The following is a 55,228-nucleotide window of genomic DNA, read 5'->3' on the forward strand; positions in this document are numbered from 1 at the left end:
GCACACGCCGAAGCGCTGACCGGCCTTCACCGCGTGCGCCTGGAACTGAGCCCGGATGGCGACTTTGCCATCACCGGTGGCCCGCTCACGACGCTGCCGGCGCCGGTGCGCGTGGCACTGGCCGACGAGCGGGTGCAGTCATCGGACCGGCTGCTGCTTCACAAGACCACCTCGCGCGCGCAGTACGACCGCGCCATGCGGCACGCCGAGGCCGCAGGCCTGTTTGACCTGCTGTTTCTCAATGAACGCGGCGAAGTGGCCGAAGGCGCGCGCAGCAACGTGTTCGTCGATCTCGGCGATGGCGTGCTGTACACCCCGCCGCTTGCCTGCGGTGTGCTCGACGGCGTGCTGCGCCGCGAGTTGCTCGAAGCCGGGCGCGCACGTGAAACGGTGATCGACCCGGCCATGCTGCTGGCCGCGCGGCAGATGTACGTCGGAAATGCCCTGCGCGGCCTGCTGCCGGCCACGCTGATCACGCGCTGATCACACCTTGTGGCTCACACCAGCGCGTCGATGAACTTCGCCAGTTTGATGTCGAGCGCGGTCAAACCGCCTGCGTCGTGGGTGGAGAGCGTGATTTCCACACGGTTGTAGACGTTGAACCACTCGGGGTGGTGATTCATCTGCTCGGCCTTCAGCGCAACCCGCGCCATGAAGCCGAACGCAGCGTTGAAATCGTCAAAGCGCAGCGTGCGCGTGATGGCGTCGCGCCCCACCACTTCGCGCCATTCCGTGAGTTCCGAAAGCGCATCGCGGCGGGCGGTGGATTCGAGTTTCTGTGGCATGGTCTGCCTCCGTTTGCCGGGTGAATGGTGAGCGCGTATCCTGCGCCGTTTCCCGCACCACGGCCACCCTTGTGCCTCACATCGAATCGTTTGACGTCATCGTGATCGGTGCCGGCGCTGCCGGCATGATGTGCGCCGGCCAGGCCGGCCAGCGCGGCCGGCGCGTGCTGCTGCTCGACCATGCCAGCAAGTTGGCCGAGAAGATCCGCATTTCGGGCGGCGGGCGCTGCAACTTCACCAACCGCAAGGTGGAGCCCGCCAACTTCCTGTCGCGCAACCCGCATTTCGCACGCTCGGCGCTGGCACGCTACACCTCGCAGGATTTCATCGAACTGGTCGAGCGCCACGGCATCGATTATCACGAGCGCGAACACGGCCAGTTGTTCTGCGACGAATCCGCGCAAGACATCATCGCCATGCTGCGCACCGAGTGCGAATGGGGCAACGTCGAATGGGCCACACCGTGCTCGGTCGAGGCCATTCGCCGCATCGACGAAGGCAGCCTGCGCTTCGAGCTTGACACGGCGCGCGGCGCCTTGCGCTGCGAGAGCCTGGTGATCGCCACTGGCGGGCTGTCGATTCCGAAGATCGGAGCAACGCCGTTCGGTTACCGCATTGCCGAGCAGTTCGGCCTGCCCATCGTGCCGCCGCGCCCGGCGCTGGTGCCGCTGACGCTGCCGCCGGAAACGCTGGAGCTGTTCGCGCCGCTGTCGGGCGCATCGCTGGACGTTGTTGCGCGCTGCGACGGCGGGCGCTTTCGCGAAGCCATGCTGATCACCCACCGCGGCCTTTCGGGCCCGGTGATCTTGCAGGTGTCGAGCTACTGGCAGCAGCAAGCCTACGAGGACGATGCGTGGGAGCCGGTATCGGTCGACCTGTTGCCCGGCATCGATGCGGCGGCGTGGCTGAACGAGCATGCCGGCAGTCGCACGCTGCTCGCCAACCTGCTGGCCGAACGCCTGCCGCGCCGTTTTGCGCAAGCCTGGTGCGCCCTGAACGGGCACGAGCGCCCGCTCAACCAGTTCTCTACGCGCGAGCTTGGCGACATCGCGCAGGCGCTGTCGGACTGGCGCATCGTGCCGTCCGGCACGCAGGGCTACGCCAAGGCCGAAGTGACGCTGGGCGGCGTGGATACCGATGCGCTGTCGTCCAAGACCATGGAAGCGCGTGCGGTGCCGGGCTTGTTCTTCGTGGGCGAAGTGATGGATGTCACCGGCCACCTCGGCGGCTTCAACTTCCAGTGGGCGTGGTCGTCCGGCCACGCCGCTGCCCAGTTCGTGTGAAGATCAGCCAGCGGTAGCGCTGCCGCGCCGCAGAAACAGCGGAATGACGGCCAGTGACTGCATCACGAGGAGCGCCGTGAAGGCGGTGGTCAGCGCAGTTACGGTGGTATAGCCAGAGCCGCTCATGGCATCGAGCACCAGCCCCATGCCCCACTGCACGATGAAGGCGCCGGCAAAGGCCATCAGGTTGATCGCCGTGCTGACACGGCCGAAGGCTTCACGCTGGAAGCACGATGCCGCCGCTACATAGGCCTGGGCATTCACCGCGGCGAGCATGCCGAAGGCAAACCACAACAGCGCCGAGGGCGCCCCGCCGAGGATGATCAGCAACTCCACCGCGAGCATGCAGCAATAACCCACCTGCAGCAGGTTCACCGGCCGGATGCCGCGCCGCGCAAGGCGCGTGCCGAAAAAGCCGATGGACATCTGCCCGCAAAACATCCCCAGATTGAGCAACACCAGATAGCCTGCCGCCTGCGTGCGCGACAAGGCATCGACGTTCATCAGCCACGGCACGGCCCACAGGCTTTGCAGCGCCATGAAGCCGCCGGTGAAAAACATTGCCGTGCCGGCAAAGCGCAGAAAATCAAGCGACCGGAAAATGTGGCGCAAGGAGCCCACGGCCTCACGCAGCGTCTGCGCCTCTTTCGACGGCGACATGTCGGGAATGCACAGCCAGACGTGCGCTGCGGCGGCCACCGCGACCACGGCCAGTATCCAGAAGACTCCGCGCCAACCGATGAAGGGCAGCACGGCTTCCACCGGCGTGGCGGCCGTGAGCGCCCCCAGCGCGCCAGCGGCCATGATGAAACCGGTCATGGAACCGTGCCGCTCGACCGGATACCACAGCGAGAACGCCTTCAACCCGGCCATCAGGCAAGCGGAAACACCAAGGCCAATGAGACCGCGCGCGATGCTCAGTTCCAGCATGTTCTCGCCTAGCGCAAACACCACCGACCCGGCAGCGGCCACCAACAGCAAACTTACATTGATACGGCGCGGCCCAAATCGATCCAGGGCGATGCCGAGCGGGATCTGAGCCAAACCAAACGTAATGAAATATGCACTGGTAAGCAGGCCGAGCTCGGCCGCTGACAACGACAATTCGGTCGTCAGGTCGGGGGAGATCACCGCGTTGACGGTGCGCAAGAGGTACGAAAGGTAATACCCCAGCGCAAAGGGCAAAAACAGCGTTGCCCAGGCGTGGGGACGGCTAGCCGGGTTCAAGCGGAAAAACCCCTGGCGTCAGGGCGCGCGAAGCGCTTCGAATTCGATCACGGAGCGCTCGTCGAAGCCGCCCGTAGTGCGCAACTCGAAGCGGATCGAATCGGCGGCAACAATGCCGGCATAGTCATGACGCAGTTCGCGCCGCTCGTTGCCACGGTTCTCATGGCTGCGCGTGTAGAAACTCAGGCGCTCGCCGTCCTGCACACTGCCTTCGATGACGCGGCGCGAGCCTTGCCACGTAGCACTGCCGGCAATCTGCCCGGCCGCCACACGAAAATTGAACTGCTCCTCACGAACCATGCCCCGACCGTAATCGACTTCTGCAACCCACCGCCCAACCGCATCGGGCGTATCCACCCACATACGGCTCATGATCAGCAAGCCACCTATGATGGCCACGGTGGCGACCAGCCCTGCGGCATACAGCATCTGTCGCGCGGGCGATTGACGCACGGGCCCGGCTTCGACCGGAAAGGGCGTTGCCAGCTCGTCGATCAGATCAGCCACGTCGGTCGCCCAATGCGTGTGACGCACCGGATGCCACAGCGCATCGGCCAAAGGCTGCAGGCCTGGAGGTAGCTCCACGGCCTCGGGCTCCGGCGCCTCGTCGAGGAGGATCAAACGCACCGTGCTACCGGCCTGGCGAGCAGCCTCGAACACCTGCATGGCCGAGGTCTGGGGCAACACATCCGCCCAGTCGCTGCCCGCAACGATGAGCAAGGAATCACTCGCGGCCAGCGTGCCGTGCAGCGCCCCGGAATCAGGCTCGGTGCCATCAATGCATTCGCGATCGAGCCGCGGCGAGGTCTCGAGCGCGCCACGAATGCGGTCTGCCGCATGACGCTCGGTTTCGCTTGCAGGCACGATGATCAGCTTCGACATGGGCTCTTCTCCGGTGGGTTCGCCTGCGGGATTGTAAGCCCTGGGGCCATGGGAGGCTCGCCCGTGCCGAGCAAATATACATTCGTGCAAATGTGTTAGAATTGCGGGCATACTTACAGCAGCAAACGGTTTCGCGGCGCTCTTTGGGGCGTGAAATGCAGTTTGCGGATCAATGTACGGATACAACTCAGAACGACACTCTCTCAGCACCCTTCGTATCATCCCCTCATCGCCTTCGAATCGCGGCCTCAGCGGCGCTTCGTGGCAAGCAAGCCCGGTGCCTGCCGTTTCGCACCGTGCGCGTGAAGTCGGCCTGACCAACGGCCACCCCCCTCCCTGACTTTTCGTTGTTTGTTGCGCCGTTGGCGCAGCGGGTTTGCTTCACCCGCATCAATGACATTTTCATTACGGGGAAAGACATGACAAAGCTCTCGAATCAAGACGTCGCCATTCAGTACCGCAGTGCCACGCCGCAAGACGGCGCCGCCATCTGGCGCATGATCGGCGAGGCCGGCACGCTGGAATTGAATTCGGCCTATTTCTATCTCGTCTTCGCGACGGATTTCGGCGACACCTGCCTGGTGGCCGAGAGCGAAGGCAAGGTGGTTGGTGCCATCGTCGGCTACCGCCCTCCGCGCGAGCCCGAAGCCGCATTTGTGTGGCAGATCGGTGTGGCACCGTCGATGCGCGGCCGCGGCTTGGGCAAAACCATGCTGATGCGCTGGCTCGAGCTGCCCGGGGTGAGCAATGCCCGCTGGATGACGGCCACCATCAGCGACGACAACGAAGCTTCGCGTCGCTTGTTCGAGTCCGCTGCGCGCGAACTCGGCGTGGGCTGCGATGTACTGCCCCACTTCACCGAAGAGTTGTTCCCGGCCGACCACCCGGCCGAACCGATTTACCGCATCGGCCCACTGCCTGAATCACGGCCGTGCGCCTTGCTCCGCAGCGCCTGATTGAAGCAATCCCATACCTACAAGAAAACCACGAGGACAAACATCATGAATATTTTCGAACAGTACGAATCTGAAGTGCGCAGCTACTGCCGCAACTTCCCGGCCGTCTTCAAGAGCGCCAAGGGCGCCTGGATGACCGACGTTGATGGCAAGAGCTACCTCGATTTCTTCGCCGGCGCTGGCGTGCTCAACTATGGTCACAACCCGGACCGCATCAAGGCCGCTCTGATCGAGTACCTGACGGAAGACGGCATCACGCACACGCTGGACATGTATAGCGTAGCCAAAGAGCGCTTCATCGAGCGCTTCCAGAACATCATCCTCAAGCCGCGCGGCATGAACTACAAGATGCAGTTCCCCGGCCCCACCGGCACCAACGCGGTCGAATCCGCGCTGAAGCTGGCACGCAAGGTCACCGGCCGCGAGCGCATCGTGAACTTCACCAATGCCTTTCACGGCATGACGCTGGGCGCACTCGCCGTGACCGGTAACGGCTTCAAGCGTGCTGGCGCCGGCGTGCCGCTGAACAACACCCTCGCCGTTCCGTTTGAAGGCTATCTGGGCGACGAAGTCGACACGCTCGACTATCTCGATCGCATGCTGGAAGACGACGGCAGCGGCCTCGACACGCCGGCCGCGGTTATCCTTGAAACCGTGCAGGCCGAGGGCGGCGTGAACGTTGCCAGCATGGAATGGCTCAAGCGCCTGCGTGAAGTCACCCAGCGTCATGGCGTGCTGATGATCATCGACGACATCCAGGTCGGCTGCGGCCGTACCGGCGGCTTCTTCAGCTTCGAAGACGCCGGCATCGAGCCGGATATCATCACCTTGTCCAAGTCGTTGTCCGGTTACGGCCTGCCGCTGGCGCTCGTGCTGATGAAACCCGAACTCGACCAGTGGGCGCCGGGCGAGCACAACGGCACGTTCCGTGGTCACTGCCCGGCCTTCGTCACGGCCGCCGCAGCGCTCGGCTTCTGGGAAGATGGCTGGCTGGCCAAGTCGATCGCCACGAAAGAGAAGCTCGTGTCCGAGCGTCTGCAGCGCATCGTCGACACCGCCGGCGTCAGCGCCACCGTGCGTGGTCGCGGCCTGATCTGGGGCGTGGCTTTCGAAGACATCGAGATCGCCGGCAAGGTGTCGGCCGAATGCTTCCGCAACGGTCTGATCATCGAGACGGCCGGCATCAACGACGAAGTTCTCAAGCTGCTGCCCAGCCTCACCATCAGTGAAGAAGAGCTGGTGCGTGGCCTCGATACCATCGAACGCGGCCTTGCCAGCGTCCTCAAGCATCACACCGAGACCAAGCCGGCCCAAAGCGCCGCTTAATCCAGACAGGGCCGCCTCGAGCGGCCCTGCTTCCCTCAACAACAAAAAGGAGAACGCATGATCGTCAAGCACCTGGATCAGATCATCGGCACCGACGCCGACGTGGATTCCGACGGCTGGACCAGCCGCCGCCTCATCTACAAGAGCGATGGCATGGGCTATTCGGTGAACGACACCATCATTAAAGCCGGCGCCAATCTGGAAATGGAATATCGCAATCACCTGGAGACGGTGTATTGCATCGAAGGCGAAGGCGAGATCGAAGACCTCGGCACGGGCGAAGTGCACGCCATCCGCACCGGTACGCTGTACGCGCTCAACAAGCACGACAAACACATCCTGCGTGCCAACAAAGGCACCCACATGCGCATGGTGTGCGTGTTCAACCCGCCGCTGACGGGCCGCGAGAAGCATGACGCCACCGGAGCCTACCCGGTCCTCGACTAAGGCGTCAGAGCCCCTCTGGCGGGCTGAAACGAGAAACGGCACCCCGAGGGGTGCCGTTCTTTTTTGTGGGGCGACATACGGGAATCGAACCCGTGACAACTGGAGCCACAATCCAGTGCTCTACCAACTGAGCTAATGCCGCCACTTTCATGCGCATCGGTCAAAGACCGCCACGCGAGAAACTTGTTATCCCTACCTGGCCTGCCCGGCAGGAATCGAACCTGCAACCCCCGGCTTAGAAGGCCGGTGCTCTATCCAGTTGAGCTACGGGCAGATCCTTCGGGCCATCCGGAGTGAGCTGGTCGGGGTGGAGGGATTCGAACCCCCGACATCTTGCTCCCAAAGCAAGCGCGCTACCGGACTGCGCTACACCCCGAGAGCCGCGCATTCTACACAGCAAGGCATGGTGCGTCAAACCTCATTCGCGATATTCCGCATCAAACACAAAACAACCGCAGATCAGCCAGCAGCCATGTTTTCCGCTTGTCGGCATGAATCGATTCTGCTATTAGTGCGCCTTCTCTCCTTTTCGGATAGCGCGCATGTCAGACGAATCGCTTCACAAGAGTTTCGTGCCATATGTTCCCGCTAAAGGCGAGGAATACATGAATGAAAAGCAGCTCGCCCATTTCCGGGCAATGCTCGAAACCGCCCGCCAGACCATGATGGAAGACATCGACCGTACCGTGCATACGATGCAGGACGAAGCCACGGTGTTTGCCGACCCGAATGACCGCGCCAGTCAGGAATCCGACATCGCACTCGAGCTGCGCAACCGCGACCGCGAGCGCCGCCTCATCAAGAAGGTCAATGAAGCCCTTGGGCGCATCCGTGACGGCGATTACGGCTACTGCGACAGCTGTGGGGTGGAGATCGGCCTGAAGCGCCTGGAAGCCCGCCCTACGGCCACGCTGTGCATCGACTGCAAGACGCTCGAGGAAATCCGCGAACGCCAGGTCGCCAAGTAACGCACTTAGCAGTTCGCAGCAGCAATGAAAAAAGGGACGCCGCAGCGTCCCTTTGTGTTTGGCGCAAGCCGGTATTACTCGGCCGGCGTGGCAGCCGCCTGCTCTTCGAGCAGCGCTTTCATGCTCAGACGGATCTTGCCGCGCTCGTCGGTCTCGAGCACCTTGACGCGCACTGCCTGGCCTTCGGACAGGTAGTCGGTCACGGCATTGACGCGCTCGTTGGCGATCTGCGAGATGTGCAGCAGGCCATCCTTGCCCGGCAGGATGTTCACGATGGCGCCGAAGTCGAGCAGACGCACCACGGTGCCGTCATACACGCGACCCACCTCGGCTTCCGCCGTGATGCCTTCGATCTTACTCTTGGCCAGTTCAGCGCCTTCCGAGCTCACCGACGAGATGGTGATGGAGCCGTCATCGGAGATTTCGATGATTGCGCCGGTCTCTTCCTGCAGACCACGGATGACTGCACCACCCTTGCCGATCACGTCGCGGATCTTCTCGGGGTTGATCTTCATGGACAGCATGCGCGGGGCGTAGGCCGACACTTCGCCACGGTTGGACGACAGCGCTTCCTTCATGATGCCGAGGATGTGCATGCGGCCTTCCTTGGCCTGGGCCAGGGCGACCTGCATGATTTCCTTGGTGATGCCCTGGATCTTGATGTCCATCTGCAGAGCGGTCACGCCGTTGTCGGTACCGGCCACCTTGAAGTCCATGTCGCCGAGGTGATCTTCGTCACCCAGGATGTCGGTCAGCACGGCGAAACGGTTGCCTTCCTTGATCAGGCCCATGGCGATACCGGCCACGTGGTTGGTCATCGGCACACCGGCGTCCATCAGTGCGAGCGAGCCGCCGCACACCGAGGCCATCGAGCTGGAACCGTTCGATTCGGTGATTTCCGACACCAGACGCACGGTGTAGCCGAAATCTTCGGCTTTCGGCAGCGCAGCGATCAGCGCGCGCTTGGCGAGACGGCCGTGGCCGATTTCGCGACGCTTGGTGCCGCCAAAACGACCGGTCTCGCCCGTGCAGAACGGCGGGAAGTTGTAGTGCAGCATGAAGTTTTCGCGGTACTCACCGGCGATGGCGTCGATGATCTGCTCGTCACGACCGGTACCCAGCGTAGCCACCACGATGGCCTGGGTTTCACCACGCGTGAACAGCGCCGAACCGTGCGTGCGCGGCAGCACGCCGACGCGGATCTCGATCGGACGCACGGTACGCGTGTCGCGACCGTCGATGCGCGGCTCGCCGCTGAGGATGCGGTTACGCACGATCTCGGCTTCGAGGTTGTGGAAGATGTCTTTGACTTCGTTGCCGGACGGCGCGTTTTCGCCGTCTTCAGCCAGAGCAGCCAGCACCTTGTTGCGCACGCCGTTGACGCTGACGGTGCGCTGCTGCTTGCTGGTGAGGTTGTAGGCTTCGTTGAGCTCGGCTTCGGCGAGCGAGCGGATACGCGCGATCAGCGGCTCGTTCGGGGCTGCAGCCTGCCAATCCCACTCGGGCTTGCCAGCGACTTCGACCAGCTCGTTGATGGCGCGGATGGCGTTCTGCAGTTGGTCGTGACCGAACACCACCGAACCCAGCATGACGTCTTCCGGCAGCTCTTTGGCTTCGGATTCAACCATCAGCACGGCGGTTTCGGTACCGGCGACGACGAGGTCGAGCTGGCTTTCTTTCAGCTGGCTCTGGGTCGGGTTGAGAACGTATTCACCGTTGATGTAGCCGACGCGCGCTGCACCGATCGGGCCGTTGAACGGCACACCGGAGATGGCCAGAGCGGCGGAGGCGCCGATCATGGCGGGAATGTCGGCATCGACTTCCGGGTTCAGCGACATCACCATCGCGATGACCTGAACTTCGTTGTAGAAGCCGTCCGGGAACAGCGGGCGAATCGGGCGATCGATCAGGCGGCAGGTCAGCGTCTCTTTCTCGGTCGGACGGCCTTCGCGCTTGAAGAAACCGCCGGGAACACGGCCGGCGGCATAGAACTTTTCAACGTAATCGACGGTAAGCGGGAAGAAATCCTGACCAGCCTTGGCTTCGCGCTGGGCGACAACGGTCACCAGAACGACGGTGTCGTCCATGTTGACGATGACGGCGCCACCGGCCTGACGGGCGATTTCACCCGTTTCGAGGGTGACGGTATGGGCACCGTACGTGAATGTCTTCTTGATGGATTGGAGCACGATGAATTCCTTTCAGTAGGGACTTGCGGCAGACGACAACCGCAAACGTCAGTGACTGGACCACAACAAAGAAAAAGCCGGAACGGTGTATGAAACCGTACCGGCTTTTCGCACGGGTAGAGCGATGGGCGTAGTCCGGCTCGGCAAGCGAGCAGATTACTTACGCAGGCCCAGACGCTCGATCAGGCTGCGGTAGCTGTCGGCATTGCTGCCTTTCAGGTAGTCCAGCAGCTTGCGACGCTGGCTGACCATTTTCAGCAGACCACGACGGGAGTGATGGTCTTTGGCGTTAGCCTTGAAGTGACCGGTCAGACCGTTGATGCGTGCGGTCAGCAGAGCGACCTGCACTTCCGGCGAACCGGTGTCGCCCGGTGCGCGCTGGAAATCGGTGACGATTTTGGACTTGGTTGCGGTTTCGAGAGCCATTTGGTTTTTTACTCGTATCAATCTGCAAATCTTAAGTGCGCGATTATAGCCCGCACACTGCTTAAAACTCAATCATTCCAAACGAAATCATTGATCTGTGGCGATCAGGCGCTTCGCCGCCACACGCCCGTTGCTGCGGCGCTCTCCAAGACCGATGAAACGGCCTTGGCAATACAGGCGAACCAGACCTTCCCGGCCAGGCGCTGCCACTTCCCTGCCCTGCAGCATGGCCGCCCCGGACGCTTCATCCAGATCGACTTGCTCGAAGGCCGCCACCAATGCATCGGCAGGCGCCAGCAGAGCTTTTGGCTCCGCGGCCTCATTCAACATCTCGGGCGTGACTGCCTGTTCGAGGTCGAACGCCCCGATCGCCGTTCGGCGCAGTGCCGTCAAATGCCCGCCACACCCCAGCGCACGCCCCAGGTCGATGGCCAACGTGCGGATGTAGGTGCCCTTGCTGCAATGCACGCGCAGGGTGACTTCCTCCCCCGTGACGCTCAGGCAATCCAGCGCGTGGATGGTGACGCGGCGCGGCGCACGCTCCACCTCGATACCGGCCCGTGCGTATTCATACAACGGCTTGCCGTCACGCTTGAGCGCCGAATGCATGGGCGGAATCTGCTCGATTTCGCCACGCAAAGCATCCAGCGCGGCATCAAGCGCGGATGGCTCGTAGGCCACGTCCGCGGTGGCGATGACTTGCCCTTCGGCGTCTCCACTGTCGGTTTCGACACCCAGCCGCACGACTGCCTCGTACACCTTGTCGGCGTCGAGCAGCATTTGCGAAAACTTGGTGGCTTCGCCGAATGTCAGCGGCAACAGGCCGGTGGCCAGCGGATCAAGCGTGCCCGTGTGCCCTGCCTTGGCCGCGTTCAGCCGGCGCTTGGCCTGCTGCAATGCGGCGTTGGAACTCATGCCCGACGGCTTGTCGAGCAACAGCACGCCGTCAATGCGCTCTCGCGGAACCCTGCGTTGCGGAGCCGACACGATCAGTCGGCATCCTTCTCGGCGCGCGCTTCGTCTTCACGCACGACTTGGTCGATGAGCTTGGACATGCGGCTGCCCTCTTCCACCGAACGGTCGTACACGAAGTGCAACTCCGGCGTGGTGTGGATGCGCACACGGCGACCCAGCTCACGACGCAGAAAGCCGCCTGCGCGGCGCAGACCGACGAGGATCTCGGGCACCTTCTCTTCGCCCAGCATCGAGGTGAAGAACACCTTGGCGTGCGCGTAATCAGGCGTGATTTCGACGCCGGTCAAGGTGATGAACCCCACGCGGGGGTCCTTCACCTCGGTCCGGATCAGCTCGGCCAACTCGCGCTGAATCTGCTCGACGACGCGCTGGCTGCGGGAAAAGTCCTTGGGCATCCGGCTTCCTGCTTACAGCGAGCGGGCGATTTCCTGGATCTCGTAGATCTCCAGTTGGTCGCCTTCAGCGATGTCGTTGTAGTTCTTGACCGACAGGCCGCACTCGAAGCCGCTGCGCACTTCCTTGGCGTCGTCCTTGAAGCGCTTGAGCGATTCCAGGCTGCCGCTGTGGATGACGGTGTTGTCGCGCAGCACACGCACCAGCGAACCGCGCTTGACCATGCCTTCGGTAACGTAGCAACCCGCCACCGCACCGACCTTCGGCACGCGGAAGACCTGACGGACTTCGACCATGCCGATGATGTTCTCGCGCTTCTCGGGCGAAAGCATGCCGGACAGCGCTGCCTTCACGTCATCCACGGCGTCGTAAATGATGTTGTAGTAGCGGATGTCGACGCCGAAGCTCTCGGCCAAACGACGTGCGCCCGAATCGGCACGCGTGTTGAAGCCGATGATGACCGCACCGGAGGCCTGCGCAAGGTTCACGTCGGACTCGGTGATGCCGCCCACAGCGCCGTGAATCACGTTCACACGCACTTCGTCGGTGGAGAGCTTGTTCAGCGATTGCACCAGTGCTTCCTGCGAGCCCTGCACGTCGGCCTTGACGATCAGCGGCAGTGCCTTGACCTCGGTTTCGCCCATCTGCTCGAACATGTTCTCGAGCTTGGCCGCCTGCTGCTTGGCCAGCTTCACGTCACGGAACTTGCCCTGACGGAACAGCGCGATTTCGCGAGCCTTCTTCTCGTCGACCAGCGCGATGGCTTCATCACCTGCTGCCGGTACATCCGACAAGCCGAGAATCTCGACCGGAATCGACGGGCCGGCCGAGTCGATCGACTTGCCGTTTTCGTCCAGCATGGCGCGGATGCGGCCGAAGGTCGCACCAACCAGCACCACATCGCCCTTGTTCAGCGTGCCCGACTGCACCAGCAGCGAGGCCACCGGGCCACGACCCTTGTCGAGGCGCGCTTCAATGATCAGACCTTTGGCCGGCGTATCCACCGGCGCGGTCAGCTCAAGCACTTCAGCCTGCAGCAGAATGCCTTCGAGCAAGTCATCAATGCCCTGACCGGTTTTGGCCGAGACGTTGATGAACATGGCGTCACCGCCGTATTCCTCAGGCACCACGCCTTCGGAAACCAGCTCTTGCTTGACGCGCTCGGGGTTGGCTTCCGGCTTGTCGATCTTGTTCACCGCAACCACCAAAGGCACACCCGCAGCTTTGGCGTGGTGGATGGCTTCACGCGTCTGCGGCATCACGCCGTCGTCGGCAGCGACCACCAGGATCACGATGTCGGTGGCCTTGGCACCGCGAGCACGCATCGCCGTAAAGGCTTCGTGACCCGGGGTGTCGAGGAAGGTGAGCATGCCGCGCGGCGTTTCGACGTGATAGGCGCCGATGTGCTGCGTGATGCCGCCGGCTTCGCCCGCCGCCACTTTGGCGGTACGGATGTAGTCGAGCAGCGAGGTCTTGCCGTGGTCGACGTGACCCATGACGGTAACGACCGGCGCACGCGCTTCGGAAACCGCATCCTGGTGCTGATCTTCGGACGTCTCGAGGAAGGCATCCGGGTCGTCGAGCTTGGCTGCCAGGGCCTTGTGGCCCATTTCCTCGACCAGAATCATGGCCGTTTCCTGGTCCAGCACCTGGTTGATGGTGACCATGGAGCCCATCTTCATCAGGACCTTGATGAGTTCGGCTGCCTTGACCGCCATCTTGTGCGCCAGATCAGCGACGGTAATCGTCTCCGGTACGTGCACTTCACGCACGATGGGTTCGGTCGGCGCCTGGAAGTTGGTCTGCTCGTTGCGGTTGTTGCCACGCCCCGAACGGCCACCACCACGAGCACCTTTCCAGTTGCCGCCGGCACCGCCACCGATGTCACCACGCACTTTCAGACCACGACGACCCTTGGGCGCATCGTCGGCAGGCGCCGGAGCAGCACGGCCACGACGGCCGTCCTTGCTGACTTCGCGCTCTTCGGTCTTGTTCGGGCGATGCAAAGTGCCGGTGGGGCCTTTGGCGCCACGGCGTTCTTCTTCGCTGGGGGCGGCGCTCTGCTGCTCGGCTGCTGCAGCGGCGGCCTGACGTGCGGCCACGGCGGCAAGCTCACGCTCTTGCTTGGCCTTGATGTCTGCTTCCTGACGTGCCCGCAGAGCGCGCATGCGCTGCTCTTCTGCTTCACGCGAGGCGATTTCTTCAGCCGACAGATAGGTGCTGGCAGCCACACGCGTCATCCTGCGCGGCGCCGGAGCTTCCGGTTCGGCCTTGGCGGCAGGCGCTTCTTCCTTGGCGGGCGGCGGTGCTTCGGCCGCAACCGGGGTGCTCTCGGGTTCCGGCTCAGGCTCGGGTTCGGGTGCCGACTCGGGTGCAACTTCAACCGGCTCGGGGACAGGCTCCGGCTCCGGAACGGCCTCGACCACGGGCGACTCGATCGGCTCGGGCGTCTGCACCGGGGCTTCGGCTACCGGCGCAGCAGTTTCGACCTCAAGCTCAGCTTCCGGCTCGGCACTCGAAGAGGATTCCGGAGCAAGTTCGTCGCGCTTCACGAAGACGCGCTTCTTGCGCACCTCAACCTGCACCGTACGGGCACGGCCCGACGAATCGGTCGCACGAATTTCGGAAGTCTGTTTGCGCGTCAGCGTGATCTTGCCCTTCGGCTGAGTTTCACCGTGCGAGCGACGCAGATAATCCAGCAGACGTGCTTTGTCATGCTCCGTGAGCAAATCGTCGACACCGCCCTTGGCCACACCGGCCTTCTGCAGTTGCTCGAGCAGCACGCTGGCCGGCATCTTCAGCTCGCCGGCAAACTGGGTAACGCTCATTTCATCCATTGAATCCCTCCCCTCATTCTTCGAACCAGTGCGCACGAGCAACGGAAATCAGCGCCGCAGCGCGATCTGCCGGAATGCCGGCCATTTCCACCAGTTCGTCGACGGCCAGATCAGCCAGATCGTCGCGCGTGCGCACGTCGTTCTGGGCGAGTTTTGCGGCCAGTGATTTGTCCATGCCTTCGAGTGCGAGCATGTCTTCGGCAACGTGCTCCAACTGCTCTTCGGTCACGATGGCCTCGGTCAGCAGGACGTTACGTGCGCGATCGCGCAATTCGTTTACGGTCTCTTCGTCGAAGGCCTGGATCTCCAGCATCTCGGCGAGCGGGACGTAGGCGATTTCTTCGAGCGAAGCAAAACCTTCGTCGATCAGGATGTCGGCGAGCTCTTCATCGACATCAAGCTTGCTGATGAACAGGTCGCGCAAGCCGCTGCGCTCGGCGTCGGACTTCTTGGCCGATTCCTCTTCGCTCATCAGGTTGATCGTCCAGCCGGCCAGTTCGGAGGCCAGTTTGACGTTCTGGCCGCTACGGCCGATGGCGATGGCGAGGTTGTTCTCGTCCACCACCACATCCATGCTGTGGTTTTCTTCGTCGACGACGATGGAAACCACTTCGGCCGGTTGCAGCGCGGCGATGACGAACTGCGCCGGGTCAGCCGACCAGATGATGATGTCGATCTGCTCGCCGGCAATCTCGTTACGTACGGCGGTCACGCGCGAACCGCGCAGGCCGACGCAGGTGCCGATCGGATCGATGCGCGGATCGTGCGAATGCACGGCGATCTTGGCGCGTAGACCGGGGTCGCGTGCGCAGCCCTTGATCTCGAGCAGGCCTTCTTCGATTTCCGGCACTTCCAGTTCGAACAGCTTGGCCAGAAACTCCGGCGCGGTGCGCGACAGGATCAGTTGCGGGCCACGCGCGCTGCGGTCGATGCGCAGCAGGAACGCCTTGACGCGGTCGCCCACGCGCAGGTTTTCACGCGGCACCATCTGGTCGCGCGGAATGACGGCCTCCAGACGACCCACTTCGATGATGGCGTTGCCACGCTCCATGCGCTTGATCGTGCCGGAGACGAGATGCTCCTTGCGATCAAGGAAATCGTTCAGCACCTGCTCACGCTCGGCATCGCGGATCTTCTGCAGGATGACCTGTTTGGCCGCCTGAGCACCCACACGACCGAAGTCGATCGGCTCGAGCGGCTCTTCGATGAAGTCGCCCAGCTGGATGTCGGCATCGACATCACGCGCATCGATGATGCCCATCTCGGCTTCATCGTTGGTGACCTCTTCATCGAGCATGACCACCCAACGGCGGAAAGACTCGTAATCGCCCGTGTCACGGTCGATCGTCACGCGCACATCGGCGTCGTCGTGAATTCGCTTCTTCGTCGCGGATGCGAGCGCCGACTCGAGCGCCGAAAACACGATGTCTTTCTCGACGTTCTTTTCACGTGCCAGCGCATCCACAAGCAGCAGTATTTCGCGGCTCATTTACAAAACCTCCACATCCGGATACTCAGAACCTGGGAACCAGGCGTGCTTTTTCGATTTCATCAAAGGGAAGAGCGATCTCGCCCTTCCCCGTCGTGAGGCGCACCTGGCCGTCTTCGTAGCCGGCCAGCACACCGATGTAATTACGTTGGTTATTCAGCGGCATGCGCAGACGCAGCTGCACTTCCTGACCGATGAAGCGCTCGAAATCAGCGACTTTCTTCAGCGGCCGATCAAGCCCCGGCGAGGAAACCTCAAGCCGGTCGTAGTCGATGTTCTCGACCTCGAACACGCGCGTGATCTGATTGCTCACGGTGGCGCAGTCATCCACCGTGATGCCACGCTCGATGTCGATGAAAATGCGTAACAGCCGACCTTTCGGAGTGCTCTCGAAGTCCACGAGCTCATACCCGAGCCCGCTGACGATCTGTTCGACGAGACCTTCGATGTCCATTTCCGCGCCCACAAATAAAAAATGGGCATAACGCCCATCCCTGTTGATTTCAACTGGAAGACCGGCGCAAGCCCGGGTTGGGTTGCGCCGAATGCCCGGGAGTATAACCTCCCGAGCGTCAATCAGGCAATTTTGCGTGGCCTTCTGCTGCGTTGCGGCGAAGCATTGCCAGAGTGGTTGCCGGCGGCATTCTCCGCAGCATTGCCCGGTGCGTTGCGGCTGCGCTGCGACCGATTGCCATTGCGCGAAGCGCGATTGCCGTCTTTCTGCGCCCCCTCGCCTGCCTGCCCGGCCGCATCGTCCACACGCATGCGCGAGTTCGGACTGCGCGGGGCCCCGCCCTGCGGCTTGGGCTTGCGGTTGCCGCCACGGGCTTCACCACTGGCACCTTGCGGCGCAGTGGTGCGGTGCACCTTGCCTTCGTTGCGACGTTGGCGACTCTTTTCGTCCGGGCGCTGCTGGCGCTGCGGGCTGGTGTCGCCGGACAGCGCGCGCACCTGATCCTGCGGCATGTCCATCCACATGCCGCGCTTGAGGCGCGTCGGCAGCTCGACCGGGCCGTAACGCACGCGCATCAAGCGGCTGACGGTCAGGCCGACCGACTCGAACATGCGGCGCACTTCGCGGTTACGCCCTTCGGATAGCGTGACGCGATACCAGTGGTTAACGCCCTCGCCGCCTGCGTCACGCAGCGACCCGAAGCGTGCCGGGCCGTCTTCGAGCTGGATGCCGGTAGTGAGCGACGTGATCTGCTCGTCCGTCAGCGAGCCGAGCAGACGCACGGCGTACTCACGTTCCATCTCGTAACGCGGGTGCATCATCTTGTTGGCCAGATCACCATCGTTGGTGAACAGCAGCAGCCCCGAGGTATTGAAGTCCAGACGGCCGATGGCGATCCAGCGACCGCGCTTGAGCATCGGCAGACGCTCGAACACCGATGCACGGCCATCCGGGTCATCGCGGGAGACGATCTCGCCTTCGGGCTTGTGATAAATCAGCACGCGCGATTCGCGCTGCTCGGCAAACTTCAGCGGAATGACCTTGCCGTTGTGCTTGACCAGGTCACCCGGCCCGATCTTCTGACCCAGCGAGGCCGGCAGGCCATTGACGGAAATACGCCCGGCAATCACCCACTCTTCGATTTCGCGGCGCGAACCGATTCCGATCTGTGCAAGCACCTTCTGCAGGCGCTCGGGCTCGGCGAACGAGGCGGGTTTGAGGGCTGGCACCGCACCTGGGCGCGGCGGACGCGCGCGCGGCGGGCCTTCGCGCTTGAACGACCCCAGCGCCGACTTGTGGGCATCGGCGCGCATGGCGGGGTTGCCGCCCTGCGGGCTGTCTTCAGACTTGTTCTTGGTCGAGGGGCGCAGCGGGCTGCGCGATTTCCTGGGTTTCGACAAGGTCCATCATCCTTTCGATTTCGACGAGTGGCGGCAACTCGGAGAGGCTGCGCAGGCCAAGGTCGTCGAGAAAACGCCGGGTGGTTGCAAGCAACGCCGGCCGGCCCGGCGTGTCGCGATGGCCGACTACGTCGACCCAACCGCGAGACTCCAGTGTCTTGATTACGTTCGGGGATACCACGACGCCGCGGATATCCTCGATGTCACCCCGCGTCACCGGCTGGCGATAGGCAATGATTGCCAGCGTCTCCAGCACCGCGCGGGAATACTTCGGCGGTTTTTCATCTTTCAGGCGATCGAGATACACCTGAAACTCGATGCGGGTCTGAAAGCGCCAACCCGTCGCCGTCTGAGTCAGCTCGATGCCGCGTCCGTTCCAGTCGGCACGCAAATCGTCGAGCAGCTTGCGCACCAGTTCGGGCCCCGGATCGGGCTCGAACATGCGGCGCAGATCGCCCGTGGCCAGCGGACCGGTGGCCGCGAGCAACGCCGTCTCGATGACGCGCTTGTAGTCCTCAGGCGTCTGCAGGTGCATGGGCGAGTTTCACGTAGATCGGCGCCATCGGTTCCATCTGGGTCACCACCACAAGCCGTTCTTTCACCAGCTCGAGCATCGCAAGAAATCCAACCACCAGCCCGGCGCGGCCATGCGCCAGATCGAACACCGCCTCGAAAGCCACGAAGCTGCCCGAGGCGAGCTTGCGCAGGATCAGGCTCATGTGTTCGCGCACCGACAGTTCGTCGTGCCGCACGGTGTGATGCTGCGTGAGCTTGGCCTTTTTCATGATGGCCAGCCACGCCAGCTGCAGATCGTGCAGGCTGACTTCGGGCATGCGCTCGACGATACGTTCGGCCACGAACACGCCAACCGTATCGAAATCACGATCGATTCTGGGCAGCGCGTCCAGCCGCAAGGCTGCCAACTTCATCTGTTCATACTCGAGCAGGCGGCGCACCAGCTCTTCGCGCGGATCCTGCTCGTCGTCGTCATCCGCGCGCTTGGGGCGCGGCAACAACATGCGTGACTTGATCTCGAGCAAGGTGGCCGCCATCAGCAGATAGTCGGCGGCCAATTCGAGATTGTGACGTCGCATAGCCTCGACGTAGCCGAGATACTGCCGCGTGAGCGGCGCCATCGGAATGTCGAGGATATCGAGGTTCGCCTTGCGAATCAGGTACAGCAACAGGTCCAATGGACCTTCGAAGGCCTCGAGAAACACTTCCAGCGCATCGGGCGGGATGTAGAGATCCTTCGGCAGTTCGAGCATCGGCGCGCCATACAGGCGCGCGACCGCTTCAAGCTGTTCGCCGGTTTCCACCGGCGCAAGGTCAAGCGGCCGCTCCATTCTATCCCGAACGCCGCCGGCCTTCGCAAGCGCGCGCCATCACGAGTACGACAGACCCATGCTTTCGCGCACGTCACGCATGGTCTCTTGCGCGAGCTTGCGGGCACGTTCGCAACCGTCGGCAATCACGTTGCGCACCAGCGACGGATCTTCAATGTACGGCTGGGCGCGCTCGCGCATGATGTTCTGCTCGGCCACGATGGCTTCGATGACCGGCTGCTTGCAGTCAAGACAGCCAATGCCGGCGCTGCGACAGCCGCTCTGCACCCATTCGCGCGTGGAATCATCGGAATACACCACGTGGAACTGCCACACCGGGCACTTCGCCGGGTCACCCGGATCGGTGCGACGCACGCGTGCGGGGTCGGTCTGCATGGTGCGGATTTTCTTGGTGACCGATTCGGGGTCTTCGCGCAGAAAGATGGTGTTGCCGTAGCTCTTGGACATCTTCTGCCCGTCCAGCCCCGGCATGCGTGCGGCTTCGGTGAGCAGCGCCTCGGGCTCGGCAAGAATCATCTTGCTGCTGCCTTCGAGATAACCGTACAGACGCTCACGATCGCTCATGCTGAGGTTCTGCGCCTCTTCTAGTACGGCGTGGGCCTGCTCCAGCGCGGCTTCGTCGCCCTCCTGCTGGAAGCGCGTACGCAGCTCGAAGTACAGGCGCGAGCGCTTGGTGCCCAGCTTGCGGGCCGCTTCGCGGGCCTTCTCTTCGAAACCCGGCTCACGACCGTACAGGTGGTTGAAGCGGCGCGCGACTTCACGCGTGATCTCCACGTGCGGCACCTGGTCTTCACCCACCGGCACCTTGTCGGCGCGGTAGATCAGGATGTCGGCCGACTGCAGCAACGGGTAGCCCAGGAAGCCGTAGGTGGACAGATCCTTGTTGGCGAGCTTTTCCTGCTGGTCCTTGTAGGTCGGCACGCGTTCGAGCCAGCCCAGCGGCGTCATCATCGACAGCAACAGGTGCAGCTCGGCATGCTCGGGCACGCGCGACTGGATGAACAGCGTGGCCTGCGCCGGATCGACACCGGCAGCGAGCCAGTCGACCAGCATGTCCCACACGCTCTCTTCGATCACCTGCGGCGAATCGTAGTTGGTGGTCAGTGCGTGCCAGTCGGCGACGAAAAACAGGCAGGGGTATTCCTCCTGCAGTTTCACCCAGTTCTTGAGGACGCCGTGGTAGTGGCCGAGGTGCAGGCGACCGGTGGGTCGCATGCCGGAGAGAACGCGTTCTGCGTACATGGTCTTTTACTTGGACTAGAAACCGAAAATTGTCGTGATCAGGCTGCGGAAGGCGCCAATCATGGGCCACAGGATGGCCCCGAGGATACCCGAGAACAGCAGCACCAAAAGGATCGGGAAGCCATACGGCTCGATGCGCGCGAAATTCCACGCCAGACGATCGGGCAGCAGGCTGACCGCAATGCGTCCGCCATCAAGCGGCGGCAACGGCAGCAGATTGAGGAACATCAGGATGGCGTTGATGGTGATGCCGGCAATCGACATCTGGACCAGCGCATCGGTATAGGGGCCGGCACCGGAGCTAACCACGATTTTGAGCACTGCTGCCCAGCCGAAGGCCATCAGCAGATTCATGAAGGGGCCGGCCGCGGCCACCCACAGCATGTCGGCCTTGGGGTTGCGCAAGCGGCCGAAATTGACCGGCACCGGCTTGGCCCAGCCGAACAACATGCCCGAGCTGCCCAGCAGGATCGACAGAGCGAGAATGCCTGCCGGCACGGCAATGGTGCCCACCGGGTCGATGTGGCTGAACGGGTTGAGCGTGATGCGCCCCGCCTGCTCTGCCGTCGGATCGCCGAAATGTCGCGCGACATAGCCGTGGGCCGCCTCGTGCAGCGTAATCGCCAGCAGCACGGGCAGCGCCCAGATCGCGATGGTTTGTATCAGCGTATCCATAAGCCTTCAGGCTTGAAAACGCCGGATTCTAGCAGAGTGCGGGGCAATGGCCCGCCCGCCGGCATCAAGGGGCTTCCAGGCCGAACGGCTGCAGATCGCCCTTGCCTGCGCGAATCAGTTCGGGGGCGCCCGACGTGAGGTCGATCACGCTGGTGGCCTCGGGGCCGCAAAAGCCGGCCTCGATGACCAGATCCACCTGCTTGCCGAGCCGCTCGGCAATGTCGTGGGCGTCGGTCAGGGGGTGCTCGTCGCCGGGCAGCAGCAAGGTCGAGCTCAGCAGCGGCTCGCCCAACTCGGCCAGCAAGGCCGCCACCACCGGGTGGTCGGGCACGCGCAGCCCGATGCTCTTGCGCTTGGGGTGCAGCAGGCGGCGCGGCAACTCGCGCGTGCCCTCGAGAATGAACGTGTAGGTGCCCGGCGTGGTCGCCTTGAGCAGGCGGTACTGGCTGTTGTCGACCCGCGCGTAAGTGGCGATCTCGGACAGGTCGCGACACATCAGCGTGAAGTGATGACGCTCATCGACATCGCGGATGCGTCGGATGCGCGCCAGCAGATCGGCGTTGCCCATCTGGCCGCCCAGCGCGTAAGCCGAATCGGTGGGAAACACGATCAGCCCGCCCCCGCGCACGATGTCCGCGGCCTGACGCATCAGGCGCGGTTGGGGCTGGTCGGGGTGGACGCTGAAAAATTGAGACATGTGAGTGTATTCAGAAGCGGGACCACACCGGCTCAAGCTCGGCCGGCAGTGGCGGGCAGCAGCCCAGATCGATGCGGCTTTCGGCCACACCATGAAAATCGGAAGCACGCGAGGCCAGCATGCCGCGGCGGCGCGCCAACTCGGCGTACAGGCGCACTTCATCGTCGGTGTGCGAGCTGGTCACCACCTCGACCGCTTCGCCGCCGCAGGCCACGAAACGGTCGAACAGATGCTCCATGCCGATTTCGCACAGACGGTAGCGTGCAGGGTGGGCGATGACGGCCACGCCACCCGCGCCGAGAATCCAGCCCACCGCATCTTCCAGCCTGGCCCACTCGTGCTCGACATAGCCGGGCTTGCCCTTGGCGAGGTAATGGCGGAACACCGCATTCACATCCGGCTGATGACCGCTGGCGACGATCTGCCGCGCCAGATGCGCGCGCCCCACCATCTCGGGGTTGTGCGCGAGCTGCAGCGCGCCCTCATACACACCATGCACGCCGACTTCGGCCAGCGCATCACCCATGCGGCGAGCACGCTCTTGTCGCCCCTCGCGCAGCGTGGCGAGCGCCTGCTGCAGCGTTGTGTCATGACGGTCCACGTTGAGGCCGACGATGTGCACCGTTTCATTGGCGAAGGTCACCGAGATTTCCACGCCGTCGATCAGTTTCACCCCGAGACGCCTGGCCTCGATGCTGGCCTCTTCGAGCCCGCCCAGAGTGTCGTGATCGGTCAGCGCCAGCATGTCCACACCGTTGGCGTGCGCGCGGCGCACCACCTCGCCCGGCGGCAACCAGCCGTCGGAGGCGTTGGAATGGCAGTGCAGATCGGGGTTGCCGGGGAAAGTACTCATGTCATCCAGTGTGGTAGGGCGCAACGTCGGCAAAGAAAGCTTCCAGCTCGGCCGCCACGCATTCGGGCTGGTCGTGCTGCATATTGTGACCGCAATCGGCGATGGCCGTTTCGCGCAGATCACGAAAGCAGCGCCGCGTGTGATCGTAGGCCGCGGCGTCGATGCCGCGAATCTCGCGCCACTGCGGCCCTTCCTGCATCAACCACAGCACCGGCGCGGTGATGCGGCGCCAGCAGGCTTCGGCCTCGCTGCGGCGGTGCATCACCGGATGCACGTTGCGGTGCGCGGGCTCCACGGCAATGCTCACGCCGCCGTCGCCTGCCGGCTCGGTGTATTGCTGCGCCATGAACAGCGCACGCGCTTCGGTGAGCCGTGGGTTGGCGCGGCGCAGACGCACGGCCAGCGCGTCGATACTGGTGTAGCTGCGGGGCGCCTTGCGTGCGGCGAGTTGATCCAGCCAGGTTTCGTAGCGCTCGGGCGCTTCGTCCGCCGGGCGCTCGGCACGTGCCAGCGACTCGAGCGTGGCCAGCGCACGCACGCGATGCGGCCGCACACCGGCGTAGATGTGCGCCACATTGCCACCCATGCTGTGGCCGACCATGCGCACCGGCGCATCAGGCGAATACACGCGCAGCAAAGCGTCGAGATCACCCATGTAATTGGCGAACCAGTAGGCGTCGTCTCCGCGCCCCGTCAGGCCGTGCCCGCGCCAGTCCGGCGCGACGATGTGCCAATCGTGCTCGAAGGCGTCGATGACGAACTGAAACGTGGCCGAAACGTCTGACCAGCCGTGCAGCATGACCAGCATCGGCCTGCCCGGCTGCCCCCATTCGCGCACATGCACGCGAATGCCGCGCAACTGGTGGAAATGACTCTGAAATGACTTCATGCCGTGCATGATACCGTGCGAGGGTCGGCTTACGTTGCAGTGCAACGCGGGCCGGTGCTATCGTGCCGCCGCCATTTTGGCGGCTCATCAGAATTCGAAGCTGTTGATCGCTCCCGAGAGATTGCCCGATGAACCTCCCGCTCAAGACCTCTCCGCTGCACGCCGCACATTTGGCCGCAGGCGCGCGCATGTCCGAGCAGTCACGCTGGGAAATGCCCTCCGACTATGGCTCCGCGCTGGAAGAACACATGGCGGTACGCCAGGCTGCCGGCGTGTTCGACGTTTCGCACCTCGTAACCTTCGAGGTCTCGGGGGCTGGTGCGACGCCGTTTCTGCGCCAGTTGCTGGCCAACGATGTGGCGTCGCTCAAGCGCCCCGGCAGCACGCTGTATTCATGCATGCTCGACGACGACGGGCGCATTCTCGACGACCTCATCGTGTATCGCATCTCCGACGCCGAATACCGTCTGGTAGCCAACCCCGGCAATACCGAGCGCGACGTGCGTTGGATGCGCAAATGCATCGCAGCCAACGCCATCAACGTCACCCTGGACACGCGCAACGACCTTGCCATGCTGGCCATCCAGGGCCCCAAGGCTGTCGAACGTGCCGCGCGGGCCATTCCCGAGCTGAACACATCCCGCGGCATTCCCGCCCCCTTCTCGGCCGTGCGCCTGTCCGATCTGTTCATCGCACGCACCGGTTTCACCGGCGAAGACGGGCTGGAGATCGGCGTACCCATTTACCGCGCCGAAGCCATGTGGGAAGCGCTGCTCAAGGCCGGCGTGCGCCCTTGCGGCCTCACTGCTCGCAATACCTTGCGGCTCGAAGCCGGCTTTCGGCAGTACGGGCTGGACATGGACGACCGCCGCACGCCGCTGGATGTCGGGCTGGTGCGCACCATCGATTTTTCCGATCCCGAGCGCGAGTTCTTCGGCCGCGAAGCCCTTGAGGACAAACCCTGGATCGCCTGCATCATGGGGCTGGTCTTCGATGCGCCCGAGCCCGAAGCGCGCATGCCGGTCTTCGCCCCGCGCGGAAACGGCGTCACCACCAGTGCGGTGTTTTCGCCCACGCTGGGCCGGGCCATTGCCTTTGCCCGCCTGCCGCAGGGAACGCAGGCCGGCGATACGGTTGAAATCGAACTACGCGGCGAGCGCATTCCCGCCCGCGTCGTCGAACCGCCTTTCGTGCGTGACGGCAAACCGCTCGTTTGAGCGGTACCATCGCGCCCAACATCACAAACACACCCGGAGCACCCTGATGAGCAAGATCCCCGCCGAGCTGCGCTACGCCCCCACCCACGAATGGTCGCGCCTCGAATCCGACGGCACGCTCACCGTCGGCATCACCGACCACGCGCAGGACGAACTCGGTGACATCGTCTTTCTCGAGCTGCCCAAAGTCGGTCGCAAGGTCGAAGCCGGCGAAGCCTGCGCGGTGGTGGAATCGGTGAAGACCGCTTCCGACATTCATGCCCCGCTTGCCGGTGAAGTGCTTGCGGTGAACGACGCGGCCGTGGATGCACCGGAAGGCTTGAATGACGCGCCGTACGACACCTGGCTGTTCAAGCTTCAGCCCGCAGCTGCGGATCTTTCCGGCCTGCTCGATGCCGCTGGCTACAAGAAAGAGATCGGCGAGTAAGCCTGCAGTCGCTGCCCGCCGTCCTCGCCGCTGAAGATGCACTCGGCCTGACCTCTGCCCCCCATCTCAGGCCAAACGCCTCCGACATGTCCAAACCCCTCTCCACGCTCCCCTTCTTTGCCGCCATGCTGCACCCCTACAAGGCGCGCGTGGGCGTGGCCGCGCTGGCGTTGATCGTTGCCGCCGTGGCGATGCTGGCCGTCGGCCAAGGCCTGCGAGCGGTGATCGACCAGGGCTTTTCGGCGGGCGACCCGGAGTGGCTGGATCGCACTCTGGCGGCGATGTTCGGCGTCATCGTGGTGCTGACGGCAGCCACCTTCACGCGCTTTTACAACGTGTCGTGGCTGGGCGAGCGCATTACCGCCGATTTGCGCGCGCGGGTGTTCGACCACCTGCTCAGCCTGCCACCCTCGTGGTTCGAGGCCGGGCGCACGGGCGAGATGATTTCGCGGCTCACCTCGGATACCGCGCAAATCGAGAGCGTGGTGGGCTCCAGCCTGTCGATTGCCTTGCGCAATCTGCTGATGCTGGTGGGCGGCCTGATCATGCTGTTCACCACCAGCCTCAAACTCACGCTGCTGACGCTGGTGGGTGTGCCGCTGGTGATCGTGCCGATCCTGTTCTACGGGCGCCGCGTGCGCAAACTGGCGCGTGAGTCGCAAGACCGCATCGCGGACCTTGGCAACCGCATCGACGAAACCATTCACGAGATCCGCATCGTTCAGGCCTACGGCCACGAGACGCAGGACCGCAGCGAATTCGGCCGGCTGATCGGCGCGAGCTTCGACACCGCACGCCAGCGCGTGCGCACCCGTGCCGTACTGGTGGCAGCGGTGATGCTGCTGGTGTTCGGGGCCATCGCCTGCATTCTGTGGATCGGCGGGCATGATGTGCTGGCCGGCCGCATTACAGCCGGAGAGCTATCGGCCTTCGTGTTCTACGCGGCGCTGGTGGCCGGCAGCGTCGCCGCGCTGTCTGAGGTATGGGGTGAATTGCAGCGCGCCTCCGGTGCCACCGAAAGGCTGATGGAGATTCTCGACGCCACCCCGGCCATTCGCGCACCGGCCAACCCGGCGGCTCTTCCCAGCCCCCCGCGTGGCGAACTGTGTTTTGAGAACACTGGCTTTCATTACCCAACCCGGCCCGATACGCCCGCCTTGGATGAGTTCACGCTGGCAGTCGCCCCCGGCGAAACGGTGGCGCTGGTCGGCCCTTCGGGCGCGGGCAAGACCACGGTATTTGAGTTGCTGCTGCGCTTTTACGACCCGGACACGGGCCGCATCCTGCTCGATGGCGTGCCCTTGCACGAGGCCGACCCGCAGGCCGTGCGCAGCCGCATCGCGCTGGTGCCGCAAGAGGCGGTGATCTTCTCGGGCAGCGTCACCGACAACGTGCGCTACGCCCGCCCGGATGCCTCTCTGGACGAAGTTCTCGCCGCCTGCCGCGCAGCGCACGCCGACGAATTCGTGCAGCGCCTGCCGCAGGGCTACGACACCGATCTGGGCGAGCGCGGCGTAAAGCTCTCGGGCGGGCAGCGCCAACGCATCGCCATTGCCCGCGCCATTCTCGCCGACCGGCCGGTGTTGCTGCTCGACGAAGCAACCTCGGCGCTCGACGCCGAGAGCGAACGCATGGTGCAGGCCGCGCTGGAAGGCCTGATGGAGAACCGCACGACGCTGGTGATCGCTCACCGTCTGGCCACCGTGCAGCGCGCCGATCGCATCGTGGTGATGGAAGCCGGCCGCATCGTCGAGACCGGCACGCATGCCGAGTTGATCGAGCGCGATGGCTTGTACGCGCATCTGGCGCGCTTGCAGTTTACGGCTTAATCGCTATTCCGCATCCTAAGTGATCGAGCGTCACCGGATTATTTTTGCGCACTCCATCGCTTACGCAGGCAACGTACCAACTTTGCCCAGTCAATGAAGTACTTGTTCAGGAAATATAGGACGAGGGTGATGCCCAGCACGATATAGGAACTTCCCCGCTGGCCACTGAGCATGAAAACGCTTGCAACGTAGAGCAGACACGCAGACAGAAACAACACACCGAAAATTTCAATGAGTTGAAATGCACTGCAGGCTCCTTCGGCAACACCTGCGGTGTTCGACTGCTCCCTGGCGCTTCCTTCGACGTCTAGTCGTGAAGATTTGTCTTTGTCCATGAGCTCGATTATTAAAAGCACCTTTTACATACTCGAGCGCGTGAAACTTTTCTGACAGCTCGATCAATCATTCACGAAGCATAACTCTGTTTTTGGCTGGGCCGCTGTTTTCAAAGAAAGTCGGGAGTAACCAGCCCATGCGGCGCAATGCGCTGCGCTTATCGCGCCCTACGATGATGCCCGGCAGAGCCGGCGGTCCTACCGTCGGTGGTAAACTCTCGTCTTTCGTTCGTCACCCATGAGACACAGGTTCGCAATGGCCCAATACGTCATGTCGATGCTGCGCGTGAACAAGGTTGTTCCGCCCAAGCGCCAGATCATCAAGGACATCTCCCTTTCTTTCTTCCCCGGCGCCAAGATCGGCCTGCTCGGCTTGAACGGCGCGGGCAAATCCACCGTGCTGCGCATCATGGCCGGCGAAGACAAGGAATTCGACGGCGAGGTGCAGTGGCTGGCCGGCATTCGCCGCGGCTATCTGCCGCAGGAGCCGCAGCTCGACCCCAACAAGACCGTGCGCGAAGAAGTCGAATCCGGTCTGGGCGAGATCATGGAGGCCAAGCAGAAGCTCGAAGAGATCTACGCCGCCTATGCCGAGCCCGATGCCGACTTCGACAAGCTTGCCGAAGACCAGGCCAAATACGAAAACATCATCGCGGCTGCCGGCAACGACACCGAAACCCAGATGGAAATCGCCGCCGATGCGCTGCGCCTGCCGGCGTGGGACGCTACCATCGGCAACCTGTCGGGCGGTGAAAAACGCCGCGTGGCGCTGTGCAAGCTGCTGCTCTCCAAACCCGACATGCTGCTGCTGGACGAACCCACCAACCACCTGGATGCCGAATCCGTGGAATGGCTGGAGCAGTTCCTCGTGCGCTTCCCGGGCACCGTGGTGGCCGTCACCCACGACCGCTACTTCCTGGACAACGCTGCCGAGTGGATTCTCGAACTCGACCGTGGTCACGGCATCCCCTGGAAGGGCAACTATTCGTCGTGGCTGGAGCAGAAAGGCGACCGCCTTGCTCAGGAGAGCAAGCAGGAGGCTGCCCACATGAAAGCCATGAAGCAGGAACTGGAGTGGGTGCGCTCCAACCCCAAAGCGCGTCAGGCCAAGAGCAAGGCGCGTCTGGCCCGCTACGAAGAGATGTCGTCGGTCGAATACCAGCGCCGCAACGAGACGCAGGAAATCTTCATTCCGCTGGGCGAGCGCCTGGGCGACAAGGTCATCGAGTTCAACGGCGTGTCCAAGGCCTTCGGCGACAAGCTGCTGATGGACAATGTGAGCTTCAGCATTCCGCCGGGCGCCATCGTCGGCATCATCGGCCCCAACGGCGCGGGTAAATCCACGCTGATCAAGATGATCCGCGGCCTGCAACAGCCCGATTCCGGCACCATCGACATCGGCTCGACAGTACAGATCGCCTCGGTCGACCAATCCCGCGAAGGTCTGCCGGACGACAAGACGGTGTTCGAAGCCATCGCCGATGGCGCCGACGTGCTGACCGTGGGCAAATTCGAAATGCCCAGCCGCGCCTACATCGGCCGCTTCAACTTCAAAGGCGGCGACCAGCAGAAGATCGTCGGCAACCTGTCAGGTGGTGAGCGAGGCCGTCTGCATCTGGCCAAGACGCTGATCTCGGGCGGCAACGTGCTGCTGCTGGATGAGCCGTCCAACGACCTCGACGTGGAAACCCTGCGCGCGCTCGAAGACGCACTGCTGGAGTTCGCCGGCTGCGCGCTGATCGTGTCGCACGACCGCTGGTTCCTCGACCGCATCTGTACGCACATTCTCGCCGCCGAAGGCGATTCGCAATGGACGTTCTACGCGGGCAACTACCAGGAATACGAAGAGGACAAGAAGAAGCGTCTGGGCGAAGAAGGTGCCAAACCCAAGCGCATCCGCTACAAGCCAATTGCACGCTGAGAACGCAGACGGGCCCGCTTCAGGGTCCGTCATTGCAAAGGCAGCGCCGCAGTCCCGCGACGCAGCGCTGCCCTCCATGGCTTGCGCACCGCAATCACTGACGTTTGAACCCGCTCGATGGAACACCGCATGACCCGAATCGGTACCCCACTCTCCCCGACGGCCACGCGCGTGCTGCTGTGCGGCTCGGGCGAGCTTGGCAAGGAAGTCGCCATCGAACTGCAACGCCTTGGCTGCGAGGTGATCGCGGTCGACCGCTACGCCAACGCGCCGGCCATGCAGGTGGCGCACCGCAGCCACGTGGTGAGCATGCTCGACGGCGCCGCGCTGCGGGCGATCATCGAGCAGGAGAAGCCGCAGTACATCGTGCCCGAGATCGAGGCCATCGCCACCGCGACGCTGGTGGAGCTTGAGGCCGAGGGCTACACCGTGGTGCCCACCGCGCGCGCCACGCAACTCACCATGGACCGCGAGGGCATTCGCCGGCTGGCCGCCGAAGAGCTTGGCCTGCCGACCTCGCCGTTCCGCTTTGCCGACACCTTTCTGGAGTACTCCGCAGCCGTTGAGGCGGTGGGCTTCCCGTGCGTGGTGAAGCCGGTGATGAGTTCGTCCGGCAAGGGGCAGAGCGTACTGCACAAGCTCGAAGACGTTGCGCCGGCCTGGGAGTACGCCCAGCAAGGCGGCCGCGCCGGACAAGGCCGGGTGATCGTCGAAGGCTTTGTCGACTTCGATTACGAGATCACCTTGCTCACCGTGCGCCACGTGGGCGGCACCAGCTTCTGCCCGCCGGTGGGTCACCGCCAGGAAGACGGCGACTACCGCGAATCATGGCAACCGCAGGCCATGAGCGAAAAGGCGCTGGCCGAATCCGAGCGCATTGCCCATGCCGTCACCGAAGCCCTCGGCGGCCGCGGTCTGTTCGGCGTGGAATTGTTCGTGAAAGGTGACCGGGTGTGGTTCAGCGAGGTGTCGCCGCGCCCGCACGACACCGGCCTGGTGACGCTGATCTCGCAGGATCTGTCCGAGTTTGCGCTGCATGCGCGCGCGATTCTCGGCCTGCCGATTCCGGGGGTGCGCTTTCACGGCCCGTCGGCTTCGGCGGTGATTCTGGTCGATGGCGATTCCGCGCAAGCGAGCTTCGGCAATCTGGGCGCCGCTCTGGCCGAGCCCGATACCGCCCTGCGTCTGTTCGGCAAGCCCGAGGTGCATGGCCGCCGCCGCATGGGCGTGGCCCTCGCATTGGACACATCGACCGAGTCCGCCAAACAGAAAGCCCTGCGCGCGGCCCGCGCGGTGACCGTCGAATTCTGATTTCATACGCCGGCCGAGCCGGCCCAACCACCCGAAGAGGTTTCTCATGACCCAAGCAAGCGCCCGCCACATCCTCGTTGCCACCGAAGAGGAATGTCTCGACCTGAAAAACCGCATTGCCAACGGCGAAGATTTTGTCGCGCTGGCCATGAAACACTCCAAGTGCCCCTCCGGCCGTCGTGGTGGCGAGCTGGGCAGCTTCGGGCGCGGCCAGATGGTGCGTGAGTTCGACGAAGTGGTGTTCTCTGCCCCGATCAAGGAAGTCCAAGGCCCGGTGAAGACGCAATTCGGCTATCACCTGGTGGAAGTGACCTCGCGTAACGACTGATCTCGAGCGATCACCGCCCGCTGCACCACGACGAGGCAAGCCCGAGGCCCTGCTCAGCCACGGCCGTCGAGCTTGCCTCGTTTCATTCAAGACCAGCCAAACGGCCAGCGCCGCGACATCGGACACTCACATGCGCATCTATCACAACCCCCGCTGCTCGAAGAGCCGCGGCGCCCTGGAGCTTCTCGAAGAGCACGGCATCACGCCGGAAGTCGTCCACTACCTCGAAACACCGCCCAGCCGCGATGAACTGACGAACCTGCTCCGCAAGCTCGACATGAAGCCGTCCGAGCTCGTGCGCCGGGGCGAAGAGGTGTGCAAGGCCGAATACACCGGGCGCGACATGAGCGAGGTCGACTGGCTCGACGCCATGGTGAAGCACCCGGTGCTGATCGAACGCCCTATCGTTGAAGCCGGCGATCGGGCAGTGATCGGGCGTCCACCCGAGAATGTTGTTGCGCTGATACAAAAATGAAAACCGCGCGCAAAGCACGCTCAGAAAAGCTTCTGTGGCCGAGCGGCCTCGTAACGCGAAAACGGGCGATCACGTTCGCCAGCGGTCAGAACGCATCATCGATATAATCGAACACTTATCAAGATCGGTCTCGCAAATCATGCGTTACGTTTCCGGAATGGCTGGCGTATTGCTATGTGCCTCGGTACTTGCTTCCGAGCCTGTAGAGCTTGCCGCGGTCAATCAGTCCGCCCACATCGGCGTTTCGCTGGTTGTTGCAGATCCGTGCGACAACACCCGCCATGCCACCAGCACGGCGTGCATTGGCAAAGCGGCCTTCCGTTCCGTGGAAAACACGCAGATGCTTCAGCCGCTGACGCGAATCACCGATGGTGACCAGAGCATCGACACCCCTTGGCAGCGCTACCGTGTGCGCACCATCGACTTTTACTGACCCGCCTCAGTAGTAGGTCAAGGTCACCGTCAAGGTGTCGGTATATGTGCCGGGCACAAGCATGTTCTGCCCGGCATTGATCTGTCCATATACCGTAATCGGCAATGAGAAAGACGCCAGCGCCGCCAGCAACACGCTGCCGGAGACAACGGCGGAGCCTGACGTTCCGTCACCCCACACCGTCGTGTGCGCAGCATCCGCGTACAGGTTGTAGAACAAGCTGCGCCCGCCACTCGTCATCCTCCTCGTGCCGTAAGTGCCACTGCCGGTGCTGAGCGCCACGGAATACGGCACCAGCAGGCCCAGCGTGCTGTTGCAGTTCATGCGAACGGTACCGGTGGCGCTGCGCAAGGTGCCTGCGAGCGGGTTGAATGCGCCGAAATTCACTGGCGTTGCGGTGACGCCGCAGGTGCATAGCGGCGCAAGGCACAGCGCGCTGGCATGTTGCGCAAACAGGGCAAGAACGCCCGCGGCAAGCCATTTCTTCATTTCAGTCTTCCTGACAAGTGAGCACACCGAAATCGGAAACCGACTCCGGCGCTTCGCTCAGTTCAAAGCCAACCGTACAGGGCCGACCACCAGAAGCCGACAGCCGGATGTCCCGCACCGGGCTGCTTACGAAGACCCGCCCCTCAAAGCCTACGATCAACGGGCTATCTTGGCCTTCCACGGCAAGTCTGGTGCCGGGCGGCAGCGGGGATCCGTCGGCATAGTGGATGAAGCCGCTACCCGCATGAGTACGCCGTACGGGGAAATCCACCAGCACGCCACTGCGCAGCGCAGGGGTGACGTTGATGCTCAGCGTATCGATCTCGGCGTCGAAGGGAAGATCGCCCTGATCGATACTGATTTCGTTGGGTTGGTAGCCGCGCAGTATCGGCACGAAGGCGTAGCCGCCCCGCCCGGTCGTGGCGACCTGCTGGTTTTCATGCAGCACGCTGATACCGGAGTAGTTGTCGACCTTCACGACCGCAAAACTGTCGTCGATCTGTCGTGTCGGATACACGCCCCCGCCCAGTAGGGCCAACGAGCCCGCCGCGCCAAGGCGGTACGCGGTGGAGGTGTCTTGCCCGCCGGCGGCACCGGCGGTCAGGCGCATGTACTCGCTGTTCCACGTGCCCAGCGCACTGTAGCGCCGCCCGTCACCCTCTTCGGCATTGATCTGGTAACCGAAGCCCGGCCCGGCCGGCACGCTGCGCTGCAATTGCAACGCTGAGTATGAAGTGCTGGAGTCGGGGTCGCGACTGCGGTTATGCACCACAGAAAGGCTGTCGCGCTGGCCCAGCGTATGCACGAACATCACGGCAATCGAGGTGTTGCGCGTATCGCCCATCTGGCGCACGGCCGAAACACTGATGAAAGCGCTGCGCCCGATGCTGCGACTGTAGCTCAAGGTGGCGATGCGGACGTCCTCGTTCTGCCAGGTGGTCTGGCGCGCATAGCTCGCCCCCAGGCCACCTTTCAAGAACGGCACGCCGGCCGAGATGGCGGAGGTCAGCCGCGAAGTACGCCCCTCGAACTCGCCCAGCTGTGCAAAGTCGCGCGTTGCGTACTGCATCGTGACGTTGCCGCTGAAGCCACGCGCCTGCCGGTCGAAACTCACCCCCGACGACCACCCCGCTCCTTCGTCGGAACGGCTACCGGCTCCCTGCAAGGTCAGCGTACCCGCCGTGCCGAGGAGCCAGGTGCCGCCGAGCCCGAGCATCTGTTGCGACGCCAACCACTCACCGCGCAGTTCCCGCGTGAAGCCAGGTGAAATGCCTTTTCGCTCGTTGCCGGCCACGAAGTTGCGGCCATAACGGTTGCTGCGGAATCCGTAGTCTTCGCGCACCTTGCCGGCCTCCAGCGAAAAGTCACGCAGGCCCGGCTTGAGCAACATCGGACTCGCATAGTACTGCTGCGTGATCACCTGCTCCCGCCCGAGCAGATCACGCACGGTCATGCGGATCTCGCCCTGACCGGTGACCAGGGGCAGATCGGCAAGATCAAACGGCCCGGCCGGCACGTTGGCCTGGGTGCCATAGTTGTTGTTGATGAACAGATCAAGTGTCGAAGGCAAGGCTGCTTCGCCGCGCACGGAGGGCAGCGCAAAGGTCGAGAAACCCGGCGTGAGCGCGAAATTGGTGCCCCAACGGACACCACCGAAACGCACCGACCGGCCCAGCGTGCCGCCCTGCGTGACGGCGTCGCCCAACCACACGGTCTGGCGCTGTTCGGGCATGTCGAAGCTCCAGTTGGTTTCCAGCCGCACATGCTTTTCAGCCCCGCCAAAGGCATTGCTGCGGTACAGCGACGAAGTGGCGCCGCGCCCGAGCGAGCCGAAGACGTTGAGCTGGTAGAGCCCAGCAAGGTTGTCCGCGAAGTCATTGCGCTCTCCCAGCACGTCATAGGTGAAGTACGCGCCTGCGGGCGACGGCGTGACAGCCAGAACACTGTCAGCGGCCAGGTTCAGCGTGTTCGAGCCGAAGGCCTCGGGTCGCGCGAGGATCATCAGCGTCTGCGTGCGACTGTCGATGCGCCACTGCAGCGTGGAAACATCGTTCAGACGGATGTAGGGAATGCCCTCGAAGTCGAACTCGAGTTCGCGCGACACCGGCATGTTCCAGGCGGCAAAGACCTCGCGTGCAATCGCCAGATCGTCTTCGGCCAACTGCAAGGCCTCGACATCGTCATCACGCACCACGCCGTTGATGGCCACGCCAAGAAACACAAAGTCGGGACTGGCCGGGACGACCACCTGCTGCGCAATCGCACGGCCCGCCAAGGCCGGCCTGGGCTCACCCTGCACGGGCAAGACGTGACTCTGCGCAAACAGCGCCTGAGCATGGGCTGCGAGCAGCATCGACAGGCAGCCGCGACGCATTTACTGGCCCTTGTCGAGCACCACCGGAATGTATTCGGGGCCGCGGTCGGTGAAGACCTCGAGCACCACGGGCTGGCTGCCGACGGCGGCCTCCCCCGAACGCTTCAGCGCAAAGGTGCGCGACTCCCCAGGAAACAGCACCGCTCCATCATTACTGGATGCCAGCGCCGGCCCTGCGGCGTCGGCAGCCTTGCTGCGCAGACGAATGCCGCCCACCTTGTAATGCACGTTGCCGTCGTTCTGCAGCGCGACCTGAACACTGTCGGCGGTTTGGCGCACCGTCCATTTCTGATCCTGCACGACTTGATCGGGCGCTACATAGATCGGGAGACGCATGGCCACCAGCACGCGGACCGCGGTACCGTCATTCTCCACCTTGTCATTCGCCACGGGCACTTCGCGCAGTACCAGCCGGTACGTGGACTCAACCGCCTGCTCGTTGCGCTGGCGCAAGCCGACGCGCACCACCTGCGAGCCGCCCGGCTCGATCGTGAACATTGCCGGATTGACCATCACGTGGGTGGTCTCACCATACTCATCGACACCGTTCACACGCTTCCAGACAATGGTCTCGGCCTGCATGGTGACCGGCTCTGCGCCGTAATTGACGACGTTCACCGTTGCGCGATTGATCGCGCCGCCCATGTGGATCGCCACCGGCGTAACCCCTACGTTGGCAGCCCACAGCTGCGGCGACAGCAAGGCCAGCAGCAAGACGAGGAAACGGGTCACGTGCATGAACGGCTCCTTGTGCTTCAGTAAGTGATGGTCACAGTCACGGTGTCGGTGTAGCTGCCCGGCACGGCGCCACTCAGCGAGGGCAGACGGCCGTAAATGGTGAGTTGCTGGTTGGCGCCGCTGCCCGTGCCACCGACGGTGCTGCTGCCCGTGCCGTTACCCCACACCGTGGTGCGAGCCGAATCGGTGTAGAGCTGATAGCCGAGCGTGCTGGAGCCGTTGATGATGCTGCGGCTGGCGAAGTTGGTGCCGCCACCGGCGTTGGTGCCGGCGTTCAGCGCGACGGAGTACGGCGTGGTGTTGGTGCAAGCCACCGTCAGCGTCGAAGTGGAGTCCAGCGGAACCGATGCGGCGATCGGGTCAATGTTGTTGCCGAAGTTCATGTTGGTGCCGGACACCGTGCAGGAACTTGTCACGGTGGCGGTTACCTGGAAGGTCGCCGAAGCGGTGGCCGACCAAGCGGCACTGCACGCCAGGGCTGCGGAACAAACGACGGCTGCTTTCAACAATTTGGACATTCTGCACTCCTGTTCGACTGGTCAGTTCGCTTGGCCGGCGGACATTGCCTCGATCCGGTTCAGCATGGTTTCGATATCCCGCGTCTTGTCGTAGAAGCCGTTTGCACCCAGCGTCTTGCTCATTTGCCGGTATTGCTCAAGCGTCTGGTTCGTGAAGACGAAGATTTCTGCGGTATTGCCTGATGCACGAAGCGCTTTCAACACGTTGAAGCCGTTGCCCGGAGTCAGGTTGATGTCGAGGATCACGACATCCGCCTGCACGGTCGGAATCAGTTTCAGTGCGGCTTGCTCGGACGCTGCCTCGCCTACCACGCTGACCCCCGAAACCGACTCCAGCAGCGCAATCACGTGCTTCCGTATGACTGCCGAGTCTTCCACCACGACGATTTTCATGAGCACCTCCAACGCAACGCCAGATTAAGGATTCCGGCGGAGGCGGGTAAGACGCCAAAACCGACATGTGGTGAAAGGGCTTTCCGCTTCCTTACGTCAGGAAATCCCTACACATACGCAGATTCGAAACTCACTCCTTCTCAGTCAAACCGTGTTGCACACAGTACTTGGTCATTTCCACCTTGTTCTTCCAACCCGTCTTCTGCAAGATGCGGGCGGTATACGTGCTCACCGTCTTGGCCGACACATGCATGGCCTCGGCGATCTCGTTGGCCCCCTTGCCGGCCGCCAGCTGCAGCATGACGCGGTATTCCTGCGATGACAGCTCTTCATGCGGCAGGCGCCCGACCGGCTTGCCGCCGAGCATGTCGAGTAGTCGGTCGGCCATGCTGGGGGTGACGTAGCGTCTGCCCGAGAGGACACGCTCGACGGCGCTCACCAGCTCTTCCGCTGCCAGATCCTTGGGCAGGTAGCCCACCGCCCCCATCTGCAACACGCGCGCGGCATAGGCCGATTCAGCATTCAGGCTGAGTACGAGAATCGGCACCTCGCGCGCCACGCGCAACATGCGCGCCACGCCCTCGGTGCCGGTGACATCGGGCAGGCTGATGTCGAGCACGATCACGCTCGGCTTGAACTCGACAAAGCGCGTCAACGCATCCGTCAACGTGCCGGCATCCATCACGTCGGCATCCGGCCACCGCCCGAGAATCAACTGACGGATGCCCAACCGCATGATCGGGTGGTCATCGACGATCAGGCAGCGCATTCTTCACTCCCTTCTGCCAGCGGCAGCGTCACGACGATGCGGGTGCCCTTGCCGGGCGCGGCACCGAAGCGGAAAGTGCCGCCCGCCAGCGCGGCACGCTCGCGCATGTTGCGCACGCCACTGGCGTCGGCGCGAATGGGCTGGGGGCCGATGCCGTTGTCGGTCACCGTAAATCGGTAATCCGGCCCCTCGACGCTGCCTTCGATGTGGACGCGGCTGGCGTGGGCATGACGCTGGACGTTGGTGACGGCCTCCTGGGTGATGCGGAAAAGCTGGTTGGCCTGCATCGGCGAAAGCACGTCCTCCTGCGCGATTTCGACCGTGATCTCGGGGCTGCTGCGCCGGCCGAGCTCCGTCGTGTAATGCGCTACGGCCGCGCCCAACCCCAGATCATCGAGCAACGCCGGGCGCAGTTCCCCCGAAATGCGGCGGGCCACGACGACGCCGTCATCAAGTAGGCGCCCAAGTTCTTCGAGCTGCTCCGCCTTGGCCTCTGCAGACGATGTTTTCATGCTGAACAACAGCATCTTGATCGACGTGAACACCTGTCCGATCTGGTCATGCACTTCGCGCGCAAGCCGGCGCCGCTCACCCTCGATGTTCTGATCCTGCTCCAGTGCGAAGGTCTGAATGCGGTCCAACGCCGCCTGCAACTGGGCGGTGCGCTCCTCGATTCGGCTCTCGAGGTTGGCATTGGCATCGTGGAGCCGACGCTGCACCGCGTCGCGAATGCGCTTCTCTCGTATAAGGAAGAACGCCGAGACGACCATCAGCAACGTGCCGCCGATCGACACCCAGTAGCTCAGCCGCAGCGAACGGCTCTGGATGTCACGCGCCAGTTCCAGCCGCGTTTCGCTCAAGCCCCGCTGCACCTCGTGCAGGCGTGCGACCTCGACGCGTATCTCGTCCATGATGCGTTTGCCGTCGTGGTACAGGGATTGGTCTTCGAGCACCGCCGGGCCCCGCGCCTTGCGCTCGTCGATGAGGAAGGCGGCGTGCTGGATGCGCTGATTGACCAGGCTGTCGAGCTTGTCGTGCGAATACGTCTGCTGCTGCTCGGGCCGCTTGAGGTTGGCGATCAGTTGCTGATACATCTGATCGAAGCGATCGCGGGCCGCAAGATAAGGTGCCAGATAGCTCTCGTCGCCGGTGATGACGAAGCCGCGCTGCCCGGTTTCGATGTCCTTGATCAGCGACACGGTTTCGCTGATGAGGATCGAATTTTGCAGCGCATGCCGGCTGGCATCGTTGTGATGCTCGATGCTCTCGATGCTGTGCAAGCCCTTGTGCGCCATGTACACAAACAGGCACACCCCGATGACCAGCAGGCCGATTGCAATGTTGGTTGAAGGCAGCGCTGCCCAGAAATGGCGCAGGCGCGCCAGCAATGCACGATCGTGGTTCCCCATGCCCCTCCTCCAGCTCATCATGCGCGGCGGCAGGCTTGGCGGAGCTTCACGCTCCAACCCGCTCGACATGGCGCATCCCGACAGCTTATGCCTAGAGGATGGTCACTGAAAAGAGGAAAAGCAAATCGTCATGCACCATGGCGAAGGCATTCTTCACGCAAACCGCATGAACGCTGCAAACGCGCATCGGGGGCGGATCGCAGCGTTTTCAAAGCCTTGCCGCAGAAGGCTTCAACGGCCGGTCTCGAGCCCCTTGCGCAACAGCTCGCTGACGAGGTCGTTCAGACTGACGTCACGCTCGGCCGCCAACGCGCGTAACTCGGTCGCCAGCGACGACTCGATCTTCACGGCGAACGGGATCAGACCTTTCTCCTGATCCAGGCGACGCTGCTCCTTGCGGTCGGGCATGCCGGCCTGGCCGAAGCGGTCGGGCGTGCGGGCGCTCTTCATCTGACCGTCGATCTTCAGGCCAAGATTTTTGTAGAGGTCGGTCTTCTTCATGGGGTTCTCGTTGCGTGTTGGCAGCCGACAGGGGCGGGAGCGCGAGTGTAATCCTTCGCCCTGAGGCCGTGGCAACAAGCGGGGGCAAGCCGGCACCCGCAGTGGATCCTCTGGCATCATCACGGGATGAACTCCATCGCCCCTTCCGCCCTGCTGCGCCGCTTCAGCCTTGTGCTGGCAGCTTTTGCATTGTTACTCACCGCCTGCGCGCGAGACGAAGGCCCCATCCGCTATTTCTCGGCGCTGCCGGAAGACGCCGTGGTGCTGGTGCTGGGCGACAGCCTGGTGTACGGGACGGGGGCATCGCGCGAAAGCGCCTGGCCACAGATCGTGGCACGCGACAGCGGCTGGGACGTGATCAATGCAGGCATTCCAGGCAACACTTCCGCCGACGCACTGGCACGGCTGGACGATCTGCTCGATCGCTACCAACCCAACGCCGTCATTCTGGCCATCGGCGGCAACGACTTCCTGCGTGATATGCCTGAAGAGCAGACGCGCGAGAACCTCACACAGATGATCCGGCAAAGTCAAAGCGTCACCACCCACGTTGCGCTGGTTGCCATTCCGGCGAAATCCCTGCGCGCCGAATTGCGTGACCACGCGCTGTACGCCGACCTGGCAAGCGAACACAGCGTGGCCATGGTCCCACTGGCCGTCTCGGAAGTGCTGTCACGCCAGGATTTGCGCTCCGACCGCATTCACGCCAACGAACGCGGCTACGCGCTGATTGCCGAGCGGGTGATCGAATCACTGGGCAAACACGGCTGGATGCAGAACTGACGCTTCAGCGCGTTACACGCCGGGCCAGCACCGCAGCCCGTGTGATGCGCCATTCATCCATCCGCAACGCCCGCCAACGCGCCGGGCGAAGCAAGCGGCGCCAGCGCGAACGCGAGCACGCCAGAATGCGCGCCTCCAGCCACGCTTCGTCGAAGCCCGCCCACTCCCCTGCCACCGACCACAGATTGGGCGCACACACCGGGTACACCTCCTCGACCAGAATGCGTTCGATGGCTTCAAGCGAATAGGCAGAGCCGGCCAGCACCTGCACACGGTGCTGGCGCAAGCGCGTCACATCGGTGTCCAGAAACAATTCCGACAGCACGCCCCACACCGGCCGGCGCGCGGCAAGATCGTGCTCTGCAGGCAACAGCTCATGCGCTGACGTCAAAGGCTTCATGAAAGCCAACCTCGCCCTGCGGGAGTCGCCCGCCCCCGGCGATAGCCAGAAGATACTCGGGCGGCACGCCCGGCAGCAGCAGGCCGGGGATATTGCGAAAGCCGAAGCGGCCGTACAAGGCTGGATCGCCAAGCACCACACACCCTTCGGCCCCGCGGGAATGAAGCTGTGCGAGACCCTGCTCGACCAGTGCCCGCCCGATGCCGCAGCCCTGCATCCACGGCACTACGGAAAGCGGAGCCAGACCGAACCAGCCACGAACGCCATCGGCAATGCTCACCGGTGAGAAGGCGACATGGCCGACCACCTCGTCGCCCGCGCTCGCCACCAAGGAAAGCTCCAGGGCGTCGGCTGCGCGCAGCGCCGCGACAATGAGATGTTCGGTATGACTGCTGTGAGCCTTGCCGGCGAAAGCCCCGCGGATGACGGCATCGATGGCTACGACGTCCCGCCCCGCTTCCGCCCGGATGCGAATGTCCTTCGCGCTTCGCCCAGCGTGGATCACGACGCAGCTGCGGACGGCACGCGGTACGTGCTTGGCCAAGGGTTGCCTGGGCCCTTGTGCGCCTCTCCTGCGCGCGGAAAGACGAAGTGAGCGCGCAGCAGCATGTCGAACATCCATGCGCCCACCTCTTCCGCCGCATCCGCTGCCAACCCGAAATGCTGTGCGTAATACCGCGCGAGTGCCGTGCGAGCGGCGTCCTCACCCTCGACGAGCCTTCGATGCAAGCCGGCGTGCCTGTCGTCCGTGCGGGCCCACGCTTGCAAGCCTGCATCCACGCGCGCGCGCGAGTTGTATGCATCTTGCGCAGAGACCGCCCACGGACGCAACGCCACATTCGCCAACACGTGTCGCACCTTGAGGCGCAGGCTTGCGGTTTGCTGCAGTGTGCCCTCGCCTTCCCCCGAACCAATCGCCTCATCGAGAATCGGCAACACGCTGCGGACGGCTTCGGGCAAATTTTCAGTCGGTGAGACACCAGCTTCGTGAAAGTGCACTTCACACACGGCTGCCGACTCGGGCGACACATGCACCTGCCATGCAGCCAAGATTTCGAAAGGCTGACCAACGTCGATCAACCAGTTCGGCCCCGCCTCCGAAGCGCGCAACACGATCGGCGGCCGCCATGAATCAGCCATCAAGGGTGTCGCGCTCGGCTGCTGTGCGAAATCTTCGGGCTTGGTCGAGGCATCCAGCAGATAGCTCGAATACATATCCCCGCGCCACCCATGCGCAGTTTCGAGCACGACCAGACGCTTGCCGTCGTCGGCATCGCGCGCCCAGTACAGCGAGCGCCCTTCGAGCGGAATACGCTCGAATTCGTCAGACGCCGTCAGGGCGTTGCCGCCCGAGATGTCGAGCGACTGCGCCGCCAACACCACGCGCGACTCGAAGCCCGCAGGTGTCTGCAACGGCGCATACACCCTCGCGGACGGCGCTTCGAACATGCTACGGGCAAGTGTCAGCGCCTGCGTGCACTCGGCGCGATCGACATCGCCCGAAAGCTCGGGGAATGCGAGGGCGCTGCTGGAAGCCACAGCCAAAGCGATGCTTGCCAGCCCGCCGCGCATCGCTTGCTTCGAACATGCTGAACGCCCGCTCATCGGCACGCCCTCGTCTGCAGCGACGCATTCGCGGGGATCGGCTCAAACCCCGCTGCTCGCGCGCCCGCTTCGGACCCCGCGTCGATCCGGATCAGCCAGACGTCACCCGTCGGCGCACCGCATACGGCCGGATACATGCGGCCATCGTGACCGCAGGAGGCATCGTCCACCCGCACTCCGGCATTCTCCAGTGCGGCGAGCTCAAGTTGCAGGTTCTCCGACGTTGCTCCGGGGGCATCGCACTGACGTGCCTGAACAGGCTTGTAGAAATCTGCCTTGTCGCCCGGCTGGCGCTCGACCTGCGCACATGCCACCAAGGTGCCGGCCACGCCAAGCGCCAGCCCTACGCTTTTCCAGATCGCTTTCATGTCGTACCCCTAGCTGTCATGTGATGCCCGAGAGTACTGCACAGCAGCCCCGGCGGTGTGTGTCCAGACGCAACGTCACCGGCCTGCAATCTTTGCTCCTTATGCTGCGTCTCGCCTGCCCGGCAATCCACAGCTTGCCGGCATCTCTTCCGCGAATGCCAGGAGTTTTCATGACGCACGCCACCGATCTTGATTCCCCACTGCCGTGTGCCCGGCCGAGGGTCCCCACAGACACCGCCAGCGATCTGGTAGTCGTCACGCCGGCGATCTCGCCCGACGTGAGCAACATGGAGGTCTTCCAGCGCTTCAAGGCCGATGTGGGACTGGGCAGCCTTCCAGTGGTCGAGGACGGCAGGCCGGTGGGGCTGATCAATCGCCACATCTTCATGGAAGAGTTCGCGCGCCCGTTCGCACGGGAGCTCTATCAGAACAAGAGTTGCATCGCCTTCATGGACAAGCGCCCGCTGATCGTCGAGCAGGACACCACCATGCAGGCCTTGTCGGCCACCATTCTGGAATTCGGCGACAAGGTGCTGGCAGACGGTTTCATCATCTCGCTCAACGGCTATTACCGCGGCATGGGCCGTGCGCAGGACGTGCTGGCGTCGATCTCGCGCATGCAGGAAGAAAAGAGCCGCATCGTGATGGAGTCCATCGACTACGGCAGCGTCATCCAGCGCTCGATCTCGCGCTCCTCGCGCGAGGGCCTCGCCAAATGCCTTCCCGAGCACTTCCTGATGTGGGAGCCGCGCGACACGGTGAGCGGCGATCTCTACCACTTCCGCGAGTTTGATGACGGCTACCTGGTGATTCTGTTCGATTGCACCGGTCACGGTGTGCCCGGTGCCTTCATGACATTGATCATGACGGCCTTCATGCAAGGGGCCATCAATGCCCAGAGCGCACGCGACCCCGGCGCACTGCTGGCGGAAATACACCGCAGCGTGAAGAACGCCATGGGCCAGCATGAAGACATGAACGACATTCACCACGCCGATGACGGCATGGACGCCGCCGTGTGCTGGGTGGAACGGGGCACGCGCAAATTGCGCTTCGCCGGAGCCCACATGTCGCTGTTCGCCCTGGCGCCTACCGACGAGGATTTCACGGTGATTGATGGCGACCGTGAAGGAGTGGGCTACGCCAGCGTTCCGATGCAGCAGCAATGGGCCAACCACGAACTGCAGCTCGCCCAAGGTGCCGCGGTGTATCTCTTCACCGACGGCATCTTCGATCAGTTAGGCGGTGCAAAGCGCATCGCCTTCGGCAAGCGCCGTGTGCGTGCGTGCCTGAAGCGCCTGCGCGATGCCTCACTGCCGCTGCAGGCACGCGGCCTGCGTGCCGAACTGCGCGACTACCAGGGCGACGAGCCGCGCAAGGACGACGTCAGCGCCATCGGCTTCCGCGTGTGAGGGCCGCAACATGACTCCTGAACTGCTCGACCGCTTCCGCGCGCAAGCGAACTCCTGCCAAGTGCTGCTGCACTTCTCCGGTGAGCTGAACGGCAACGTGGTGGCCACGCTGTCGGACACCGTGCGCGAACGCCTCGACGACGCCGCGCCCGACCGGCGCGTGGCGCGACGCGTGTTCTCGGCCTTCATCGAAATGGCGCAGAACGTGGTGCACTACGCCCCGCACTACCCCGGGGGGCACGGCCCGCAAGGCACGCTCACGGTTACGCGGGAAGCCGAGCACTACGCGGTGATGTGCTGCAACCGCGTGCGCAACGATCAGGTCGGGCGCATTCGCGACCGCGTGGATGCGGTGCGCGCCATGACGTTGGAGCAGATCAAGGCCGCCTACCGCGCGCAGTTGCGCAACGACGAGCACGCCACGCTCGACGCCGGCAGCAAAGGGGCCGGCCTCGGCTTTCTGACTCTGGCGCGCGAAGCCAGCGCACCCATCGATTACCGCATCGTCCCCGTTGCCGGGGAGCCCGACAGCGCCGAATTCCACCTGCGCGCAACCATCTGATCCGAAACAGGAGAACACCATGAACGTCGTGCACATCCCCGCCACCAAGGAAACCCCGGAAGTCGTCGTCGACGCCACGACCATGCGCTTCGAACTCTCGGGCGAGTCCTACCCCGAAAATGCCATGGCCTTTTATGCGCCGGTGCGCAATCAGCTCGAAGCCCTGCTCACCCAGGCGGCAGCCAACGACGGTGTGGAGGCACATTTCAACCTGCGCTATTTCAACAGCTCGAGCACCAAGCTGATCCGCGCATTGGTGGGCATGCTGCATCGTCGCGCGACGGAAGGCGCACGCATCGTGGCGCATTGGCACCACGATCCGGAGGACGACATGATGGCCGAGTTCGGCGCCGACCTGAAAGACGAGTTCGAAGCCCTCGAGTTTCGCCTCATCGAAGCCGGAAGCGCCTGAGCCGGAACGGGCTCGGGCAGCATCCATCGCCCCGCCGCGCGCCGCTGCCCGGTGATAGCATGCTTCGATTCGAAACTCGGAACGACAGCATGGAACGCTTCGACTATCTGGTCATCGGGGGCGGCAGCGGCGGCGTAGCCACGGCACGACGCGCCGCAGAGCACGGCGCAAAGGTGGCGCTGGTGGAATCGGGCCGTCTGGGCGGTACCTGCGTGAACGTGGGCTGCGTGCCCAAGAAGGTCATGTGGAACGCCGCCGACATCGCCAGCCGCTTTCACGACGCCCCCGGCTACGGCTTCGACCTGGTGCCGCCGAGCTTTGATTGGGGTGCGCTGAAAACGCGCCGCGACGCCTACATCGAACGCCTCAATGACATCTACGCCACCCTGCTCGACAAGTCAGGCGTGACGGTGGTGCGCGGTTACGGGCGCTTCGTCGACGCGCATACCATCGAAGTGGAGGGACGCCGCCTCACCGCCCCAAACATCACCATCGCCACCGGCGGCCAGCCGGTGCGGCCGACGATTCCGGGTGCCGAGCTCGGCATCACCTCGGATGGCTTCTTCGAACTCGAGCACCAGCCCAAGCGCGTGGTGGTGGGCGGCGCGGGCTACATCGCGGTGGAGATCGCCGGCATGTTCCGCGCGCTGGGCAGCGAAGTGACGTTGCTGGTGCGCGGCGAGCACATGCTGCGCCCCTTCGACGCCATGCTGCGTGACGAACTGGCCGCCCGCATGGCCGACGACGGCGTGGACATCCGCTTCAAGACCGAAGCGCATGAAGTGTCACGCAAGGCCGATGGCAGCTTGCAGGTGGCTTGCGGCCCGGCCGGCTCCATCGAGGCAGATTGCGTACTGTGGGCCATCGGCCGCCGTGCCAACACCGCCGGGCTGAATCTGGCCGCGGCCGGAGTGACGGCCAACGACGACGGCACCGTGCCGGTGGATGCGTTCCAGAACACCAACGTAGCCGGCGTGCATGCCATCGGCGACATCACCGGTGCGGCCGAACTCACACCGGTGGCGATTGCCGCGGGCCGTCGCCTGGCGGCACGCCTGTTCAACGGCCAAGCCGACGCCAGGCTCGATTACAGCAACATCCCGACGGTGATGTTCAGCCACCCGGCCATCGGCACGGTGGGCCTGACCGAAGAGCAGGCGCGCGCGAAATTCAGCGACGTAAAGGTCTACGCCACGCGTTTCACGCCGATGTATTACGCAGTCACCGAGCACAAGCCCAAGACCGCCATGAAGCTGGTGTGCGCGGGAGCGGACGAACGTGTGGTGGGCGTGCACATCATCGGCGAGGGCGCCGACGAGATGCTGCAGGGCTTCGCCGTGGCAGTGAAGATGGGCGCCACCAAGCGTGATTTCGACGACACCGTGGCCATTCACCCGACCAGCTCCGAAGAGCTGGTCACTCTTCGCTGAGCGAGTCGCTCAGGGTGGCGAACCGAGCTGGGTGAACACCAGCTCGCCATCTTCGATGACGCGCAGCGGCGCAAGCATGCCGTCTACGTCGATGCGCGCGTTGAGCGAATACTCCAGGGTTTCACGGCCCGGCGTGTTCATGATTTCGTTGAAGAGCGTGAGGCTGCTGACCAGATCGATCGGCGAATTCAACTCGAGCTCGGTTTCTGAATACGGCGGCACTTCGGCCAGACGCGAAGTTACGCCGGTCAGCATGCGATGACCTTCGAGCGCCACGGTATAGCTCAGGCCGCGCATGCGCAGCGGCGTGGCATTGGGGTTCACCACGCGCAAACCGATGGCGATGCGCGGCGCCCGGCCGTCCGACGGCATCAAGCCGAAGGACGACAGCGACACCACCGGCTGCTCGAACGCGATGTCTCCCTTGCCCGAGCAACCCGCCAGCAGGATTGCGCCAAGCGCCATCAGGGCAAAACGTCGTGAAGCAATCATGGAACTCATTCTCCGCAATGCATTCTCAAAACCTGGCAAATGTGCGCCACCCGCAATTGTGCCGCAAGCCGCATTACCCGATGTTACGGCGAGGCCGGCATGACGAGTGACGCCACAAGCGCCGACTCCCATAACTGAATCTGCTACTCTGCAGCGGCATTTGCACCCGGGGCAGCGCACGACAATGCCATTGTTGCAGCCCGCCAGACTCGAACAATAACGGAGACACCCCATGCACCCTGCCCGCAGCCCTTCGATCTTGCGGCGGACGAGCGCGCTCGCCCTCGCCGCCGCCTTGTTCGTGCCTTTGGCCGCCCATACGCAGGGACCGCCGAGCGACCAACAGCCAGTGATGCTGGACGTGCCGTACGTGCCCACGCCCAACGAGGCGGTGTACCGCATGCTCGAGCTGGGCGAAGTGCAGCCGGACGACTACCTGATCGACCTCGGCTCGGGAGACGGGCGCATCGTGATCGCAGCGGCACGCGATTGGGGCGTGAAGAAGGCGCTGGGCATCGACATCGACCCCGAGCGCATCGCCGAAGCCAACGAGAACGCGAAGTACGCCAAGGTCGACGACCGTGTGAACTTCGAGCGCGGCAACCTCTTCGAAAAGGATTTTTCGAACGTCGACGTGCTCACGATGTATCTGCTGCCGACCATCAACCTCGAACTGCGCCCGACCATCCTCGACAAGCTGCGTCCCGGCACCCGCATCGTTTCGCACGTCTTCGACATGGGGGACTGGCGCCCGGATGCCTGGATCGAGGTTCAAAGCCGCTACATCTACAAATGGGTCGTGCCCGCCAAAGTCGACGGCGCCTGGGAGATCACGCGCGCCGACGGCAGCAAATTCAACATCGACCTGAAGCAGACCTACCAGTTCGTCAAGGGCGAGGCCCTATTCGGTGATCAGACTAAGCCGATCACCTTCACTCAACTGCGTGGCCCCGAGTTTCGTTTCAGCGTGAGCGGTGAGCACTTCACCGGCCACGTCGAAGGCGACACGATAACCGCCCAGCAGGGCACCAAAGTGGTGGAAGGCTGGCATGCAAAACGCCTCTGATGACGGTCGCGACTGCCCGACGGCCGGCCCCAGTGCCGGGCTGTCGGTTCTGGACGGCGTAGCCGTGCTGGTGGGTGTCGTCATCGGCATCGGCATCTTCGGTTTCCCGCCGCTGGTTGCGCAGTTCAGCGACAGCCCCACCACCTACATCGGCCTGTGGCTGGCCGGTGGTCTGGTCATGCTGCTGGGCGCCATGTGCTACGCCGAACTGGGTTCGGCCTACCCGCATACCGGCGGCGAATATCACTTTCTTCGGCGCGCTTGGGGCCCCTTCGTTGCACTGCTGTTCGCCTGGGCACGCGGCTCTGTGATTCAGACTGGCTCGATTGCCGCAGTAGCATTCATCTACGGCGAATACGCCAGCCAGCTGCTGCCGCTCGGCCCATGGAGCATCGCCTTGCACGGTGCGTTCGCGGTGATCGCCCTCACCGCACTCAATGTGCTGGGCACAAGCGGCTCGAAGCGCATGCAGATCGTGTTTTCGGCGCTCACGGTGCTGTCGCTGCTGGCGGTTCTCGTGGCGGGACTGCTGGCGTCGGGCAACAGCCTGCACGTGGACGCCGCGCCAGCGGCAATGTCGGGCAACCTCGCCGGCATGCTGGGCATGGGCATGGTGTTCGTACTGCTGACCTACGGTGGCTGGAACGAAGCCGCGTATTTGTCCGGCGAGTTGCGCAACCCGCAACGCAACATGGCGCGCGTGCTGTTGATCGGAACGCTGGTGGTAACCACCATCTACGTGCTGGCCAACCTGGCCTACCTGCACATCTTCGGCTTGCAAGGGCTGCGTGATACCGATGCGGTGGGCGCCGCGTTGATGCGCATCGCCTTCGGCGAGGCGGCTGCCGTGGTGCTCAGCCTGATGGTGTGCATCGCCGCGCTGAGCACCATCAACGCCACCATCCTCACCGGCGCGCGGGTGTATTACGCACTGGGCCGAGACATTCCCCAGCTGGGCATGCTGGCCGCATGGAGCGATCGCGGCGAGACGCCCACGCGCGCACTGGTGGTGCAATGCGTGATCACCTTGGCACTGATCATGTTCGGCGCCTTCTCGGCGAATGGCATCGAGACCATGGTGGCCTACACCGCGCCCGTCTTCTGGCTGTTCATGTTCCTCACCGCGCTCAGCGTGATCGCACTGCGCCGCCGCGACCCGAACCGCCCGCGTCCCTTCCGCACCCCGCTCTACCCCCTGCCTCCGTTGATTTTCGCCGCAGTATGTCTGGGCTTGCTGTGGTCAAGCGCGCAGTACGCCGGGGCTGGCGCATGGCTGGGCCTCGCGGTGTTGGCCGCTGGCGTACCGCTGCTTTTGCTTCAGAAGCGCGAGGCCGCCACGGCGGTGAAGTAATCACGCGACGCGCCATTGGCGTGGGGGCGGCCAGGCTGATACTCTGCCTCGCCGCCCTTTCTCATTGTTGAACCCGTAATGTCTGTCGAATCCGAAACACTCGTGTTGTGCCTGTGTGCCGAATGGTGCGGCGTGTGCCGCGACTACCGTGAAGGCTTCGAAGCGCTGGCCGCGCAGCGCAAGGGCGCAAGGTTTGACTGGGTGGACATCGAAGACGAACCCGAGTGGCCCGAAGCGCTTGAGATCGAGAGCTTTCCGACGGTAATGATCCAGCGTGGCGAGGTGGTGCTTTATCTCGGGCCGACCCTGCCCCAACACAGCCATCTTGAACGCACACTGGAGCGCCTGCTGGACATGTCCGAGGCAGAAGCTCAGCACTACGCCCATGCCACCGAAGAGCGCCGCAGCTGGCAACAGGCCGCGGGCTTCCGCCGCAAACCCGATTGAGCGGCAGCCCTCTCGCGGAGGGCTGCCGTATGCAGCGGATTACTTCTTGGGCTCGAGACGCATGACGCGCCCGTTGGTTTCGTCCAGCATGTAAATCGCACCCTCCGGGCCTTCGCGCACATCGCGCACGCGGAAGTTGCCTTCGATCAAGCGATGCTCTTCAACGACCTTTTTACCATCGAGTTCAAGGCGTACCAGCATCTGCTCGCGCAGCGCACCGATGAAGAGGTTGCCCTCCCACTCCGGGAAGGCCTTGCCCGAGTAAAAGACCATGCCGGCCGGCGCGATCGACGTCGGCACCCAGGAATGTACCGGCGGCTCAACCCCTTCACGCTCAGTGGCATCGCCGAACGGCCGACGCGTAACGTAATCGCGCCCCTCGGTCACCTCTGGCCAGCCGTAGTTGGCGCCGGCCTTGCCGACGTTCACTTCGTCACCGCCTCGCGGGCCGTGCTCATGGGTCCACAGCATGCCGCTGCCCGGGTGAATCGCCGCGCCCTGCACGTTGCGGTGGCCGTAGGACCAGACTTCGGGCAATGCGTCTTTCTGGCCGACGAAAGGGTTGTCATCAGGCACCGTGCCGTCCGCCTTCACACGCACGATCTTGCCGAGGTGGCTGTCCAGCGCCAGCGAACGCTCGCGCTGGGTATTGCGGTCACCGAGCGTGATGAACAAGGAGCCATCCGGCGCAAACGCCAGACGCGAACCAAAATGGTGGCCCCCGTCCGGGTCGTCACGCTGCGCGAACACCGGGCGCACGTCTTCGAGCTTCCCTCCGTCCACATCAAGCCGTGCACTGGCCACTGCCGTGCGCGCGCCCTTTTCGGTGGGCTCGGCGTAGCTGAAGAAAATGCGCTGACTCTTGTCGAAATCCGGGCTCAGCACCACGTCTAGCAAACCACCCTGCCCCCGCGCGTGCACTTTGGGAACACCCTGCAGCGGCTTCGAAACACTGCCGTCGGACGCCACGAGCACCATGCGCCCCGGCCGCTCGGTGACCAGCATGCGGCCATCCGGCAGGAAGGCAAGCGACCACGGCGTTTCCAGCCCTTTGGCCACCTCCGTAAGCTGAAAGTCTTCGGCAGCCGAGGCCGGCACCGCAAAGCACATGAGGCCAACGAAAGCGGCTTGTGCGAAGCGCGTGAGCAATGGGGAACAATTCATGTGAACTCCTTGAGAGGTGGCTAAATATCTGGCATCGATTCGGCATCGAGTGCTGTGACGACGAAGCAATTCATCCGGAATGTTGCGACCGCCGAGCTTCATCGGCAGTTCCCCGGCGTGCCGGTCTGCCATCGATACCTCCCTGAAACCTTCTGTTCACGAAAAACGGGGCACCGCGGCGCCCCGTTTTTTTTGTACCCCTATACTGGAACCTCATCGCAACAAGCACAGGAGGTCTTGCATGAGCACGAATGTCTACAAGCTGGTTGAACTCGTCGGCTCTTCCACCGAGGGTGTGGATGACGCCATCCGCAACGCCGTCGAAGCGGCGTCGAAGAGCATTCGGCACATGGACTGGTTCGAAACCTCCGAGATCCGCGGTCACATCAAGGACGGCAAGATCGCCCACTGGCAGGTCAAGCTGAAGATCGGTTTCCGCGTCGAAGAGTAAGCACCGGGGCAAGCCCCCGGAGCGACGAACTCAGGCCGGCGAATGCGCGGGCGTCGGGGCCAGAGCCGCCACCGCCGCCTTGCGCTCACGCCGGCTTTTCACGATCTGACGCGACAACACGAACATAGGCACCAGACCTACCACCACAATGGTCAGTGCCGCCGTGGACGCCTCAGCCAGCCGCTCATCCGCCGCCAACGTGTGGGCTTGCGTGGCGAGCGTATCGAAGTTGAACGGCCGCATCACCAGCGTGGCAGGCAACTCTTTCATGACATCCACGAACACCAGCAGCCCGGCAGTCAGCAGGCTGCCGCGCAGAATCGGCACATGCACGCGCAGCAAGGTGGCGATGCGCCCGTAACCGAGAATGCGCGATGCGTCGTCCATGTTGGGCGTGACCTTGCCGAGGCTCGCATCCACGGTTTGCAAGGCTACCGCCAGGAAACGAGCCAGATAGGCATACACCAGCGCCGCGATGCCACCGGTAAGCACCAGCCCCGGATTGACGCCGAACATCTCCGTCCAGCTTTGCGAGATGAAGTTGTCCACGCGCGTGACCGGGATCAGCACCCCCACCGCGATCACCGACCCCGGCACAGCGTAGCCGAGGCTCACGATGCGATTGGCCCCACGCGGCACCCTTGAACGCGACAGTCGCGCCGCATACGCCAGCACCACCGCCAACACCACCGCCAACACCGCAGTTACCGAGGCCAGCACGAAACTGTTGCGCGCGAGCGAGAAGAAACGCGGGCCGAACTGGGCGTCACCCTGGTTGATCGCCATGTCGAGCAGCAGACCACCCGGCAGCAGAAAGCCGAACAGCAACGGCAGAAAGCAGATCAGCGTCACCAGCCACCCACGCGCCCCGATCAAGCGATTGCGCGCGGGAGAACCACCCTGACGCGAGGTGTTGTTGAAGCGTGCACGACCTCGGCTGGCATGCTCGAGCACCAACACGATGATGACGAAACCCAGCAGCAAAGCCGAGAGCTGTGCAGCGGCGGCGCGGTCACCGAACGAAAACCAGGCGCGATAGATACCCGTGGTGAAGGTCTGAATGCCGAAGTACGACACCGTACCGAAATCGGCGAGCGTCTCCATCAGCGCCAGCGCTGTGCCGGCCACAATGGCCGGACGTGCAAGCGGCAGAGAGACTTGAAAGAAGCAGCGCCAAGGCCCTAGCCCGAGGGAACGCCCCGCCTCCAGCATGCCGGAAGCGCGCTCCAGAAACGCCGTGCGCGCCAACAGATAGGTGTAGGGGTACAGCACGAAGATGAACATCGCCACGGCGCCGCCGGTCGAGCGCACGTCGGGGAACCAGTAATCACTGGCACGCCAGCCGAACCACTCGCGCAGCGCGCTCTGCACCGGCCCGACGAACTGCAGGAAGTCCGTATAAACGTAGGCCATCACGTACGCCGGGACGGCCAGCGGCAAAATCAGCGCCCATTCGAAGAAACGCCGGCCGGGGAAATCGAACATCGTGGTGAACCACGCGCAGACCACGCCGATGGACGCCACGCCCAAACCGACACCGATGCACAGAATCACCGTATTGCGCACGAACTCCGGCAGCACCGTGGACGCCATGTGCGACCACACATCCGAGGTGCCACTCACCAGCACGTTCGAAAACACCGACAACACCGGCATCGCGATGAGCGCCGCAATGAGCAGTGCTGTCCAGGTAAGCGGGGAATTGTCCGGAAGAAATCTTGCTACGGTGGTCTTGCGCTGCATCGACGGCCCGTTGTTTGAGCTCCGTACAGAAGGGCCTGCACGGCATATGGTTTCGAAATTATAATGGATCGCATTATCGATCCCAATACGCACGCACCGTGACGGTGCCGACCACACAGGCTGAGCGGATGTCCCATCTCGAACTGCACTCCATTGAACTTGCCTACGACACCGTTCCGGTGGTGCAACGGCTTTCGATGCGTCTGGCCGAAGGCAGCATCGGCTGCCTGCTCGGCCCGTCGGGCTGCGGCAAAACCACGGTGTTGCGTTGCATTGCCGGTTTCGAGAGGGTGAACTCGGGTGAGATCCTGCTCGACGGCCAGATCGTCAGCAGCCTGAGCGTACACTTGCCGCCCGAACAGCGTCGCATCGGCATGGTGTTCCAGGATTACGCGCTGTTTCCTCACCTCACCGTTGCCGCCAACATCGGCTTCGGCCTGCGCGGCATGAACGCCTCGGCGCGCGATGCACGCGTAGCCGAAATGCTCGGCGTGATCGGCCTGCGCAACGAGGGCAAACGCTATCCGCACGAACTCTCGGGCGGACAGCAACAGCGTGTGGCCCTGGCCCGCGCGCTCGCCCCGAGCCCTTCCCTGCTGCTGCTCGACGAGCCCTTCTCGAACCTCGACGTCGAGCTGCGCGAGCGCCTCTCCCACGAGGTGCGCGACATCATCAAGGCCACCGGCATCACCGCCATCATGGTCACGCACGACCAGCACGAAGCCTTCGCGGTAGCCGACGAGATCGGCATCATGAACGAGGGCCGCATCCAGCAATGGGATACGCCCTACAACCTGTATCACCGCCCCTGCAACCGCTTCGTGGCGGACTTCATCGGCCAGGGCGTGCTGTTGTCGGGCGAAGTCATCGATGACCAGCACGTGCGCACCGACCTTGGCTTGCTGCAAAGTGCCATCCCCACCGAATGCCGCATCGACCAGGCCAACGGCGCCCGCATGTGCACCGTCGAAGTGCTGCTGCGCCCCGACGATGTCGTGCATGACGACGACAGCACGCTGAAAGCCAAGGTGCTGAAGAAAGCCTTCCGCGGCGCCGACATCCTGTACACGCTGGAGCTCGACAGCGGCACGCGCGTGCTCTCTCTGGTGCCCAGCCACCACAACCATGCGCTGGGCGAGCACATCGGCATTCGCCTCGAAGCCGATCACGTCGTCACTTTCCACAAAGACGCCGACATCGCCGCCCACGCGCAGCCCTTCAATGCGCTGCAGAGCTGCATGGCCGAATGATTCCGTGGCTTTCGGGCACGCCCGGCTTCCCGCCGGTTGAGCAGGCCTTGGACGACCCGCCCGGCCTGCTCGCGGCCGGCGGCGAACTGACCCCCGAGTGGCTTCTGGCTGCCTATCGACGCGGCATTTTCCCGTGGTACAGCGAGGGCCAACCCATTCTGTGGTGGAGCCTGGACCCGCGTCTGGTACTGTCACCTGCTGCCATGCGCGTCTCGCGCTCGCTTGGCAAGACCTTGCGGCGTGGCAGCTTCGAGGTGCGTTTCGACACAGCCTTCGCCCAAGTGATCGAGGCCTGCGCCGCCCTGCGCGACGGCGCTTCGGGCACATGGATCACGCCTGAAATGCAGCGCGCCTACATCGCCATGCATGAACTCGGTTACGCCCACAGCGTCGAAGCGTGGCAGGACGGGGCTTTGGTGGGTGGTCTCTACGGCATGGCCATTGGCGGGGTGTTTTTCGGCGAATCGATGTTCAGCCGCAAGACCGATGCATCGAAAGTTTGTCTCGCACACCTGACGCGCCATCTTGAATCGCTGAATTTCGCCGTGATAGATTGCCAGATGACAACGGCTCATCTTGTGTCGCTGGGGGCTCGCGAGGTTTCGCGCGCCGAATTTTGCAGGCTCATCGAGCTCCACGCAGACGCAGGACCGCCCCCCGGGCATTGGTCGTCCGAAGCCACGAAGGAATCGTTCAAGGGATAGCGTCAGAAGCATGCAGAAGGACTATCCGTACGCCCTGATCCAGTTCTACGCGACGGCACCGTATGCCTGCTCCTACCTGCCCGATCGCGTCGCCCGCTCTCAGGTAGCCACGCCCGGCCACCTGATCGACACCCCGATCTACAGCGAATTGGTGCGCAACGGTTTTCGCCGCAGCGGCGTGTTCACCTACCGCCCGCATTGCGACAATTGCCGTGCCTGCGTGCCGGTGCGCATTCCCGTCGGCTTCTTCGAGCCTGATCGCACGCAGCGCCGCGCCCTCAAGCGCCACGCCAATCTCACGACCGTCGAGCACAGCCTGCAATTCAACGAGGAGCATTACGCGCTGTATCAGCGCTATCAGGCGGCACGGCACGCAGGCGGA

General features: G+C 63.5%; 60 protein-coding genes and 3 tRNA genes (2 of these 63 running past the window's edge). 26 read left to right on the forward strand and 37 right to left on the reverse strand.

Translation table 11 applies throughout. The features are described from left to right. Positions 1-483, forward strand: partial view of an aminodeoxychorismate synthase component I gene (gene pabB / locus AC6H0W_RS10825; RefSeq protein WP_497577168.1) — the final stretch only. 1,320 nt of this gene lie to the left of the window's left edge; 483 of the gene's 1,803 nt are visible here — the last part of the coding sequence; the start codon falls outside the window, past its left edge; its stop codon occupies positions 481-483. Positions 484-497: 14 nt separating this feature from the next. Here the strand turns inward: pabB and AC6H0W_RS10830 are convergent, their stop codons facing one another. After that, a complete protein-coding gene (locus tag AC6H0W_RS10830) occupies positions 498-785 on the reverse strand; it encodes a 4a-hydroxytetrahydrobiopterin dehydratase (protein ID WP_497577169.1) in 288 nt (95 codons plus the stop codon). Positions 786-910: 125 nt separating this feature from the next. Here AC6H0W_RS10830 and AC6H0W_RS10835 point away from each other — a divergent pair, with 125 nt between their 5' ends. Then, positions 911-2,068 carry a BaiN/RdsA family NAD(P)/FAD-dependent oxidoreductase gene (locus tag AC6H0W_RS10835; protein ID WP_497577348.1) on the forward strand — a complete coding sequence of 386 codons (1,158 nt, stop codon included), beginning with the start codon at positions 911-913 and terminating at the stop codon, positions 2,066-2,068. A 3-nt stretch (positions 2,069-2,071) separates the two neighbouring features. On the opposite strand, the gene AC6H0W_RS10840 is transcribed toward AC6H0W_RS10835, so the two are convergent. Together AC6H0W_RS10840 and AC6H0W_RS10845 are read right to left on the reverse strand one after the other, a co-directional pair. Next, a complete protein-coding gene (locus AC6H0W_RS10840; protein WP_497577170.1) occupies positions 2,072-3,295 on the reverse strand; it encodes an MFS transporter in 1,224 nt (407 codons plus the stop codon). 18 nt (positions 3,296-3,313) lie between these two features. Next, positions 3,314-4,177, reverse strand: coding sequence for a hypothetical protein (locus AC6H0W_RS10845; RefSeq protein ID WP_497577171.1), 864 nt, complete (start codon positions 4,175-4,177; stop codon positions 3,314-3,316). A 419-nt stretch (positions 4,178-4,596) separates the two neighbouring features. Between AC6H0W_RS10845 and ectA the strand changes: the two genes are divergently transcribed. The 3 genes from ectA to AC6H0W_RS10860 are packed head-to-tail and all read left to right on the forward strand — an operon-like array spanning position 4,597 to position 6,906. Next, positions 4,597-5,133 carry a diaminobutyrate acetyltransferase gene (gene ectA / locus AC6H0W_RS10850; protein WP_497577172.1) on the forward strand — a complete coding sequence of 179 codons (537 nt, stop codon included), beginning with the start codon at positions 4,597-4,599 and terminating at the stop codon, positions 5,131-5,133. Between the two features lie 45 nt (positions 5,134-5,178). After that, complete coding sequence (ectB, locus tag AC6H0W_RS10855) at positions 5,179-6,459, forward strand: diaminobutyrate--2-oxoglutarate transaminase (RefSeq protein WP_497577173.1); 1,281 nt, start codon at positions 5,179-5,181, stop codon at positions 6,457-6,459. A gap of 57 nt (positions 6,460-6,516) precedes the next feature. Further along, the gene (locus AC6H0W_RS10860) at positions 6,517-6,906 is read left to right on the forward strand and encodes an ectoine synthase (RefSeq protein ID WP_497577174.1); all 390 of its coding nucleotides are present in this window, start codon (positions 6,517-6,519) and stop codon (positions 6,904-6,906) included. Positions 6,907-6,972: 66 nt separating this feature from the next. Here the strand turns inward: AC6H0W_RS10860 and AC6H0W_RS10865 are convergent. The 3 genes from AC6H0W_RS10865 to AC6H0W_RS10875 form a co-directional block, all read right to left on the reverse strand. After that, a tRNA-His gene (locus AC6H0W_RS10865) sits at positions 6,973-7,048 on the reverse strand. A 55-nt stretch (positions 7,049-7,103) separates the two neighbouring features. Continuing rightward, positions 7,104-7,180: transfer RNA gene (locus tag AC6H0W_RS10870), tRNA-Arg, on the reverse strand. 25 nt (positions 7,181-7,205) lie between these two features. Further along, positions 7,206-7,282, reverse strand: a tRNA-Pro gene (locus AC6H0W_RS10875). Between the two features lie 166 nt (positions 7,283-7,448). On the opposite strand from AC6H0W_RS10875, the gene dksA reads away from it, so the two are divergent. After that, a complete protein-coding gene (gene dksA / locus AC6H0W_RS10880) occupies positions 7,449-7,874 on the forward strand; it encodes an RNA polymerase-binding protein DksA (protein ID WP_497577175.1) in 426 nt (141 codons plus the stop codon). Between the two features lie 74 nt (positions 7,875-7,948). Here the strand turns inward: dksA and pnp are convergent, their stop codons facing one another. The 15 genes from pnp to AC6H0W_RS10955 form a co-directional block, all read right to left on the reverse strand. After that, the gene (gene pnp, locus AC6H0W_RS10885) at positions 7,949-10,063 is read right to left on the reverse strand and encodes a polyribonucleotide nucleotidyltransferase (protein ID WP_497577176.1); all 2,115 of its coding nucleotides are present in this window, start codon (positions 10,061-10,063) and stop codon (positions 7,949-7,951) included. A gap of 156 nt (positions 10,064-10,219) precedes the next feature. Continuing rightward, positions 10,220-10,489, reverse strand: a complete 270-nt coding sequence (gene rpsO, locus AC6H0W_RS10890) for a 30S ribosomal protein S15 (RefSeq protein ID WP_497577177.1) — start codon at positions 10,487-10,489, stop codon at positions 10,220-10,222. Between the two features lie 87 nt (positions 10,490-10,576). Then, positions 10,577-11,479 carry a tRNA pseudouridine(55) synthase TruB gene (gene truB, locus AC6H0W_RS10895; RefSeq protein ID WP_497577349.1) on the reverse strand — a complete coding sequence of 301 codons (903 nt, stop codon included), beginning with the start codon at positions 11,477-11,479 and terminating at the stop codon, positions 10,577-10,579. Next, on the reverse strand, positions 11,479-11,859 hold the full coding sequence (rbfA, locus tag AC6H0W_RS10900; protein ID WP_497577178.1) for a 30S ribosome-binding factor RbfA: 381 nt from the start codon (positions 11,857-11,859) through the stop codon (positions 11,479-11,481). The genes truB and rbfA overlap by 1 nt, the downstream gene beginning before the upstream one ends. Before the next feature lie 12 nt (positions 11,860-11,871). Beyond that, positions 11,872-14,694, reverse strand: a complete 2,823-nt coding sequence (gene infB / locus AC6H0W_RS10905; RefSeq protein ID WP_497577179.1) for a translation initiation factor IF-2 — start codon at positions 14,692-14,694, stop codon at positions 11,872-11,874. A 13-nt stretch (positions 14,695-14,707) separates the two neighbouring features. Beyond that, positions 14,708-16,183: a transcription termination factor NusA gene (nusA, locus tag AC6H0W_RS10910; protein ID WP_497577180.1), complete on the reverse strand. Its 1,476-nt coding sequence runs from the start codon at positions 16,181-16,183 to the stop codon at positions 14,708-14,710. Between the two features lie 25 nt (positions 16,184-16,208). After that, positions 16,209-16,637 (reverse strand): ribosome maturation factor RimP, encoded by a 429-nt coding sequence (rimP, locus tag AC6H0W_RS10915; RefSeq protein WP_497577181.1) that lies wholly within the window; start codon positions 16,635-16,637, stop codon positions 16,209-16,211. Between the two features lie 122 nt (positions 16,638-16,759). After that, positions 16,760-18,037: a 23S rRNA pseudouridine(2605) synthase RluB gene (rluB, locus tag AC6H0W_RS10920; protein ID WP_497577182.1), complete on the reverse strand. Its 1,278-nt coding sequence runs from the start codon at positions 18,035-18,037 to the stop codon at positions 16,760-16,762. Beyond that, positions 17,979-18,572, reverse strand: a complete 594-nt coding sequence (scpB, locus tag AC6H0W_RS10925; RefSeq protein ID WP_497577183.1) for an SMC-Scp complex subunit ScpB — start codon at positions 18,570-18,572, stop codon at positions 17,979-17,981. Before scpB ends, rluB begins: the two co-directional genes overlap by 59 nt. After that, a complete protein-coding gene (locus AC6H0W_RS10930) occupies positions 18,553-19,383 on the reverse strand; it encodes a segregation and condensation protein A (RefSeq protein ID WP_497577184.1) in 831 nt (276 codons plus the stop codon). The genes scpB and AC6H0W_RS10930 overlap by 20 nt, the downstream gene beginning before the upstream one ends. Before the next feature lie 39 nt (positions 19,384-19,422). Next, positions 19,423-20,625: a tryptophan--tRNA ligase gene (locus AC6H0W_RS10935; protein WP_497577185.1), complete on the reverse strand. Its 1,203-nt coding sequence runs from the start codon at positions 20,623-20,625 to the stop codon at positions 19,423-19,425. A gap of 15 nt (positions 20,626-20,640) precedes the next feature. Beyond that, positions 20,641-21,300: a site-2 protease family protein gene (locus AC6H0W_RS10940; RefSeq protein ID WP_497577186.1), complete on the reverse strand. Its 660-nt coding sequence runs from the start codon at positions 21,298-21,300 to the stop codon at positions 20,641-20,643. A 64-nt stretch (positions 21,301-21,364) separates the two neighbouring features. Next, entirely contained in the window at positions 21,365-21,997 is a 633-nt protein-coding gene (locus AC6H0W_RS10945; RefSeq protein WP_497577187.1) for an L-threonylcarbamoyladenylate synthase, read from the reverse strand. Between the two features lie 10 nt (positions 21,998-22,007). After that, positions 22,008-22,850 (reverse strand): 3',5'-nucleoside bisphosphate phosphatase, encoded by an 843-nt coding sequence (locus AC6H0W_RS10950; protein ID WP_497577188.1) that lies wholly within the window; start codon positions 22,848-22,850, stop codon positions 22,008-22,010. Between the two features lies 1 nt (position 22,851). Continuing rightward, positions 22,852-23,739, reverse strand: coding sequence for an alpha/beta fold hydrolase (locus AC6H0W_RS10955; protein WP_497577189.1), 888 nt, complete (start codon positions 23,737-23,739; stop codon positions 22,852-22,854). Positions 23,740-23,867: 128 nt separating this feature from the next. Between AC6H0W_RS10955 and gcvT the strand changes: the two genes are divergently transcribed. The 3 genes from gcvT (at position 23,868) to AC6H0W_RS10970 (ending at position 27,212) form a co-directional block, all read left to right on the forward strand. Continuing rightward, the gene (gene gcvT / locus AC6H0W_RS10960; protein ID WP_497577190.1) at positions 23,868-24,956 is read left to right on the forward strand and encodes a glycine cleavage system aminomethyltransferase GcvT; all 1,089 of its coding nucleotides are present in this window, start codon (positions 23,868-23,870) and stop codon (positions 24,954-24,956) included. Positions 24,957-25,002: 46 nt separating this feature from the next. Next, positions 25,003-25,383, forward strand: a complete 381-nt coding sequence (gene gcvH, locus AC6H0W_RS10965; RefSeq protein ID WP_497577191.1) for a glycine cleavage system protein GcvH — start codon at positions 25,003-25,005, stop codon at positions 25,381-25,383. 86 nt (positions 25,384-25,469) lie between these two features. After that, positions 25,470-27,212: an ABC transporter transmembrane domain-containing protein gene (locus AC6H0W_RS10970; protein WP_497577192.1), complete on the forward strand. Its 1,743-nt coding sequence runs from the start codon at positions 25,470-25,472 to the stop codon at positions 27,210-27,212. A gap of 38 nt (positions 27,213-27,250) precedes the next feature. Here the strand turns inward: AC6H0W_RS10970 and AC6H0W_RS10975 are convergent, their stop codons facing one another. Next, on the reverse strand, positions 27,251-27,547 hold the full coding sequence (locus AC6H0W_RS10975) for a hypothetical protein (RefSeq protein ID WP_497577193.1): 297 nt from the start codon (positions 27,545-27,547) through the stop codon (positions 27,251-27,253). Between the two features lie 256 nt (positions 27,548-27,803). Here AC6H0W_RS10975 and ettA point away from each other — a divergent pair, with 256 nt between their 5' ends. From ettA to AC6H0W_RS11000, 5 genes are all read left to right on the forward strand, one after another. After that, complete coding sequence (gene ettA, locus AC6H0W_RS10980) at positions 27,804-29,468, forward strand: energy-dependent translational throttle protein EttA (RefSeq protein WP_497577194.1); 1,665 nt, start codon at positions 27,804-27,806, stop codon at positions 29,466-29,468. Positions 29,469-29,597: 129 nt separating this feature from the next. Beyond that, the gene (gene purT, locus AC6H0W_RS10985; RefSeq protein ID WP_497577195.1) at positions 29,598-30,779 is read left to right on the forward strand and encodes a formate-dependent phosphoribosylglycinamide formyltransferase; all 1,182 of its coding nucleotides are present in this window, start codon (positions 29,598-29,600) and stop codon (positions 30,777-30,779) included. Positions 30,780-30,783: 4 nt separating this feature from the next. Further along, positions 30,784-31,107 carry a peptidylprolyl isomerase gene (locus tag AC6H0W_RS10990; protein WP_497577350.1) on the forward strand — a complete coding sequence of 108 codons (324 nt, stop codon included), beginning with the start codon at positions 30,784-30,786 and terminating at the stop codon, positions 31,105-31,107. A 130-nt stretch (positions 31,108-31,237) separates the two neighbouring features. Then, positions 31,238-31,582: an arsenate reductase (glutaredoxin) gene (gene arsC / locus AC6H0W_RS10995; protein ID WP_497577196.1), complete on the forward strand. Its 345-nt coding sequence runs from the start codon at positions 31,238-31,240 to the stop codon at positions 31,580-31,582. Between the two features lie 139 nt (positions 31,583-31,721). Beyond that, entirely contained in the window at positions 31,722-32,015 is a 294-nt protein-coding gene (locus AC6H0W_RS11000; protein ID WP_497577197.1) for a hypothetical protein, read from the forward strand. Positions 32,016-32,021: 6 nt separating this feature from the next. Here AC6H0W_RS11000 and AC6H0W_RS11005 read toward each other — a convergent pair whose 3' ends face one another. The 8 genes from AC6H0W_RS11005 to AC6H0W_RS11040 form a co-directional block, all read right to left on the reverse strand. Then, complete coding sequence (locus AC6H0W_RS11005; RefSeq protein ID WP_497577198.1) at positions 32,022-32,504, reverse strand: Csu type fimbrial protein; 483 nt, start codon at positions 32,502-32,504, stop codon at positions 32,022-32,024. 1 nt (position 32,505) lies between these two features. Next, positions 32,506-34,878: a fimbria/pilus outer membrane usher protein gene (locus tag AC6H0W_RS11010; RefSeq protein ID WP_497577199.1), complete on the reverse strand. Its 2,373-nt coding sequence runs from the start codon at positions 34,876-34,878 to the stop codon at positions 32,506-32,508. Beyond that, positions 34,879-35,616 carry a fimbrial biogenesis chaperone gene (locus AC6H0W_RS11015; protein WP_497577200.1) on the reverse strand — a complete coding sequence of 246 codons (738 nt, stop codon included), beginning with the start codon at positions 35,614-35,616 and terminating at the stop codon, positions 34,879-34,881. Between the two features lie 17 nt (positions 35,617-35,633). Continuing rightward, entirely contained in the window at positions 35,634-36,134 is a 501-nt protein-coding gene (locus tag AC6H0W_RS11020; protein ID WP_497577201.1) for a Csu type fimbrial protein, read from the reverse strand. Positions 36,135-36,155: 21 nt separating this feature from the next. Continuing rightward, positions 36,156-36,527, reverse strand: coding sequence for a response regulator (locus AC6H0W_RS11025; RefSeq protein WP_497577202.1), 372 nt, complete (start codon positions 36,525-36,527; stop codon positions 36,156-36,158). Positions 36,528-36,657: 130 nt separating this feature from the next. Continuing rightward, positions 36,658-37,296, reverse strand: coding sequence for a response regulator (locus AC6H0W_RS11030; RefSeq protein ID WP_497577203.1), 639 nt, complete (start codon positions 37,294-37,296; stop codon positions 36,658-36,660). After that, a complete protein-coding gene (locus AC6H0W_RS11035) occupies positions 37,284-38,705 on the reverse strand; it encodes a CHASE3 domain-containing protein (RefSeq protein WP_497577204.1) in 1,422 nt (473 codons plus the stop codon). The genes AC6H0W_RS11030 and AC6H0W_RS11035 overlap by 13 nt, the downstream gene beginning before the upstream one ends. Positions 38,706-38,936: 231 nt before the next feature. Further along, complete coding sequence (locus tag AC6H0W_RS11040) at positions 38,937-39,206, reverse strand: hypothetical protein (RefSeq protein ID WP_497577205.1); 270 nt, start codon at positions 39,204-39,206, stop codon at positions 38,937-38,939. Between the two features lie 126 nt (positions 39,207-39,332). Here AC6H0W_RS11040 and AC6H0W_RS11045 point away from each other — a divergent pair, with 126 nt between their 5' ends. Beyond that, positions 39,333-39,989, forward strand: coding sequence for a GDSL-type esterase/lipase family protein (locus AC6H0W_RS11045; RefSeq protein WP_497577206.1), 657 nt, complete (start codon positions 39,333-39,335; stop codon positions 39,987-39,989). Positions 39,990-39,993: 4 nt separating this feature from the next. Here AC6H0W_RS11045 and AC6H0W_RS11050 read toward each other — a convergent pair whose 3' ends face one another. Genes AC6H0W_RS11050 through AC6H0W_RS11065 form a run of 4 tightly spaced genes read right to left on the reverse strand, consistent with a single transcriptional unit; the run spans position 39,994 to position 42,362 of the window. Further along, complete coding sequence (locus AC6H0W_RS11050; RefSeq protein ID WP_497577207.1) at positions 39,994-40,389, reverse strand: DUF7079 family protein; 396 nt, start codon at positions 40,387-40,389, stop codon at positions 39,994-39,996. Further along, on the reverse strand, positions 40,364-40,894 hold the full coding sequence (locus AC6H0W_RS11055; protein WP_497577208.1) for a GNAT family N-acetyltransferase: 531 nt from the start codon (positions 40,892-40,894) through the stop codon (positions 40,364-40,366). The genes AC6H0W_RS11050 and AC6H0W_RS11055 overlap by 26 nt, the downstream gene beginning before the upstream one ends. Continuing rightward, positions 40,891-41,994, reverse strand: a complete 1,104-nt coding sequence (locus AC6H0W_RS11060; protein ID WP_497577209.1) for a hypothetical protein — start codon at positions 41,992-41,994, stop codon at positions 40,891-40,893. The genes AC6H0W_RS11055 and AC6H0W_RS11060 overlap by 4 nt, the downstream gene beginning before the upstream one ends. Further along, positions 41,991-42,362 carry a hypothetical protein gene (locus AC6H0W_RS11065; protein WP_497577210.1) on the reverse strand — a complete coding sequence of 124 codons (372 nt, stop codon included), beginning with the start codon at positions 42,360-42,362 and terminating at the stop codon, positions 41,991-41,993. The genes AC6H0W_RS11060 and AC6H0W_RS11065 overlap by 4 nt, the downstream gene beginning before the upstream one ends. A 170-nt stretch (positions 42,363-42,532) precedes the next feature. Here AC6H0W_RS11065 and AC6H0W_RS11070 point away from each other — a divergent pair, with 170 nt between their 5' ends. From AC6H0W_RS11070 to gorA, 4 genes are all read left to right on the forward strand, one after another. Continuing rightward, a complete protein-coding gene (locus AC6H0W_RS11070) occupies positions 42,533-43,774 on the forward strand; it encodes a SpoIIE family protein phosphatase (RefSeq protein ID WP_497577211.1) in 1,242 nt (413 codons plus the stop codon). A 10-nt stretch (positions 43,775-43,784) separates the two neighbouring features. Continuing rightward, on the forward strand, positions 43,785-44,336 hold the full coding sequence (locus AC6H0W_RS11075) for a SiaB family protein kinase (RefSeq protein ID WP_497577213.1): 552 nt from the start codon (positions 43,785-43,787) through the stop codon (positions 44,334-44,336). 19 nt (positions 44,337-44,355) lie between these two features. Then, the gene (locus AC6H0W_RS11080; protein ID WP_497577214.1) at positions 44,356-44,748 is read left to right on the forward strand and encodes a DUF1987 domain-containing protein; all 393 of its coding nucleotides are present in this window, start codon (positions 44,356-44,358) and stop codon (positions 44,746-44,748) included. A gap of 89 nt (positions 44,749-44,837) precedes the next feature. Next, entirely contained in the window at positions 44,838-46,178 is a 1,341-nt protein-coding gene (gene gorA / locus AC6H0W_RS11085) for a glutathione-disulfide reductase (RefSeq protein ID WP_497577215.1), read from the forward strand. A gap of 9 nt (positions 46,179-46,187) precedes the next feature. On the opposite strand, the gene AC6H0W_RS11090 is transcribed toward gorA, so the two are convergent. Beyond that, a complete protein-coding gene (locus AC6H0W_RS11090; RefSeq protein WP_497577216.1) occupies positions 46,188-46,670 on the reverse strand; it encodes an LEA/WHy family protein in 483 nt (160 codons plus the stop codon). Positions 46,671-46,902: 232 nt separating this feature from the next. On the opposite strand from AC6H0W_RS11090, the gene AC6H0W_RS11095 reads away from it, so the two are divergent. From AC6H0W_RS11095 to AC6H0W_RS11105, 3 genes are all read left to right on the forward strand, one after another. Continuing rightward, positions 46,903-47,736: a methyltransferase domain-containing protein gene (locus tag AC6H0W_RS11095; protein ID WP_497577217.1), complete on the forward strand. Its 834-nt coding sequence runs from the start codon at positions 46,903-46,905 to the stop codon at positions 47,734-47,736. Beyond that, entirely contained in the window at positions 47,720-49,087 is a 1,368-nt protein-coding gene (locus AC6H0W_RS11100) for an APC family permease (protein ID WP_497577218.1), read from the forward strand. The genes AC6H0W_RS11095 and AC6H0W_RS11100 overlap by 17 nt, the downstream gene beginning before the upstream one ends. A gap of 78 nt (positions 49,088-49,165) precedes the next feature. Then, entirely contained in the window at positions 49,166-49,534 is a 369-nt protein-coding gene (locus tag AC6H0W_RS11105) for a thioredoxin family protein (RefSeq protein ID WP_497577219.1), read from the forward strand. A 39-nt stretch (positions 49,535-49,573) separates the two neighbouring features. On the opposite strand, the gene AC6H0W_RS11110 is transcribed toward AC6H0W_RS11105, so the two are convergent. Next, on the reverse strand, positions 49,574-50,644 hold the full coding sequence (locus AC6H0W_RS11110; protein ID WP_497577351.1) for a PQQ-dependent sugar dehydrogenase: 1,071 nt from the start codon (positions 50,642-50,644) through the stop codon (positions 49,574-49,576). Between the two features lie 295 nt (positions 50,645-50,939). Between AC6H0W_RS11110 and AC6H0W_RS11115 the strand changes: the two genes are divergently transcribed. Next, a complete protein-coding gene (locus AC6H0W_RS11115) occupies positions 50,940-51,149 on the forward strand; it encodes a dodecin (RefSeq protein ID WP_497577220.1) in 210 nt (69 codons plus the stop codon). Between the two features lie 30 nt (positions 51,150-51,179). Here AC6H0W_RS11115 and AC6H0W_RS11120 read toward each other — a convergent pair whose 3' ends face one another. Continuing rightward, positions 51,180-52,892 (reverse strand): ABC transporter permease, encoded by a 1,713-nt coding sequence (locus tag AC6H0W_RS11120; RefSeq protein ID WP_497577221.1) that lies wholly within the window; start codon positions 52,890-52,892, stop codon positions 51,180-51,182. 128 nt (positions 52,893-53,020) lie between these two features. On the opposite strand from AC6H0W_RS11120, the gene AC6H0W_RS11125 reads away from it, so the two are divergent. The 3 genes in view from AC6H0W_RS11125 to AC6H0W_RS11135 are tightly spaced (at most 10 nt apart) and all read left to right on the forward strand, a layout consistent with a single transcriptional unit that may run on beyond the window. Further along, a complete protein-coding gene (locus AC6H0W_RS11125) occupies positions 53,021-54,142 on the forward strand; it encodes an ABC transporter ATP-binding protein (protein WP_497577222.1) in 1,122 nt (373 codons plus the stop codon). Then, positions 54,139-54,846, forward strand: a complete 708-nt coding sequence (gene aat, locus AC6H0W_RS11130) for a leucyl/phenylalanyl-tRNA--protein transferase (RefSeq protein ID WP_497577223.1) — start codon at positions 54,139-54,141, stop codon at positions 54,844-54,846. Before AC6H0W_RS11125 ends, aat begins: the two co-directional genes overlap by 4 nt. A 10-nt stretch (positions 54,847-54,856) precedes the next feature. After that, positions 54,857-55,228: the 5' portion of an arginyltransferase gene (locus tag AC6H0W_RS11135; RefSeq protein ID WP_497577224.1), read on the forward strand. Its footprint extends 360 nt past the window's final position; only the first 372 of its 732 coding nucleotides appear in the window; it begins with the start codon at positions 54,857-54,859; the stop codon falls past the right edge of the window.

The organism is Pseudazoarcus sp. NS20, from assembly GCF_059703745.1.

Coding starts and splice junctions, on each gene's coding strand:
- AC6H0W_RS10830 (WP_497577169.1), bottom strand. CDS start 785: ATGCCACAGAAACTCGAATCCACCGCCCGCCGCGATGCGCTTTCGGAA.
- AC6H0W_RS10835 (WP_497577348.1), top strand. CDS start 911: ATGATGTGCGCCGGCCAGGCCGGCCAGCGCGGCCGGCGCGTGCTGCTG.
- AC6H0W_RS10845 (WP_497577171.1), bottom strand. CDS start 4,177: ATGTCGAAGCTGATCATCGTGCCTGCAAGCGAAACCGAGCGTCATGCG.
- ectA (WP_497577172.1), top strand. CDS start 4,597: ATGACAAAGCTCTCGAATCAAGACGTCGCCATTCAGTACCGCAGTGCC.
- ectB (WP_497577173.1), top strand. CDS start 5,179: ATGAATATTTTCGAACAGTACGAATCTGAAGTGCGCAGCTACTGCCGC.
- AC6H0W_RS10860 (WP_497577174.1), top strand. CDS start 6,517: ATGATCGTCAAGCACCTGGATCAGATCATCGGCACCGACGCCGACGTG.
- dksA (WP_497577175.1), top strand. CDS start 7,449: ATGTCAGACGAATCGCTTCACAAGAGTTTCGTGCCATATGTTCCCGCT.
- rpsO (WP_497577177.1), bottom strand. CDS start 10,489: ATGGCTCTCGAAACCGCAACCAAGTCCAAAATCGTCACCGATTTCCAG.
- rbfA (WP_497577178.1), bottom strand. CDS start 11,859: ATGCCCAAGGACTTTTCCCGCAGCCAGCGCGTCGTCGAGCAGATTCAG.
- infB (WP_497577179.1), bottom strand. CDS start 14,694: ATGGATGAAATGAGCGTTACCCAGTTTGCCGGCGAGCTGAAGATGCCG.
- nusA (WP_497577180.1), bottom strand. CDS start 16,183: ATGAGCCGCGAAATACTGCTGCTTGTGGATGCGCTGGCACGTGAAAAG.
- rimP (WP_497577181.1), bottom strand. CDS start 16,637: ATGGACATCGAAGGTCTCGTCGAACAGATCGTCAGCGGGCTCGGGTAT.
- scpB (WP_497577183.1), bottom strand. CDS start 18,572: ATGCACCTGCAGACGCCTGAGGACTACAAGCGCGTCATCGAGACGGCG.
- AC6H0W_RS10930 (WP_497577184.1), bottom strand. CDS start 19,383: ATGGAGCGGCCGCTTGACCTTGCGCCGGTGGAAACCGGCGAACAGCTT.
- AC6H0W_RS10935 (WP_497577185.1), bottom strand. CDS start 20,625: ATGTACGCAGAACGCGTTCTCTCCGGCATGCGACCCACCGGTCGCCTG.
- AC6H0W_RS10940 (WP_497577186.1), bottom strand. CDS start 21,300: ATGGATACGCTGATACAAACCATCGCGATCTGGGCGCTGCCCGTGCTG.
- AC6H0W_RS10945 (WP_497577187.1), bottom strand. CDS start 21,997: ATGTCTCAATTTTTCAGCGTCCACCCCGACCAGCCCCAACCGCGCCTG.
- AC6H0W_RS10950 (WP_497577188.1), bottom strand. CDS start 22,850: ATGAGTACTTTCCCCGGCAACCCCGATCTGCACTGCCATTCCAACGCC.
- AC6H0W_RS10955 (WP_497577189.1), bottom strand. CDS start 23,739: ATGAAGTCATTTCAGAGTCATTTCCACCAGTTGCGCGGCATTCGCGTG.
- gcvT (WP_497577190.1), top strand. CDS start 23,868: ATGAACCTCCCGCTCAAGACCTCTCCGCTGCACGCCGCACATTTGGCC.
- gcvH (WP_497577191.1), top strand. CDS start 25,003: ATGAGCAAGATCCCCGCCGAGCTGCGCTACGCCCCCACCCACGAATGG.
- AC6H0W_RS10970 (WP_497577192.1), top strand. CDS start 25,470: ATGTCCAAACCCCTCTCCACGCTCCCCTTCTTTGCCGCCATGCTGCAC.
- AC6H0W_RS10975 (WP_497577193.1), bottom strand. CDS start 27,547: ATGGACAAAGACAAATCTTCACGACTAGACGTCGAAGGAAGCGCCAGG.
- ettA (WP_497577194.1), top strand. CDS start 27,804: ATGGCCCAATACGTCATGTCGATGCTGCGCGTGAACAAGGTTGTTCCG.
- purT (WP_497577195.1), top strand. CDS start 29,598: ATGACCCGAATCGGTACCCCACTCTCCCCGACGGCCACGCGCGTGCTG.
- arsC (WP_497577196.1), top strand. CDS start 31,238: ATGCGCATCTATCACAACCCCCGCTGCTCGAAGAGCCGCGGCGCCCTG.
- AC6H0W_RS11000 (WP_497577197.1), top strand. CDS start 31,722: ATGCGTTACGTTTCCGGAATGGCTGGCGTATTGCTATGTGCCTCGGTA.
- AC6H0W_RS11005 (WP_497577198.1), bottom strand. CDS start 32,504: ATGAAGAAATGGCTTGCCGCGGGCGTTCTTGCCCTGTTTGCGCAACAT.
- AC6H0W_RS11010 (WP_497577199.1), bottom strand. CDS start 34,878: ATGCGTCGCGGCTGCCTGTCGATGCTGCTCGCAGCCCATGCTCAGGCG.
- AC6H0W_RS11015 (WP_497577200.1), bottom strand. CDS start 35,616: ATGCACGTGACCCGTTTCCTCGTCTTGCTGCTGGCCTTGCTGTCGCCG.
- AC6H0W_RS11020 (WP_497577201.1), bottom strand. CDS start 36,134: ATGTCCAAATTGTTGAAAGCAGCCGTCGTTTGTTCCGCAGCCCTGGCG.
- AC6H0W_RS11025 (WP_497577202.1), bottom strand. CDS start 36,527: ATGAAAATCGTCGTGGTGGAAGACTCGGCAGTCATACGGAAGCACGTG.
- AC6H0W_RS11030 (WP_497577203.1), bottom strand. CDS start 37,296: ATGCGCTGCCTGATCGTCGATGACCACCCGATCATGCGGTTGGGCATC.
- AC6H0W_RS11035 (WP_497577204.1), bottom strand. CDS start 38,705: ATGGGGAACCACGATCGTGCATTGCTGGCGCGCCTGCGCCATTTCTGG.
- AC6H0W_RS11040 (WP_497577205.1), bottom strand. CDS start 39,206: ATGAAGAAGACCGACCTCTACAAAAATCTTGGCCTGAAGATCGACGGT.
- AC6H0W_RS11045 (WP_497577206.1), top strand. CDS start 39,333: ATGAACTCCATCGCCCCTTCCGCCCTGCTGCGCCGCTTCAGCCTTGTG.
- AC6H0W_RS11050 (WP_497577207.1), bottom strand. CDS start 40,389: ATGAAGCCTTTGACGTCAGCGCATGAGCTGTTGCCTGCAGAGCACGAT.
- AC6H0W_RS11060 (WP_497577209.1), bottom strand. CDS start 41,994: ATGAGCGGGCGTTCAGCATGTTCGAAGCAAGCGATGCGCGGCGGGCTG.
- AC6H0W_RS11065 (WP_497577210.1), bottom strand. CDS start 42,362: ATGAAAGCGATCTGGAAAAGCGTAGGGCTGGCGCTTGGCGTGGCCGGC.
- AC6H0W_RS11070 (WP_497577211.1), top strand. CDS start 42,533: ATGACGCACGCCACCGATCTTGATTCCCCACTGCCGTGTGCCCGGCCG.
- AC6H0W_RS11075 (WP_497577213.1), top strand. CDS start 43,785: ATGACTCCTGAACTGCTCGACCGCTTCCGCGCGCAAGCGAACTCCTGC.
- AC6H0W_RS11080 (WP_497577214.1), top strand. CDS start 44,356: ATGAACGTCGTGCACATCCCCGCCACCAAGGAAACCCCGGAAGTCGTC.
- gorA (WP_497577215.1), top strand. CDS start 44,838: ATGGAACGCTTCGACTATCTGGTCATCGGGGGCGGCAGCGGCGGCGTA.
- AC6H0W_RS11090 (WP_497577216.1), bottom strand. CDS start 46,670: ATGATTGCTTCACGACGTTTTGCCCTGATGGCGCTTGGCGCAATCCTG.
- AC6H0W_RS11095 (WP_497577217.1), top strand. CDS start 46,903: ATGCACCCTGCCCGCAGCCCTTCGATCTTGCGGCGGACGAGCGCGCTC.
- AC6H0W_RS11100 (WP_497577218.1), top strand. CDS start 47,720: ATGCAAAACGCCTCTGATGACGGTCGCGACTGCCCGACGGCCGGCCCC.
- AC6H0W_RS11105 (WP_497577219.1), top strand. CDS start 49,166: ATGTCTGTCGAATCCGAAACACTCGTGTTGTGCCTGTGTGCCGAATGG.
- AC6H0W_RS11110 (WP_497577351.1), bottom strand. CDS start 50,644: ATGTGCTTTGCGGTGCCGGCCTCGGCTGCCGAAGACTTTCAGCTTACG.
- AC6H0W_RS11115 (WP_497577220.1), top strand. CDS start 50,940: ATGAGCACGAATGTCTACAAGCTGGTTGAACTCGTCGGCTCTTCCACC.
- AC6H0W_RS11120 (WP_497577221.1), bottom strand. CDS start 52,892: ATGCAGCGCAAGACCACCGTAGCAAGATTTCTTCCGGACAATTCCCCG.
- AC6H0W_RS11125 (WP_497577222.1), top strand. CDS start 53,021: ATGTCCCATCTCGAACTGCACTCCATTGAACTTGCCTACGACACCGTT.
- aat (WP_497577223.1), top strand. CDS start 54,139: ATGATTCCGTGGCTTTCGGGCACGCCCGGCTTCCCGCCGGTTGAGCAG.